The following is a 50,287-nucleotide window of genomic DNA, read 5'->3' on the forward strand; positions in this document are numbered from 1 at the left end:
GCTCACCACCTCGATGCCGTTGCCGGCAGTCAGGGCGCCCAGGCCTCCGACATTGTTGATCTGCAGGTTGGTGCTGCCGGTGACCGTGCCGCCATCGATGACGACGCGGTCGGTTTGCGAGCCCGAATCTCCAAGCGAGGTATTGAGCCGCACCGTTCCGCCCTGGCCGATCCAGTTGCCGCTGACGGTCAAGGTCTTGGGAACAAAGGCCGTGCCGGGTGCCTGGAAGTCGATGCGCCCGGCAAGGGTCAGGCCGCTCAAATCGGAATTACCGGTCATCGTCCACCGGCTGGTGCCGTCGATGGCCAAGGTCACCGGATCGATGGCACCGGTCAGGCTCGAGCCGTTCCGCAGACTCATGCTCACGGCGCTGCCGGCTTCCGCCGCGATGTCTCCGCTCAGTGTGCTGCGGTTGGCGGTCAGCGCAAACGTACTGCCGTTCGTCACGTTCAGCAGTTTGCTACCCGAGACGGCCGATGCCGTGCTGTTGGTCAGCGCAAGCGAAGAGCTGCCGGTCGCGGCGTTGACCTGGATCAGATCGCCCGAGGTATTGCCGATGGCAAAGCCGTCGAAGCTGGCCTGTTGATCTGCGCCGGCCAGAAAACCGATGGCAACGCCTGCTGCGTTGACCGTGCCGCCGCCCGTGGCCGCGATGGTGGAGTTGCTGCCGGCCAGCAGAGCGCCATAGCTCGTCGCGTCGGTGGTGCTGATGCGAAGCGCGCCTGTCGACGCGATGGCGCCGCCCAGATCGGCCAGCAGGCCGGCGGCGTAGGACTCCAGATTGCCGCTGGGAAAGTCGGCTTGTGTGGCGCCGCTCACGCTGATGAGCGTGCTGCCCGCCAGGTTCACCTGGGAGCCGGGGTCCCGCGAAGAGATCCCTTGGCCGTTGACGCCGGTGACGTTGATCGACGTGTTCGAAGACGCATTGGCAGTCGCTATGCCGCCCGTGACCGCCCGGATTCCGGATCCGTTGACGCTGCTGATGTTGAAAGTGGCCGAGCCGTTGTAGGTGATGCGGCCCGCCGAGGTGACTTTCACGGCGGAGGCCTGCTCGCCACTGGTCGTGAGATCCAGCGCACCATTCAGTGTGATCGTGGCCGAATCGGCCGCCGCGACTGCATCCGACCTGTTGGCACCCGCGGTGTTGATGGTCACGGTGCCATTGGCCACCACGGCCGAGCCGAAGCGGGCGCGGATCCCCGGGGCAAAGGCGCTGCCGCTGCGCATCGTGATGTCGACCGGGCCGTTCAGGGTGATGAGGGTGCCGCTGTCTTCCGTCAACACGCCATGATTGGTCGACCCGTTGGGCAAGTTGACCGACAGCGTTCCGTTGACGGTGATGACGCCACCGAGGCGGGCACGCAGGCCCATGTTGCCTGAACCGGCCGTGCCATCCCTGGTGATGGTGGCGCCGTCCTGCAGGTCGATTCGCGAACCTGCGTCGGAGGCATACGCGCCTGCTGCGTTGTTTCGGGACAGCGGCAGCGTCACGGCGGCAGCCGCGTCGATCACGCCGCCCGTCAGCGCAGCCAGCGCACCAGTGTTATTGGTCGCACCAAAGCCGTTGAAGATACCCGCGGCAGAGCAGGTCGATGACAGAGTGGCCTGGACTCGCGCGCCCGAAACAGTGGTGCAGGCCGCCAGGGCGGCGTTCGGCGCAAAGCCGGCCGCAATGGCCAGTATTGCGAAGGGAACGCCGTGCCCGTAAAGGCCGCCGGCTGCACCCGCGCCCGCGTTGGATGCGGTACGGGTGATTGGGCGCTCGTGTGGCTTTGCAGGTCGCTGCGCGAGGTAGCGGTATTTCATCGAGTGCTTCTTCTGAGACCCTCTTCGCCGACTTCAAGTGTAGCGAGCGTGTAAAACCGAAGTGTTAGTTATCCTATGTAAACAAAAAAGGTAAATAGTTCTCGAATTCAAACGGAATTTGAGGCTTCTGAAGCAGCAATCGGGGCATTCCCCTAGGCAGCTGCGCGTCCGCCGGGTCATTAGCACTGGCATGGCGCAAAGCCGACGATCTCGATGACTGACGCTAGCCGGTTCCTCCCTCACGAAATCGGGCATCTCTCATCTTCGAAAGTTCGGCAAGGCCAGCCTCCGTGATACGACCCACCGTGGCGACACGCGAGGTTGCGTATCGAACGGTTGACTCGAGCGCCTGGATCTCGGCTTCGATCAAACCCGTCGCCAGGAGCACCGAGACATGCCGGATGTCCTGCGGGTCAGAAACATGAACCGGAAGCCGCGCATGCAGCAGCCTCATCAAGAACAAGAGGGGCATTCGATTCTCCGGGTGCCGGCGCTTGCTCTTCCAAAAATGCCGGCCATTTTTGGTCGACGGAATCTAGCTGCAAGTGCAACCCGGTCGCAACTACTTGCTTATGAATTAAAACCATTTCCGAGAAATACTTCACACTTGCAGGCGTGTGAGGCGAGGGCGTTCCGGAACGGCAAAAGGTCAATCGACCTTGATGTTGTTCGCCTTGATGAGGCGGCCCCAACGTTCGCGCTCGTCCTTGACATACTTGGCCATGTCTTCCGGTGTGCCGGGCAATCCCTCCACGCCCAGTGCGAGAAAGCGTGCTTTCACCGCGGTCGAATTCAGTGCGTCGACCAAAGCCTTGTTGAGTTTCGCCACAGTTTCGGGAGGGGTGGCGCTTGGCACTGCGAGTCCCTGCCACGCATATGCCTCGAAATCGGTCAGCCCTTGCTCGGCCAGCGTCGGCACGTCGGGCAGCGTTGCAATGCGCTTTGCGCTCGCGACGCCGATGGCCTTGACCTTGCCGGCCAGCACGAACTGATTGCCGCTGGCAGTGTCGACCATCATGAAGGGCACCTGGCCGCCGAGGATGTCCTGCATTGCGGGCGCTGCGCCGCGATACGCGACGTGCGCCATCGCGATGCCGGTTTTCTCGCGCAGCAACTCGGTCGCCAGATGGTGCGGGCTTCCGGCACCGGCCGAAGCGTAGTTCACGCCGCCGGGTTGCGCCTTGGCCCACGCGATGAACTCCTTGAAGTTCTTCGCCGGCACCTGGGGGCCGACCACCAGAACGAGCGGAAAGCGCGCCAGCATGCCGACCGGCGCAAGGTCTTTCTCGGCGCTGTAGCTGAGCTTGGAAAACAGGAAGGGGTTGGCTGCGAGCGTGGCGAAGTCGGCCGTCAGCATGACATTGCCGTAGTCCTTCGAGCGGGCAACATAGTCCGCAGCGATGTTGGTCGCCGCGCCAGGTTTGTTGTTGATGACGACGGGCCGGGCCAGGCTCTTCGACATCGCCTCGGCCGTGGCACGTGCGACGGAGTCGGAGCCGCCGCCTGCGGCATAGCCAACGACCCATTCGATGGGTTTGCTGTCCTGCGCGACGGCGAGGTGGGTGGTTGCGGCCAGTGCCAGGCCGGTCAGGAAAAGGCGAATCATGGGTTTGTCTCCGTTGGTTGTGAGGGGTAATTTCAGCCGTGTGTTGCGGCGGCGAATGCCTCGCGCAGCACGGGCAGTGATCCGATGTGATTGGCCAGGACGAGCACCAGCCGTGCATTGAAGGCGTGGCTTTCGTCGGTGGAGAGGCCCTGGTGCGCGTCGATCAGTGCCTCGTAGAAATCGTCCGGCACATCGATGTTCGGTGCGGTCGTCAGGCGCGCGGCGGTGGCTTGCGGCATGGCAGGGATCCTTCAGGCGTTGCAGAGCGCGCGATGCAGCGCGGCACGCACGATGCCGGCGTCGGCCTGGCGCCAACGTGCGCACACGTGCTGGTCGGGGCGCAGCAGGTAGACCGTGCCGGCTCGCGCGTCGTAGCGTCGGGCTGCCAGCGCGTGGGCTTCATCGATCGGGATGCGTACCGTCGCGACGGGCACGCCGGCGGCGCCAGCTTCGGCCACGGCGCGTGCCGCGCGGTCCACCGTCTCGCCGTCGCCGAACACCACGGCTGTGAATGCGCCGCTGCCTGCTTCCTGCAGCAGCCAGCCTGCCTTTCCGTCGGCGCGGATCACCGGCGCGTCCGCCGCCACGGCACCCGGCACCATGCCCCCTTCGAAGGCGTCGGTGTCCGGCGTGTTCAAGGCCGACGTGCGCAGCGTGGCCGGCAAGGACAGCCGGCCGCTGTTGACCAGGGTGCGCGCAAAGGCGTGAGACTTCGCAAGCTCCAGCACCGCGTCCCGGAACAGCCTGCTGATCTCGCTCTTGGGCGTGATGAAGTCCGTGGCGCGCGTCGAATTGAGGATGTTTTCGTCGGCGGCGTATTCGCGCTCGTGACCGTAGCTGTCGAGCAGCGCGTCGGGGGCCTGGTGCTGCAAGACCGCGGCAAGCTTCCACGCCAGGTTCTCCGCGTCCTGCACGCCCGAGTTGGCACCGCGGGCGCCGAAGGGGGAGACGCCGTGCGCCGAATCCCCGGCGAAGAACACGCGGCCCTGCCGGAACCGATCCATCCGCAGGCACGAGAAGGTGTAGACGCTCGCCCATTCGAGATCGAACTGCGCGTCTTCGCCCAGCAGCGCCTTGACGCGGGGAATGATCTTCTCGGGCTTCTTTTCTTCTTCGGGGTCGGCGTCCCAGCCGATCTGGAAGTCGATGCGCCAGACGTTGTCGGGCTGCATGTGCAGCAGCACGCTCTGGTTGCGGTGAAACTCGGGATCGAACCAGAACCAGCGTTCGGCCGGCCGGTCGAGCTTCATCTTCACGTCGGCAATGAGGAAGCGGTCCTTGAACTGGCGCCCCTTGCTTTCCAGCCCCAGCAGCGCGCGCATGCTCGAGCGGCTCCCATCGCAGGCCGCCACATGGCCGGCCTCGAGCCGGTACGGACCATCGGGGGTCTCGATCGTCAACTCGACATGGTCCGCGTGCTGCACGACGCCCGCGACCTTGTTCTTCCAGCGCAGGTCGATCAGCGGCAACCCGGACGCGCGCTCGGCCAGGAAGCCTTCCACGTAGTACTGCTGCAGGTTGATGAAGGCGGGGCGCGCATGTCCCGTTTCCGGCAGCAGGTCGAAGCTGTAGATCTCCTCGTTCTTGAAGAACACGCGGCCGACGTTCCACGACACGCCCTTGTCGACCATGCGGTCGCCGCATCCGAGCCGATCGAAAATCTCGAGCGTGCGCTTCGCAAAGCAGATGGCGCGGGAGCCGGTGGACAGCGTGTTGTCGTTGTCCAGAAGGACCACCGGAATCTCGCGCTGCGCCAGATCGATGGCCAGCGCCAACCCCACGGGGCCTGCGCCGACGACGACCACCGGGCGGCGCGCCGGCGTCGGGGCGTCCTGGTCGGGATGGCGGGCGTAGTCGAACACCAGCTTCTGGTAGTCGACGGCTTCCCCCTTGCGGAACGCAAGTTCATTCAGTTGCATGGTCTTGTCTCCTGCGGCGCGGGGCGGTTCAGCCCTCCAGCGTCTTCCACATCTCGATGTCGCGTTCGGCCGTCCAGATGCGCGGGTCCGGGTACTGGGTGGCTTCGTCGTAGCAGCGCGTCACGTCGAACGGCATGCAGTGGTCGAAGATGACCCAGTGGCCGTACTTGGGCTTGAGGGTGGTGAAGGTGTCCTGGTAGACCGCATGGAGGTCCTTGCCGGCGGCCACGCCGGCTTCGACGCAGGCGCGCACGTCGGCAATGAAACCGCCGGTGGCCTTGAGGCCGGCTGCCACCTGCTCCTCGCCCAACAGGGCAGGACCGCGGCCCGGAACCAGCGCGGCAGGCTTCAGCGCCGCGATGTTCTCGAGTGTCTGTGGCCAATCCTTGAAATAGGCATCGCCCGCGTAGGGCGTGGCATCGAACTCGACCAGGTCGCCGCTGAGCAGCACGCGATCCTGCGGCAGCCAGACCACCGTGTCGCCCTTGGTATGGCCACGGCCGAGCTGCAGCAGTTGCACCTCGAGCTTGCCTAGCCACAGCGTCATCTTGCCGGTGAAGGTCATGGTGGGCCAGGTCAGTCCCGGCGGCACCGTCTCCACGTTCTGGAACAGGCGCGGGAAGCGGCCGATTTCGCTGGCCTTGTCCTGCTCGCCGCGCTCGACGATCAGGTCACGGGTGTCCTGGCTCGAAATGATCTGCTGCGGATTGAAGCCGCTCGCGCCGAGCACGCGCACCGCGTGATAGTGGGTCAGGACGACGTACTTGATCGGCTTGTCGGTCACCTCGCGAATGCGCCTGACCACGTCTTGCGCCATGGCCGGCGTGGCCTGGGTGTCGGCCACCAGCACGCAATCGTCGCCAATGACGATGCCGGTGTTCGGGTCGCCTTCGGCGGTGTAGGCCCAGGCGTGGTCCGAGAGCTTTGTGAAGCTGATCGTCTTCTCTTCGAGGTCGGCCTGCGAGGCGAATTTCTTGGGGGTGTTCATGCGGGATTCCTTGAATCGTGATTTGTCTAAAACAAACGCGTTTGCAGTATGCGATGTGAATTTGTTTATGGCAAACTAATTTGCGTATGGGGAATTTGGTGTTTTCCCTATGTTCGCGACTCGGCGACCGTCGCTCGGGGGCAAATCGCCTGGGCAAACTAGACGCAAACTTGAAAGGCCATATGCGAGACAACGATCCCGAAAGAGGAGCAGGGAAGGAAGACAAGGCGCAGCGTGCCGTCCAGGCGATCGAGGTTGGCGGGCGCCTGTTGCAGGCCTTGGCCGATAGCCAGACCCCGTTGACGCTCAGAGATCTCTCGAGTCGATCCGGGCTGCCCGCTTCACGCGCGCACCCGTATCTGGTGAGCTTCGGCAAGCTCGGATTGATCGAACAGGAATCCGAAACCGGCCGCTATGCACTCGGCCCGGCCGCATTGCAGCTGGGACTGACATGCCTGCACCAACTGGACCCTGTGCGGGTCGCGTTGCCCATCGCCCAGCAGCTTGCGGCATCGACCGGGCATGCGGTCGCGGTGGCCATTTGGGGCAACTTCGGGCCGACGATCATCCGGATGATCGAGGCGCGCGAACCGCTGCACGTCTCCATGCGCGCGGGAACCGTGATGTCGATACTCGGCACGGCCACCGGCCGCGCCTTTGCCGCCGTGCTGCCCGCCGAACGCATCGAGAGGGCCATGGCGGTGGCGCTCGGAGACCCGGAAGACCGGAAGGCGCCCCTCCTGAAGCCGAAGGCCAAGGAACTCCGGGAGGCTGTTGCGGAGCTGCGTGACCATGGCGTCACGCGCGCCGAGGGAAAGCCGATTCCCGGCGTCAACGCTTTCAGTGCCCCCGCCCTGGATCACGAAGGAAACCCCGCCGTCGTCATCACCGCGCTCGGACATCAGGACGGTTTTTCGGCGAACTGGAACTCCAGCGCTGCGCAAGCCGTTCGCGATGCGGCAGCGGAAATCTCCGGCCGGCTCGGATGGCCCGCGGCGCGCGTTCGCTCGTAGGCGCCACGGCTTCACGTTCGCTGCAGTACGCCTAGTCGATCAAGGAGGCGGTCGACGGGAATATGTGTCAAAGTACGACAAGAGCTTTATTGGTCGATACCGTCGCACCTGATGTTCCGTCGCCCCTCGATGACCTTTCGCACGACGGCCTTCGTGGTCGTTGTCTGCGTCACCCTCCTGGCGATTGACTTCTGGAACAGCTGGCACTCGCGCACGGTACAACTGCGGCAGATGAACGTGGCGGCGTCGAACCTCGCGCGCGCCATGGCGCAGCAGGCGAACGACACGCTCAAGGCGGCTGATTCGGCGTTGTTCGGCATCGTGGAGCGCGTCGAGCACGACGGCACCAGCCCGGCGGCCGTCGAGCGGCTTCGCGAGGTGCTCGCCACGCGAGTCGAAGAATTTCCGCAGCTCGACGGCCTGCACGTCTACGACCAGGACGGCAACTGGGTCGCCAACTCGCGCCGCACACCGCCGCAGAACCTGAACAATGCGAACCGGGAATACTTCATCTTCCACCGTACGCACGAGGACCGCGGACCGCACATCGGCGTCCCGGTGAAGAGCCGCACCAGCGGCGAGCTGCTGGTGCCGGTGTCGCGGCGCATCAACCATGCAGACGGCCGCTTCGCGGGGGTGGCGCTCGCAACCATCGACATCGACTTCTTCATGAAGTTCTACGACAGCCTGGACATCGGCGAGGCCGGCGCCGTGGCGCTGATACTCGACAACGGCACGATGATGACCCGCCGGCCCTACAGCCCCGAGATGGTCGGACGGGACATGCGGGAAACCGAACTCTTTCGCGCCTACACCGCGCAAGGGTCGGCCGGAATGGCCTATCTCACGTCAGCGCAGGACGGCGTGACGCGGTTGAACAACTTCCGGCGCCTGGAGAGCTATCCGCTGTTCGTGACGGCGGCCTTGTCCAAGGACGAGATCCTGGCCGAATGGTGGCGCGAAACGCTTTGGCATTCGACGGGTGTCTTGCTGCTCGCGCTCGCCGTTGGTTTTGTCGGATGGCGCCTGGTGCACCAGTTCCAGCTCCAGATACGGACCGAGGCCGAACTGCGGCAAGCGCGCGACGCGCTGGAGACGCTCAACAAGACGCTCAACACGCTGGCCATGGAAGACGGGCTGACCGGGCTCGCGAACCGCAGGCAGTTCGACGTGGCGCTGGACAACGAGTTCGGCCGCGCGATGCGCAATGCGAGCACGCTGGCGCTGATCATGATGAATGTGGATTGCTTCAAGCAGTACAACGACATCTACGGCCACGCGGCGGGGGACGAGTGCCTGCAGACCATCGCCCGCACCATCGCCAAGGTCGCGGGCCACCGTCCGGGTGACCTGACGGCGCGCTATGGCGGAGAGGAGCTGGCGGTGCTGCTGCCGAACACCGACGTGGCGGGCGCCGTCGTCCTGGCGGAGCGCATCCGCAGCGCCGTTCGCGACCTGAAGATCGTTCATGCCGGCACCGAGGACGGCTTCGTGACGTTGAGCGCCGGCGTGGACGCACAAAAGCCCGTGCCCGGAGCGGCACAGCCGAAAGAACTGATCCGCGCCGCGGACAAGGCTTTGTATGCGGCCAAGGCGGGTGGGCGCAACCGCGTGTGCTCGACGGCCCTGCCAGGGCCTTCCTGAGCAGGCCGCTGTAGCGACAGGGCGACGCATCGATAGCCAGCCAGCGAGCGGCTTGGGTCTGACTCCCGGTGGTCCAGTCGCAGGGGTCATGCGCCGGGTGCGTCTGAAGGGGGCGTTCGCAAATTGGCCCAGACTCATTGACCTTGGGCCTGGTCGCCAGGACGTCAGTTCAATTCAACGATCGGTATTTTCTGCTTGCTGTCCGGGCAGTGATCCGCGGTGCAGTGCGACGCCAGGTGTATCCAGCACCAGCTTCAGCACGTTGCCGTGGGTGGAGTCGGTCACGAAGAGCGTCGCTCTGTCGGGCCCGCCAAATGCGATGTTGGTCGTCGACGCACCGGCCGGGCCGCGCAGCACCATCACGGGTTCCGCGCGCTGGTTGAGCACCCACACATAGCCGAGGCCAGGATTGGCGACCAGCAGGCGCCCCTGTGTGTCGACCGCGAGTCCATCGGGGCCGCTGGGGCCGTAGGACGTGAAGAACTGGCTCACCTTGGCCACGCTGCCGTCGGGCAGCAACGGAACGCGCCAGATGCAGTTGCCGCGCGTCACTGCGAGATACAGCAGCCTGCCATCCGGGGACAGCGCTACGCCGTTCGGACTCGGCACGTTGGACAGCAGCAGGTCGAGCTGCCCATTCGGGCGCAGCCGATAGAGCCGGCCCGACGGATCGTGCAATCCGCTTTGGCCCTGGTCGGTGAAGTAGATGTTGCCCTGCGCGTCGAGCACGAGGTCATTGACGCCCTTGAAGCTCTCGGTGTTGCGCCGCTGCAGGTGCGGCGTGACATGGCCGGTGCGCACGTCCACGCGCATCAGTCCATTCTGGTAGTCGGTGACGAGAAGCGTGTGCGCGTCGATGAACTTCATGCCGTTCGGCTCGCCGTCGTACTCCGCAACCTGCGTCCATTCGCCCGCGGCGTCTATGCGAAAGATCCGGCCGAAGGGAATGTCCGAAACGTAGAGATTGCCGGCGTCGTCGAACACGGGGCCTTCGAGAAAGGAATCGGTGGCTTGGCCGCCGCGGTTGGCGTCGGCCCAGGTGCTCCGCTCTCGCCGCCGAAAGATCCCGGGCATGGTGGTGAAGGTCTGGAGTTCCAGCACCTGGGGCGAGTGCAGTAGGTACAAGTCAGTCTCCTTGAGGGCCCGGGCCCACGGTTCGGAAGGGGCGGCCTGCTCGGCGAGTCAACCGGCCGCGAAGCCGTAGAGCTTCGCCGGGTTGTCGACCAGGATGCGGTTGCGCACCGCCACGCTCGGGCACCAGGCTGCGAGCACATCGGCCAGGTCGGCGTCGTTCACGGTGTTCGGATTCTCCGTGGTGTGAGGCCAGTCGCTCCCCCAGACCAGGCGCTCGGGTGCCGCTTCGACCAGCGCTCGGCCCACTTCGGCGCAGTCGCGATAGGCCGGTGCGCCGTCGCGCGAGCGCATGTACACGCCAGACAGCTTGACCCAGGTGTCGCCGGCGTCGAGCAGTCGCCGCATCGCCGCGTAGGCCTCGCCACGGATGCCGTCGGCCGGGTCGATCCGGCCGATGTGGTCGATCACCAATGGCACCGGAAGCGCTGCGAGCACGGGTGCGAGTTCGACCAGTTGCTCCGGCTGGACGAAGACCTGAACGTGCCAACCCAGCCGAGCCACCTTGCGTGCGAGCGTGATGAGCATCTGCGCAGTGGTCGTGCCCCAGGATTGCGGCGTGACGAAGTTCACCCGCAGGCCGCAGATGCGGCGCGCGGCAAGCCGGTCGAGCTCTTCGTGCGAAACATCCTGGTCGACGACGGCGATGCCCCGCGCGTGCTCGCCCAGCAGGGCCAATGCATCGAGCGTGCAGGCGTTGTCGGTGCCGTAGGTGGAAGGGTTGACGACCACTGTGCGCGTGGTGCCAAGCCGCTGTTGCAGCAGGCGGTAGTCGCCCACTTCGGCTCGCGGCGGCCGGCGCTTCCAGTGCTTCGATGCAGCGAATCGCGGATCGAAGATGTGCATGTGGCTGTCGCAGGCGTCCGGCGGAAGTGCGAGCGCGGGCCGGTTCAGTCCCACCGAATGAGGAACCGGCTGCGAGAGCGGTTTGAAGACGGTCATCGACGACGGCCTCAGTCGAGCTTGATGTTGCCCTTGCGGATCACGTCCGCCCACTTGGCATCTTCCTTCTTCAGGAACTCGGCGAACTCGGCCGGCGTCGAGCCCACCGGCTGCACGCCCACGTCGACGAAGCGCCGCTTGACCTCGTCCTCCTTCAAAACTTCGACCACGGCCTTGTGGAGCGTCTCGGCGACAGCGGCGGGCGTGCCGGCGGGCAGCAGCAGGCCATTCCATTCGAACGCCTCGTAGCCGGGCGCGACGGTTTCGGCAATGGTCGGCACATCGGGCAGGCGCGGCGAACGCTGCGGCGACGACACCGCCAGCGCGCGCAGCTTGCCGCTGGACACCAGCGGGTATGACGCGGCGATGGTGCTGAACATGAAGTCGACCTGTCCGCCCATGGTATCGACGATGGCCGGGCCGCCGCTCTTGTAGCCGACGTGCACCATGTCAAGACCGAGCCGCTGGCGCAACAGTTCGGCTGCGAGTCGCTGCACGGTGCCGCTGCCGCCCGATGCGAAGTTGATCTTCCCGGGCTCGGACTTGGCTCTGTCCGCGAGGTCCTTGATGGTCTTGACGGGCGACTCCGCGCGCACGATGACGATGTTGGGTGCCAGCGAGACCAGTGCCAACGGCTGCAAGGCGTTGGCGGCGAATGGCATGCGCGGAAAAAGGTGCGGGTTGATCGAGTACGGCGTTGCGTCGTACAGCACCGTGTAGCCGTCGGGTGCGGCCTTGGCGGCAAAGCTCGCACCGATGGTGCCGCTGGCGCCCGGCTTGTTGTCGACGATCACGCTGGTGCCGAGCTTCGCGCCGACGCGCACCGCGAGCACGCGCGCGAGCGCATCGGCGGAGCCGCCGGGTGCATACGGCACCACGAGCGTGATGGGCCGCTCCGGAAAGGCGGCCTGCGCAGACGCGGCGGCGGCAAGAAGGCAGGCGGCGAGCATGCTTCGGATGGTGTTGTGAATCATGGGTTCCTCGCGATGTTCAAAAGGCGGTGGCGGTGCGCATTCATTCGGTCTTCAGATCGAGCGCGCGCGCCAGTTCTCCGTAGAGCCTGACCTCGCGCGCCAACTGGGCGCCGAAGGCCTCCGCACAGGTGTTCTGGGCCTCCATGCCGAGCGAGCGCAGCTTCTCTCGCGTGGCGGGGGCCTGCGCGAACTCGGTGGCCACGCGGCGCAGCGCGGCCAGCACGGCGGGCGGCGTGCCGGCAGGCGCCAGCAACCCGTACCACGCGTCCGCCGCGTAGCCCTTGACGCCCGCCTCCTCGAACGTCGGCACGTTCGGCAGCAGGGCCGAGCGCTGGGGTGCCGCCACCGCCAGAGCGGTGAGCTTGCCCGACTGGATCTGCGGCAGCGCGGAGCCCAGCGTCGCGAAGGAGCTGTCGACCTGCCCGCCCATGAGATCGGTGATCGCCTGCGCCGCGCCCTTGTAGGGAATGTGGTTCATCGACGTGGCCGTCAAGCGCGTGAACTGCGCGCTCGCGAAGTGGCCCGAACTGCCGGAGCCCGGTGTGGCGTACGTGCGCTTGCCCGGCTCCGCCTTCACCGCTTGCAGGAACGCGTCCAACGACTTGACCTGCATCGACGGACCGACGACCAGCACCGTCGGGCTTGCGGCCAGCGAACACACCGGCGCGAACGAGCGCACGGCATCGAACTTGACCCGCTGGCTGTACAGCGCCGGAATCATCGTGTGGTTCGTCGCGCCGAGCAGCAGCGTGTAGCCATCGGCCGGCGCGGCAACGGCAGCTTCCGCGGCCAGGATCGTATTGGCGCCGGGCTTGTTGTCGACGACGAAGGGCTGGCCCAGTGCGCGCGAGGCGTGGTCGGCAAAGGCGCGCGCGACCACGTCCGTGGGGCCGCCGGCGGAAAAGCCGACAAGCACGCGCACGGGTTTTGCGGGCCAGGCCGGCGCCTGCGCGTGCGCCGCCATCGCCGCCGCCATGCCAGCGGCAGCGATGGGCCAGCGGAGGTTGCCGCCGATCTTCATGAATGCCTCCTTGATCTTTTATGCATGGCGCGGCTCGCGCAGATTCAGTTTGTCGCGGCCTGGCGCGCCAGCACTTGCAGCAAGTTCTTCGCTGCACCCACGCCCATGTTCACATAGGCATCGCCGGTCACGCCGCCGATGTGCGGGCTCAGCACGATGCGCTTTTCGCCCTGGAAAGGGTGGCCGGGAGCCATCGGTTCGACCGCGAAGCTGTCGAGCCCGGCCATGGCGACCTGGCCCGAGCGCACGGCTGCGAGCAGTGCATCCTCGTCGATCAGGCCGCCGCGCGCCGTGTTGACGACGATCACCCCGCGTTTGCATTGCGCCAACGTCTGTGCGTTGAGCAGGCCCCGGTTGTCTTCCGTCAGCGGGCAGTGCAGCGAGATGGCGTCGGATTCGCGCCAGAGCGTGGCGAGGTCCACCGCTTCGACATGGGCCGGCAGATTTTTGGCGAACGGGTCGAACCCCAGTACGCGCATGCCGAGTGCATCTGCCATGCGCGCAAAGCGCAGACCGATCGCGCCCAGCCCGACCAGGCCGATGGTGCGGCCACCGAGCTCGAGGCTCTTGTGCATGGCCTTGTCCCAGTGGCCGGCGTGCATGCGCGCGTCCAGCGCCACCACCGACTTGGCGCAGGCAAGCAGCAAGGCGAGGGCCTGCTCGGCGACGGCTGCGGCGTTGGCGCCAACCGCCGCGACAACCTCGATGCCGCGTTCGCTCGCCGCCGCCTTGTCGATCGTGTCGGTACCGCTGCCGTGCTTCGAGATCACCTTGAGGGAGGGAGCGGCGTCCATGACGGCGGCGCCCACTTTGCCGTAGCGCACGATGATGGCCACCGGATCATGGGCGCGGCACAGGGCAACCAGGTCTTCCTCGGTTGGTGTCTTGCCCGCGTAGACGACCTCATGCCCCTCGAGCAGTGCGAGCGCTTGCGGCGCCAGGTCGGCGCCAGTCACGACGATGGCAGTCACAGCGTCTCGCCTTCCTTCAGCACGCCGGCGGTGCGCAGCGCCGCATCGAGCCATTTGGCAGTGGTGTTCCCGTCCTTGATGGCAGCGATGCGCGCGGCCTCGTCCTCGACCTTCTTTTTGGCCAGCGGCAGCAGGGACTCGATCTTCTCGCGCTCCACCACGACCACGCCGTCACCGTCGCCGATGACAAAGTCTCCGGGGTTCACCGTGACGCCGCCGATCGACACCGGATGGCCGATGCGCCCGCCGATGTTCTTGGTCGGGCCGTTCGGATTGGTGCCGACGCAGAAGACGGGGAAGTCCATCTCGTCGATCTCGCCGCTGTCACGGCATGCGCCGTCCATCACGACGCCGGCGATGCCGAGCTTCTTGCATGCGGTCATCATGATCGTGCCCATGAGCGCCGCGGTCTGGTCACCCTTGCCATCGATGACCAGCACGTCGCCGGGCTTTGCCATGGCGATGGCGGCGTGGATCATGAGGTTGTCGCCGGGGCGCACTTCCACCGTGATGGCCGTGCCGGCGAGCTTCATGCGGGGACGCAGTGCCTTGATGCGGCCGTCCACCGCGCCGCGGCGCCCGGCCACGTCGGCCAGGATCGCCGGTTGAAAGTGGGCCGCCTGGGCCACGATGTGCGCGGGCACGCGTTCGAAGTTGCGGATGATGTCGGGAAGATTGGAAGGCATGGCGTTCTTTCGGATTTAAGAGAAGGATGAAAGTGGTCAATCGGCCTTGACGTCGGCGTCCTTGATGACCTTGGCCCACTTGGCAAGGTCTGCTTTCTGGGTGTCTGCCAGTTGCTGTGGTGTGCTGCCCACCAGCGTGACGCCGAGCTTGTCCGCCATGGCGACGACCTCGGCGTCCTTGAGGATGCGCACGATCTCCTGGTTCAGCCGCTGCACGACGGCCGAAGGCGTGCCGGCCGGCGCGTAGGCCGCCTGCCACTGCTCCACCACGAAATCCTTGAAGCCGACCTGGCCCATCGTGGGCACCTCGGGCATGGATTTCAGGCGGGTTGCGGAGGTCACGGCCAGCGCGCGCAGCCGTCCGCTCTGGATGTGCGGCAGCGCCGCAGCCACCGGTGCGAACATGAAGGTCGCATGGCCGGCCAGCACGTCCTGGATCGCCGGGGTATCGCCCTTGTAGGGCACGTGGGTCATTCGGGTGCCGGTTTGCAGGCGCAGCAGTTCACCTTGCATCTGGAGGATCGTGCCTTTGCCTCCGGATGCGAACGAAACCGCTTCCGGATGGGCCTTCGCCTCGGCGGCGAGTTCGGCCACCGCGCGAAAGGGTTGGGCCGCGCCGACGATGAGGACATGGGGAATCGTGCCGATCAGCACAACTGGCTCGAATGCCTTGACCGGGTCGTACTGCATCTTCGGCACAAGGCTCGGCACGATGGCCTGCGGGCCGATCGATGTGCCCAGCAGGGTGTAGCCGTCGGGTGCCGCCTTGGCAACGAATGCAGAGCCGATCACGCCGGTCGCCCCGGCCTTGTTGTCGACGATCACCGTGGCGCCGAGCGAGGTGCCCAACCGCAGCGCAATGGCGCGGCCCAGAATGTCCGTGGTGCCGCCCGGGGGATAGGGCACGACCCAGGTGATGGGTTTCACGGCAGGCCAGGGCTCCTGCGCCGCGGAGGGTATGGCAGCAAGCCCAAGAAGCGAAAGGGCTATCGTCACGGCGGTGCGCCGGTCGAGCGTTTTCATGGCTGTCCTTTTCAACAATCAAGTCTGGTAGCCGTAAAGCGCGGCCGGGTTCTCTACCAGCACGCGCCGCAGGGCGGCCGAATCGCCAACCCATTGCGCGAGCAGGTCCATCTGCTGCGCGTCATCGGGAAGAGGCTGGTGACCCGCGGTGGCAGACGCATGGGGCCAGTCGCTTCCCCACACCACGCGTTCAGGCGCGGCCAGCAGGTAGCCCCGCGCCAACGGCGCGAGATCGGCGTAGGCCGGCGGGCCTTCTTCGCTCACGATGTAGCCGCCCGACAACTTGACCCAGGCGCGCCGTGAGTCGATCAGGCGAAGAATCAATCGATGGGCTGCATGCCGGTGCGCCAGCGATGGCGCGATGCGGCCCATGTGGTCGAAGACCACAGGAATCGGGAGTTGCAGCAGGCGGGGCTCGAGGGCAGCGAGTGTGTCCGGAGCGGCCAGCAATTGCAGATGCCATCCGTAGGGCGCGACACGCGCGGCCAGCACGCGCATCTGCTGCGCCGAGTTCGTGACACCCAGCGAGAGATTGAGCCGGATGCCACGTACGCCTGCGGCATGCAAGGCTTCCAGTTCGGCATCGCCTGTCTGCTCGTCGATCACGGCGACCCCTCTCGCGCCCTCGCCGTAGGCAACGAGCGCCTCGCGCATCGGCCGGTTGTCGGTACCGTAGGTCGATGGCGTGACGAACACCACGCGGTCGGTCCCGGTGCGCTGCTGCAGTTGCCGGTAGTCGTCGACGCTCGCATCAGGCGGCAGGAGGCGTGCGCCCGGCACGGGCGCAAAGCGGCTGTCGTACACATGCACGTGGCAATCGCAGGCGCCTGCCGGCACCTCGACCTTCGTGCGGTCCTGCCCTTCGGAGAAAGGCGCGGTCGCCTTCTCCTTGTCCACCGTCTGCATTGCGCGCTCGCTTTGCCGATGAATGGGTCAGTCGACCTTGGCGCCGGACTCTTTGACGATCTTTCCCCAGCGGCCGATGTCATCGTGGATCAGCTTGGCGAACTGCTCGGGAGTTCCACCGAGCGCATCGGCACCCTGGCTCGCGAGCTTCTTTCTCACTTCCGGATCCTGCAGCGCCTTGTTGAACGCGCCGTTCAGCTTGGCGACCACGTCCTTCGGCAAGCCCGCCGGACCCGCAACGCCGAACCAGGTGACGGCTTCAAAGCCCTTGAAGCCCGATTCCGCAACGGTGGGCACCGACGGCAGGTCGGCGGTGCGCTTGGGCGAGGTCACGGCAAGGGCGCGCATCTTTCCGTTCTTGACGTAGCCGATCAGTGTCGGCACCGACGACATGTACATCTGGATCTGGCCGCCGATCAGGTCGGTCGAACCTTGTGCCGCGCCCTTGTACGGAACGTGCGTGAACTTGACGGCTGCCGTCTTCTGGAACATCTCGGTCGCGAGATGCGCCACCGTGCCGCTGCCGGAACTGGCGTAGTTCAGCGACTCGGGTTTGGCCTTGGCAGCGGCCACCACATCGGCGAGCGTCTTGTACGGCGAGTCCGCAGCCACCACAAGGACGAGCGGCGCACTTGCAACCTCGACGATGGGGGTCAGGTCCTTCTCGGGGTTGTAAGGCAGCTTGGCGTAGAGCGTGGGGTTGATCGCCAGGTTGCTGGTCTGGCCCAGCACCAGTGTGTAGCCGTCGGCGGGGGCCTTGGCTGCGGCATCCACGCCCAGGTTGCCGCCGGAGCCGGGCTTGTTGTCGATGATGATCGACCATCCGTTGGCGACGGCCACCTTGTTGGCAACTTCACGTGCAATCAGGTCGGTGCCGCCGCCAGCCGGAAACGGAACGATCAGCTTGATGGGGCGCGATGGATAGGCCTGTGCGGACGCCGTCGGGTGCGCCATGAGCGTTGCACCGGCAAGAAATGTGATGGCGGCGATGCCGATGAGGCGGCGCGAAGCAGCCGCCGTGAGGGCGCGATGTGGCATGAACTTGTCTCCTGTTTGGCCCACCCTGCTCGATTGCGGGCGGTGCGTTCAGTAGAGGCAAGTATTCGGCGCGGAGCCTATTCAGTCCAATCGATACTTTTTGAAGATCGATAAATTTGACTTTTGGTATCAGCGCGCTGGCGGGTCGGCGTATTTCGCCAGCAGGCGGATCAGCCGCTGTGCCGCCGGCGACACATAGCCGCTGTCACGATAGGTCACGACCATGCGGCGGCGCATGGTCGTGGCCGGCAGCTTCACTTCGCGCAACGCTGCGCCGGAACGCCCCGCCTGCAGGTGAAGACGCGAGATGAAGCTCAGCAGGCCCGTCTCGCCGATCAGTGTCGGCAGCATCAGCAGCATCGTGCTTTCGACCTGCACCACGGGCCGGTGAATGCGATGGCGATCGAAGGTCTGGTCGAGCCAGTCCCGCGTCGGGGCCCCGGGGGGCTGGAGCACCCATCGATAGCCCGCCAGGTCCTTCAGGCTCGGCTTCGGTTTGTCGAAGATCGCGTGCGTGCTGGAGGCGGCGACCACGATCACGTCCTCGGCCAGATTCTGCGAGGCGAACCCCGGTTCGGCAGCGCCTTCGGTGCCGACCATCAGGTCGATATCGCCGGCGCGCAGCAGCGGCTTCAGGATGTCGACCAGCGCCACGGTGGTCCGCAAAGTGACCTCGGGTGCTTCGCGCATCAGGTCGCGCGCGGCCGGTGGCAACAGGAACTGCGCGGCCGTCGGAACGATGCCGATCTTGATGTTTCCGGTCAGGCCCCTGCCGATGTCGTTGATTTCGCGGCGCGCGCTTTCCACATCGAAGCGTGTGCGCTGGGCCCATTTGAGAAGCGCCTTCCCCGCACTGGTCAGGCGGATGCCGCGTCCCGTTTTCTCGAAGAGCAGGGCGCCGCATGCTTCTTCCAGCCGCCGTACGCAGCTTGTCAACGCGGGTTGCGTCCGGTGCAGCCGTTCGGCCGCGCGGCCCATGTGCTCGAGCTCGGCAATGACTTCAAAGTACTGGAGGTCGCGCAGGTCCAGGGTGAACTCCAAAAATTTGTTTAAAGCGCTGATGCAAGACTTCAGGGTAACAGCGTGGTACCACGGAGGCCATTGGCGCAATGGTGCAAGAAGTCATTCGACACACTGTTCGAGCACCGGGTTTATGCCTATGCGTTGATCCGGGAGGCCGGACAGTCCATCCGCGCTCCAGCCGGATCGTCGGCGTGGCACCTGCGCGCTCTGGCAAATAGTCTTCGTGAAATCAATGACTTAGCGCGCAGCGTTTCCTGCGCTGCAGGTGGCATATCGATTGCTCAGTAGTCAGGCCGGCCGCATCGCCCGATGCGGCCTCGGCCACGACACAGGAGACAAACCGATGAGCACCATGGGTGACCTTGACCCCACGGAAACTGGCGAGTGGATCGATGCGCTCGGCGCGGTTCAACAGCACCGGGGCAGCGAACGTACGAACTTTCTGTTGAACCGCCTGGTCGACCAGGGCCGTCGCGACGGCGTGTACGTGCCCCGTTCGCTGAACACGGCCTACAAGAACACCATCCCACCCGAGAAGGAAGAAAAGTCCACCGGCAACCGCGAGATCGAGCACCGCCTGCGCTCGATCATCCGGTGGAACGCGATGGCCATCATCCTGCGCGCCAACAAGGATTCGTCCGAACTCGGCGGCCATATCGCGAGCTTCCAGTCGGCGGCCACGCTCTACGACATCGGCTTCGGCCACTTCTGGCATGCGGCCACCGACACGCACGGCGGCGACCTGCTCTTCATCCAGGGCCACAGCTCACCCGGCATCTACGCACGCGCTTTTCTCGAAGGCCGCCTGAGCGAGCAGCAACTGCTCAACTACCGCCAGGAGTGCGAGGGCAACGGCATCCCGTCGTACCCGCACCCTTGGCTCATGCCCGACTTCTGGCAGTTCCCCACCGTGTCGATGGGCCTGGGCCCTCTGATGGCGATCTACCAGGCGCGCTTTCTCAAGTACCTGCATGGCCGCGGCCTGGCCGACACGGCGCCGCGCAAGGTCTGGGCCTTCATGGGCGACGGCGAGATGGACGAGCCCGAATCGCTCGGCGCCATTTCGCTCGCGGGCCGCGAGAGCCTGGACAACCTCGTGTTCGTCATCAACTGCAACCTGCAGCGCCTGGACGGCCCGGTGCGCGGCAACGGCAAGATCGTGCAGGAGCTGGAGAGCGTGTTTCGCGGGGCCGGCTGGAACGTCATCAAGGTGCTCTGGGGCAGTGGCTGGGACAAGCTGCTCGCGAAGGACAAGAGCGGCAAGCTGCTGCAGCGCATGGAAGAGTGCGTGGACGGCGAATACCAGGACTTCAAGAGCAAGAGCGGCGCCTACGTGCGCGAGCATTTCTTCGGCAAGTACGACGAGACGAAGGTCCTGGTCGCCGACATGAGCGACGACGAGATCTGGGGCCTCACGCGCGGCGGCCACGACCCCGAGAAGGTGTTTGCCGCCTACGCTGCGGCCGTCAAGAACAAGGGCCAACCCACGCTGATCTTGCCCAAGACGGTGAAGGGCTACGGCATGGGCGAATCGGGCGAGGGCCAGATGATCGCGCACCAGGCCAAGAAGATGACGCAGGACGCTCTGCGCGGTTTCCGCGACCGCTTCCAGATCCCGGTGTCCGATGAAGAGCTGCCCAATGTGCCGTTCATCCAGCTGGCTGAAGACAGCCCCGAGATGAAATACCTGCGCGAGCGCCGCGCCGCGCTCGGCGGCTACCTGCCGCAGCGCCGCCGCAAGTCGACCGCGCTGGAGATTCCACCGCTGGCCACCTTCGAGCGCCTGCTCAAGGACACCGGCGAGCGCGAGATCTCCACCACCATGGCCTTCGTGCAGATGCTCGGCACGCTGGTGCGCGACAAGGCCATCGGCAAGCACGTGGTGCCCATCGTGCCCGACGAGTCGCGCACCTTCGGCATGGAAGGCATGTTCCGCCAGCTCGGCATCTGGTCGTCGCTCGGCCAGCTCTACAAGCCGCAGGACGCCGACCAGCTCATGTACTACCGCGAGTCGAAGGACGGGCAGGTGCTGCAAGAGGGCATCAACGAGGGCGGCGCGATGTCCAGCTGGATCGTCGCGGCCACCTCGTACAGCACGAACAACGTGCCGATGATTCCGTTCTACATCTACTACTCGATGTTCGGCCTGCAGCGCGTGGGCGACCTGGCCTGGCTGGCCGGCGACATGCGGGCGCGCGGCTTCCTGCTGGGCGGCACCGCGGGGCGCACCACGCTCAACGGCGAGGGCCTGCAGCACGAAGACGGCCACAGCCACATCCTGGCCGGCACCATTCCCAACTGCGTTTCGTATGACCCGACCTTCGCTTACGAAGTGGTGGCCATCGTGCGCGACGGCATGCGCCGCATGTATGCCGAGCAGGAGGACGTGTATTACTACATCACCCTCATGAACGAGAACTACGCCCACCCCGGCATGCCCGAGGGCAGCGAGGCGGGGATTCTCAAGGGGCTCTACCAGCTCAGCGACGGCGGCAAGACACCCAAGAAGGGCCACCGCGTGCAGCTCATGGGCAGCGGCACCATCCTGCGCGAAGTGATGTTCGCGGCCGAGCTGCTCAAGAGCGACTTCGGCATTGCCGCCGACGTGTGGAGCGCCACCAGCTACAACGAGCTGCGCCGCGACGGCATGGCCGCCGAGCGCTGGAGCCGGCTGCACCCGACCGAGCCCGCGCGCAAGAGCCACGTCGAGCAATGCCTCGAAGGGCACGAAGGCCCCGTCATCGCGGCCACCGACTACATGCGCAACTACGCCGACCAGGTGCGCGAGTACGTGCAGGCCGCGGGCCGGCGCTACACGGTGCTGGGCACCGACGGCTTCGGCCGCAGCGACTACCGTCGCAAGCTGCGCCGCTTCTTCGAGGTCGACCGCTGGCACGTGGCCGTGGCCGCGCTCAAGGCGCTGGCCGACGACGGCGCGATCAAGCACGCCGTGGTGGCCGAGGCCATCGCGAAGTACGGGCTCGATGCCGAGCGCGCAGCCCCCTGGACCGTCTGAGGCAGTACCCAACATGAGCAATGCAATCGACATCAAGGTTCCGGACATCGGCGACTTCAGCGATGTGCCGGTCATCGAGATCTTCGTGAAGCCCGGGGACACGGTGAAGGCCGAAGACCCGCTGGTCTCGCTCGAATCCGACAAGGCGACGATGGACGTGCCCGCGCCGCGCGGCGGGGTGGTGGAGTCCATCTCGGTGAAGCTGGGAGACAAGGTCAGCGAAGGCAGCGTCATCATGACGTTCAAGGCCGAGGGCGGTGCTGCCGCTCCTGCGCCCGCCGAAGCCGCCAAGCCCAGCGTGAGCGCCGCGCCGTCGGCCACCAGCGCGCCGGCCGGCGTGGCCGAGGTGCGCGTGCCCGACATCGGCGACTTCAAGGACGTGCCCGTCATCGAGATCTTCGTGAAGGTCGGCGACACGGTGAAGGCCGAAGACCCGATTGTCTCGCTCGAATCCGACAAGGCCACGATGGACGTGCCCGCGCCGCTCTCGGGCGTGGTGACGGCCATCGGCATCAAGATCGGGGACAAGGTGAGCGAAGGGTCTGTGATCCTTTCGTTGGCGACGGGCGATGCGCCTGTGGTGGGGGCCGCTCCCTCACCCCAACCCTCTCCCGCGGGCGGGAGAGGGAGTGATGCAGCAGCGGCGGCGTCGCCTGCCGGCAATGCGGAGGTCGAAGCGGGCTTCGCACTCGCCTACGCTGGCCCTGCCGTGCGCAAGCTCGCACGCGAACTTGCCGTCGACCTCGGCAAGGTCAAGGGCACCGGCGACCACGGCCGCATCGTGCGCGCCGATGTCGAGGCCTTCGCGAAGGGCGGTGGCGCAGCCGCCGCACCGGCCGCCGGAAAGTCTGCAGCGGCGCCCGCAGGCAGTGGCGTCGGCGGCATCGATCTCTTGCCCTGGCCCAAGGTCGACTTCGCCAAGTTCGGCCCGACCGAGCGAAAAGAACTGTCACGCATCAAGAAGATCAGCGCCGCCAACCTGCACCGCAACTGGGTCGTCATTCCGCACGTGACGACACACGACGAGGCCGACATCACCGACCTCGAGCAGTTCCGGGTGCAGATGAACAAGGAGCTGGAGAAGTCGGGCGTGAAGATCAGCATGCTGCCCTTCATGATGAAGGCGGCGGTGGCCGCGCTGAAGAAGTTTCCCGAGTTCAACGCAAGCCTCGACGGCCAGGGTGACGAGCAAAGGCTGGTGATGAAGAACTACTGGCACATCGGCTTCGCGGCCGACACGCCCAACGGGCTCATGGTCCCGGTGATCCGCGACGTCGACAAGAAGACCGTGCCCGACATCGCCAAGGAGATGGGCGAGCTCGCCAAGCTCGCGCGCGACGGCAAGCTCAAGCCCGACCAGATGTCGGGCGGCACCTTCACCATCAGCTCGCTGGGCGGCATCGGCGGCATCTACTTCACGCCGATCATCAACGCGCCCGAGGTCGCCATCATGGGCGTGTGCAAGAGCTACTGGAAGCAGCACTCCAGCGACGGCAAGACCTATACCTCGCGCCTCACGCTGCCGCTGTCCCTCTCGTGGGACCACCGCGTGATCGACGGCGCTGCCGCCGCGCGCTTCAACGTCCATTTCGCCAACGTGCTCGCCGATCTGCGGCGCGTGCTGTTCTGAAGGAAGCTCTCAAATGGCACATACGGTGGAAGTCAAGGTTCCCGACATCGGCGAATTCAAGGATGTCGCGATCATCGAGCTGCTGGTCAAGCCGGGCGAGGTCATCGCGGTCGATACCGGGTTGATCATGGTGGAGTCCGACAAGGCTTCGATGGAGATTCCGTCGAGCCATGCGGGGACGGTGAAGGAGCTGAAGGTCGCGTTGGGCGACAAGGTCAGCGAAGGCTCTGTCATCCTGGTCATTGAGACAACGGCTGCCGCCCCTCTCCCGCCTGCGGGAGAGGGGACGGGGGTGAGGGCGACGGCCGCACCCTCACCCCAGCCCTTTCCCGCAAGCGGGAGAGGGAGCGAAGCCGCACCCACCGCCGGCAGCTACGCCGGCAAGTCCGACATCGAGTGCGAAGTGCTCGTGCTCGGCGCCGGCCCCGGCGGCTACTCGGCCGCGTTCCGCAGCGCCGACCTCGGCATGAAGACCGTGCTGGTCGAACGCTATGCCACGCTCGGCGGCGTGTGCCTCAACGTAGGCTGCATCCCCTCGAAGGCGGTGCTGCACACGGCCGGCGTGATGGACGAGGTGAAGCTGCTCGCCAAGCACGGCATCAAGTACACCGCCCCCGAGGTCGACATCGACGCGCTGCGCGACTTCAAGGACGGCGTCATCAAGAAGCTCACCGGCGGGCTCGCCGGCATGGCGAAGGCGCGCAAGGTCGAGGTCGTCACCGGCGTCGGCAGCTTCCTCGATGCGTACCACCTCGAAGTGGTGGGGGAGGGCGGCGCGAAGAAGGTGGTGAAGTTCGCCAAGGCCATCATTGCCGCGGGCTCGCAGGCTGTGAAGCTGCCCTTCATGCCCGAGGACGACCGCGTGGTCGACTCCACCGGCGCGCTGCTCCTCAAGGGCATTCCCAAGCGCATGCTGGTCATCGGCGGCGGCATCATCGGCCTGGAGATGGCCACGGTGTACTCGACACTGGGCACGCGCATCGACGTGGTCGAAATGCTCGACGGCCTGATGCAGGGCGCCGACCGCGACCTCGTGAAGGTGTGGGAGAAGGTCAACGCGCCGCGCTTCGACAACGTGATGCTCAAGACCAAGACCGTCGGCGCCAAGGCCACCAAGGCCGGCATCGAGGTCAGCTTCGAAGGCGAGAAGGCACCCAAGGGGCCGCAGGTCTACGACCTGGTGCTTGTGGCCGTGGGCCGCAGCCCCAACGGCAAGAAGATCGGCGCCGACAAGGCCGGCGTGGCCGTTACCGACCGCGGCTTCATCAATGTCGACAAGCAGATGCGCACCAACGTGCCGCACATCTTCGCCATCGGCGACGTCGTCGGCCAGCCCATGCTCGCCCACAAAGCGGTGCACGAGGCGCATGTGGCAGCCGAAGTTGCGCACGGCGAGGCTTCGTACTTCGATGCGCGCCAGATCCCTTCGGTGGCCTACACCGACCCCGAGGTGGCATGGGCCGGCAAGACCGAGGAGCAGTGCAAGGCTGAAGGCCTGAAGGTCGGCAAGGCGGTGTTTCCGTGGGCCGCATCGGGCCGCGCCATCGCCAACGGGCGCGACGAAGGCTTCACCAAGCTGCTGTTCGACGAGGCCACGCACCGCATCGTCGGCGGCGGCATCGTCGGCACGCATGCGGGCGACTTGATCAGCGAGGTGTGCCTGGCCATCGAGATGGGCTGCGAGCCCTCCGACATCGGCAAGACCATCCACCCGCATCCGACGCTGGGCGAATCCATCGGCATGGCGGCCGAGGTCTTCGAAGGGCATTGCACCGACCTGCCCCCGGTGAAGAAGAAGTAGGCCGACGCCATGTCGCTCGCACTGGCTTTCGAGGCCCTGGGATCGGGGCCTCCGGTGGTGATCCTGCACGGCCTGTTCGGCGCGGGGCGCAATTGGACGCAGGTTGCAGAGGCGCTGGCCGCGGACCACCGCGTCTACCTGCCCGATGCCCGCAACCATGGCGCCTCGCCATGGGCCGAATCGATGTCGTACACCGAGATGGCGGACGACGTGCTTGCGCTCATCGAGCGCGAGCAATTGCAGCGGCCCTTCGTCATCGGCCACAGCATGGGCGGAAAGACGGCGATGGCCCTTGCGCTCTCGCACCCGCAGGCCGTCGGCGGCATCGCCGTGATCGACATCGCGCCCGAGAGCTACGCCGACCAGTTCTCGTCGTACGTGTCGGCCATGCGCAGCCTCGACGTGTCTGGCACCGCCAGCCGCCGCGAAATCCACCAGGCGCTGGCCGACAGCCTCAGCGCCGAGGCCCCGGTCGACTTCCTGATGCAGAACCTGCGCCGGCAGAACGACCGCTTCGATTGGCGGCTCAACCTGCTCGCCACGGGCCTGTGCATGCGCGAACTCTGCGGCTTTCCCGATGCGTTGCGCGACGCGCGCTACCACGGCCCGGCGCTCTTCATCCACGGTGCGGAGTCCGGCTACGTGCGGCCTACGTCGCTGGCCGGGATCCGCGCGCTGTTCCCGCATGCGGAGACCGGGCGCATCGCCGATGCCGGCCACTGGGTGCATGCCGACCAGCCCGCGGCACTGCTGTGCGGCCTGCGCGACTGGCTGGGCGATGCCCTCGCGGCCGCTCCTCATTGACATCCCTTACGGAGACACCATGTCCGACGAAAAACTGCGCGAAGCCGCCCTCGACTACCACCGCTATCCCACGCCCGGCAAGATCTCGGTGAACCCGACCAAGCCGATGGCCACGCAGCGCGACCTCGCGCTGGCCTACTCGCCCGGCGTGGCGGAGGCCTGCATGGAGATCGCGCGCGACCCGGCCGAGGCGATGAACCTCACCTCGCGCGCCAACCTCGTGGCCGTCATCACCAACGGCACCGCGGTGCTGGGCCTGGGCAACATCGGCGCGCTGGCCGGCAAGCCGGTGATGGAAGGCAAGGCCTGCCTCTTCAAGAAGTTCGCCGGCATCGACGTGTTCGACATCGAGCTGGACGAGTCCGACCCCGACGCGCTCATCGACACCATCGCGCGCATGGAGCCCACCTTCGGCGGCATCAACCTCGAAGACATCAAGGCGCCCGAGTGCTTCTACATCGAGAAGAAGCTGCGCGAGCGCATGAAGATCCCGGTGTTCCACGACGACCAGCACGGCACGGCCATCGTCGCGGCCGCGGCCATCCTCAATGCGCTGCGGCATGTGAAGAAGGACATTCGCGAGGTCAAGCTCGTGGCATCGGGCGCCGGCGCGGCGGCGTTGGCCTGCCTCGACCTGATCGTGAGCCTGGGCCTGCCGATGCAGAACATCTTCGTTTCCGACAGCGCGGGCGTGGTCTACACCGGCCGCAAGGAACAGATGGACCCGAACAAGGCCCGCTATGCGCAGGACACCTCCGCGCGCAAGCTGGCCGACGTGATTGGCGGCGCCGACATCTTCCTGGGCCTTTCGGCGGGCGGCGTGCTCAAGCCCGAGATGGTGAAGGAGATGGCGCGCGACCCGATCATCCTCGCCATGGCCAACCCGGCGCCGGAGATTTTGCCGGAAGATGCACTGGCCGTGCGCCCCGACGCCATCCTCGGCACCGGCCGGTCGGACTATCCGAACCAGGTCAACAACGTGCTGTGTTTCCCGTTCATCTTCCGCGGCGCGCTGGACGTGGGTGCGACGGCCATCAACGAGGAGATGAAGCTCGCCGCCGTGCGCGCCATCGCCGAGCTCGCGCATGCCGAGATTCCCGAGGTGGTGGCGCAGGCCTACGGCGCGGTCGGCCTGCGCTTTGGCCGCGACTACCTGATTCCCAAGCCCTTCGATCCGCGCCTCATCGAAGCGGTCGCGCCCGCGGTGGCACAGGCCGCGGTGGACAGTGGCGTGGCGACGCGGCCCATCGCCGACATGAAGGCCTACCGCCAGCGCCTGTCGCAGTTCGTCTACCAGTCGGGCAGCAGCATGCAGCCGCTGTTCGCCGCCGCCAAGCAATCGCCCAAGCGCGTGGTCTATGCCGAGGGCGAAGACGAGCGCGTGCTGCGCGCAGCACAAGTGGTGGTCGACGAAGGCCTCGCGCGTCCGCTTCTGCTGGGCCGCCCCGAGGTGATCGCCGAGCGCATCGCGCAGTACGGCCTGCGTCTCACGCTGGGCACCGACTGCGAGACCGTCGACCCGCTCGACCAAGCCGTGTACGGCGACGCGGCCGAGTCCTACTACCAGCTCAAGCGCCGCGAGGGCGTCTCCCGCCTCGTGGCGCAGACCGAGATGCGCAGCCGCGGCACGCTGCTCGCGGCCATGCTGGTGCGCCAGGGCCAGGCCGACGCCATGCTGTGCGGCACGCTCGGCGGCTACGGCGACCACCTGCGGCATGTGCGCGACGTGATCGGCCTGCGCGCCGGCACCCAGACCCTGGCCGCCATGCAGATGCTGATGCTGCCGGGCCGCCAGCTCTTCATCTGCGACACGCATGTGAACCGCGACCCCAATGCCGCGCAGATTGCCGAGATCGCGCTGCTCGCGGCTGAAGAGGTGCGCCGCTTCGGCGTGACGCCGAGCGTGGCGCTCTTGTCGCACTCGAACTTCGGCGGCTCGGATGCGGCCTCGGCCGTGAAGATGCGCGAGGCGCTCGCGCTCATCAAGGCGGCCGACCCGCAGCTCGCGGTGGAAGGCGAGATGCGCGGCGACGCGGCGCTGTCGAAGACCATCCTCGACCACGAGTTTCCGGATTCGGCGCTGGAGACCGAGGCCAACGTGCTCATCATGCCCAACGTCGATGCGGCCAACATCTCGTACAACCTGCTGCGCATGGCGGCGGGCAGCGGCATCACGGTGGGCGGCATCCTGCTGGGCGCGGCGCGCTCGGTGCACATCCTCACGCCGTCGTCCACGGTGCGCCGCATCGTCAACATGACGGCGCTGGCGGTGGTCGATGCCAACTCGCACCGCCACACGGCCTGACGACGGCGCAGCCATGAACGACTCCGCAGTGCTCCACGGCCCGCAGCGAGGCGTCGCCAAGACACGCCGGATTCCGATCCGCGTGGTCGAGGCGGGCCCGGCGCTGCCCAAGCCAGACTGGATCCGCGTGCGCGTTTCGCAGAGCGAGAGCTTCCGCGAAGTGAAGCGCACGCTGCGCGAGGCCAGCCTGCACACGGTGTGCGAAGAGGCCTCGTGCCCGAACATCGGCGAATGCTTCGGCAAGGGCACGGCCACCTTCATGGTGCTGGGCGACCTGTGCACGCGCCGCTGCCCGTTCTGCGACGTGGCGCACGGCCGGCCCCAACCGCCCGATCCGCAGGAGGCGCAGCACCTGGCCGAGACGGTTGCACGGTTGAAGCTGAAGTACGTGGTGATCACCAGCGTGGACCGCGACGACCTGCGCGACGGCGGCGCGGCGCATTTCGCCGCCTGCATCCGCGCGGTGCGTGCGCAGTCGCCCGGCACGCAGATCGAGGTGCTGGTGCCCGACTTCCGCGGCCGCGCGGAGGTGGCGCTCGACATCCTCGCGGCCGACCCGCCCGATGTGATGAACCACAACCTCGAGACCGTGCCACGCCTGTACCGCCAGGCGCGCCCCGGCGCCGACTACCTGCACTCGCTGCAACTGCTGCAGTCGTTCCGCGCGCGCTGCCCCGAGGTGCCCACCAAGTCCGGCCTGATGCTGGGCCTGGGGGAAGCCGACGATGAAGTGCTGGCCGTGATGCGCGACATGCGCAGCCACGGCGTGGACATGCTCACCGTCGGCCAGTACCTGCAGCCGCGCCCCGGCAACCTGCCGGTGGCGCGCTACGTCGCGCCCGCGCAGTTCGAAGCCCTTGCGCAGCAGGCGCACGCCATGGGATTTGCCCATGCCGCCTGCGGACCGCTCGTGCGGTCGAGCTACCACGCCGACCGGCAGGCCCATGCCGCCGGCGTCTGAAATTTTCTAGGAGATCCCCGTGGACCAACCATCCGTAGCCCCCAAGCCTTTCTACAAGTCCCTGTACTTCCAGGTCATCACCGCCATCGTGCTCGGGGTGCTGCTGGGCCACTTCTGGCCCGACACCGGCGCCTCGATGAAGCCGCTGGGCGACGGCTTCATCAAGCTCATCAAGATGATCATCGCGCCGATCATCTTCTGCACGGTGGTGGTGGGTATCGCCGGCATGGAAGACATGAAGAAGGTCGGCAAGACCGGGGGGCTCGCGCTCCTGTACTTCGAGGTCGTGAGCAGCATCGCGCTGGTGGTGGGCCTGGTCATCATCAACATCGTGCGGCCCGGCGCCGGCATGAACGTCGACGTGAGCCAGCTCGATGCCAAGAGCGTCGCAGCCTACACCGGCCCCGGCAAGATGCAGAGCACCACCGACTTCCTGCTCAACGTGATTCCCAACACGGTGGTCGATGCCTTCGCCAAGGGCGAAATTCTGCAGGTGCTGCTGATCGCGGTGATGTTCGGCTTTGCGCTGCACAAGTTCGGCGGCCGCGGCACGCTGGTGTTCGACCTGATCGAGAAGGGCTCGCATGTGCTCTTCGTGATCGTGGGCTACATCATGAAGGTCGCGCCCATCGGTGCCTTCGGTGCCATGGCTTTCACCATCGGCAAGTACGGCGTGAGCTCGCTGCTGCAGCTCGGCCAGCTGATGGCCACCTTCTACCTGACCTGCCTCTTGTTCATCTTCGTGGTGCTGGGGGGAATCGCGCGGTTCCACGGGTTCAGCATCTGGAAGTTCATCAAGTACATCAAGGAAGAACTGCTGATCGTGCTGGGTACCTCGTCGAGCGAATCGGTGCTGCCGCGCATGATGGCCAAGCTGGAGAACCTGGGCGCGAAGAAGTCGGTGGTCGGCCTGGTGGTGCCCACGGGCTACTCGTTCAACCTCGACGGCACTTCCATCTACCTGACGATGGCGGCGGTGTTCATCGCGCAGGCGACCAACACCGACATGACGCTCACGCAGCAGCTCACGTTGCTGGCCGTGCTGCTGCTCACCTCGAAGGGCGCGGCAGGCGTCACGGGCAGCGGCTTCATCGTGCTGGCGGCCACGCTGTCGGCCGTGGGCCATGTGCCGGTGGCGGGGCTCGCGCTGATCCTGGGCATCGACCGGTTCATGTCGGAAGCCCGTGCGCTGACCAACCTGATCGGCAACGGCGTCGCCACGGTGGTGGTCGCCAAGTGGACCAACGACCTGGACACCGCCCGCATGACACGCATCCTGAACAACGAGACGTCGGCCGAGGCCGACGCGCCCGAGGCGGTGCTGGACCAGGTCGAGACCCACATGCCCGTGGCCCAGCCGCGCTGAAGCCATCCCATGCCTGTACGGAGCAGCCGGCCATGAACAGTCCCGAGCAAAGGCACCGAGTCGTCATCGTGGGCGGCGGGGCCGGCGGGCTGGAGCTGGCCACGCGCCTGGGCGATTCGCTGGGCAGGAAGGGGCGGGCGGAGATCACGCTGGTCGACAAGCACCGCACCCACGTGTGGAAGCCCAAGCTGCACGAGATCGCCTCGGGCAGCATGGACATGAGCGCGCACGAGGTCGACTACCTCGCGCAGGCGCACTGGCACGGCTTCCGCTTCCGCCTCGGCGAGCTGACCGGCATCGACCGCGAGCTGCGCGAGGTGCAGGTGGCGCCGTACCTGGACGACGAAGGGCGGATGGTCACGCCGGCGCGCGCCTTCGGCTACGACACGCTGGTGGTTGCCATCGGCAGCCTCAGCAACGACTTCGGCACGCCCGGCGTGCGCGAGCATGCGCTGCGGCTCGAGTCGAAGGCCGATGCGCAGCGCTTTCACCAGCGCATGGTCAACGCCTGCATCCGCGCACATGCGCAAACCACGCCGCTGCGGCCCGAGCAGCTGCACGTGGCGATCATCGGTGCGGGCGCCACCGGCGTGGAGCTGGCGGCCGAGCTGCACCGCACCACGCGCGAAGTCGTGGCCTACGGGCTGGATCGCGTGGACGCCGAGAAAGACATCCAGGTCAGCGTGATCGAGGCCGCCGACCGCGTGCTGCCGGCATTGCCGCAGCGCATGTCGGCCGCCACCGAGGCGCTCTTGCGCAAGCTGGGCGTGGACGTGCACACCTGCGCCAAGGTGGCCGAGGTGCTGCCCGAAGGCGTGCGCCTGGCCGATGGCCGCGTGCTGCCGGCCGAACTGGTGGTGTGGGCCGCGGGCGTGAAGGCGGCCGATTTCATGAAAGACATCGCCGGGCTTGAGACCAACCGCAGCAACCAGCTCGCGGTGTTGCCTACGCTGCAGACCACGCGCGATGCCGACATCTTCGCCATTGGCGACTGCGCGGCCTGCGACTGGCCCGAAGCCAACGAGGGCAAGGGCGGCCTGGTGCCGCCGCGCGCGCAGGCGGCGCACCAGCAGGCCTCGCACGTCGCGGCGCAGATCAGCCGGCGCTTGGACGGAAAGGCGCTCAAGCCGTATCGCTACCGCGACTTCGGCTCGCTGGTGTCGCTGGGCGAGTTCAGCACCGTCGGCAACATGATGGGCGGGCCGGTGGGCGGCAGCCTGATGATCGAGGGCCGCTTCGCGCGGCTCATGTACATGTCGCTCTACAAGATGCACGAGCTGGCGCTGCACGGCGTCGTCAAGGTCTCTCTCGACACGCTCGCCCGCCTTATCACGCGGCGCACCGAACCCCACGTCAAGCTGCATTGAGCAGCCACGGCCATGACCACACCTTCTCCCGATTTCGACGCGACCGCCTGGTTGCAAGCCTGGCAGCAAGGGCTGTCGCAAAGCCACCTGCAGTTCGGCGCGCTGATGCGCAGCGCGCTGGAGGTTGCGCCGTTCGACGCACGCGGCAAGGCGCAGATGGACTTCGCGCTGCGCCAGGTGATTGACGCGATGAACCCGGCCAACAGCCTCGCGACCAACCCCGAGGCGATGCAGGCCGCGCTCGACTCCGGCGGCGCGAGCCTGCTCGAGGGCGTGCGCCTCTTTCTCGCGGATGTGGCGAAGGGCCGTATCTCGATGTCGGACGACGAGGCCTTCGAGGTCGGCCGCAACGTGGCGACCAGCCCGGGCAGCGTGGTGTTCGAGAACGAGCTGATGCAGCTGGTGCAGTACACGCCGTCCACGGCCAAGGTGCACAGGCGGCCGCTGGTGATCGTGCCGCCGTGCATCAACAAGTTCTACATCCTCGACCTGCAGCCCGCCAACTCGCTGGTCGCCCATGCGGTGGCGGAAGGGCACACGGTGTTCCTCGTGTCGTGGCGGAACGTGTCCGCGGAGCAGGGCCACCTGGGCTGGGACGACTACGTCGAACAAGGCGTTCTTCAGGCGATCGACGTCGCGCGCGGCATCGCCCGCACGGACAAGGTCAACACGCTGGGCTTCTGCATCGGCGGCACGCTGCTGGGCAGCGCACTCGCCGTGTCGGCAGCGCGCGGCGAGAAGCCCGCTGCGAGCGTCACGCTGCTGACCGCGATGCTCGACTTCTCCGACACCGGCGAGCTCGGCCTGATGGTCGACGAGACCATGGTTGCCGCACGCGAGGCCAGCATCGGCCGCGGGGGTCTCATGAAAGGCCGCGAGCTCGCGACCGTGTTCGCCGCGCTGCGGGCCAACGACCTGATCTGGCCCTACGTGGTCAACGGCTACCTCAAGGGCAAGGCGCCCGCGGCCTTCGATCTGCTGTTCTGGAACGGCGACGACACCAACCTTCCGGGGCCGATGTACTGCTGGTACCTGCGCAACACCTACCTGGAGAACAAGCTGCGCGAACCCGGCGGCACGGTGCAGTGCGGCGTGCCGGTGGACCTGTCGCGCATCGACGCGCCGGCCTTCGTGTATGCCTCGCGCGACGACCACATCGTGCCGTGGAAGACCGCCTATGCCGGCACGCAACTGCTGGGCGGCGACACGCGCTTCGTGCTCGGCGCGAGTGGCCATATCGCGGGCGTGATCAATCCGCCTGCCAAGAAAAAGCGCAACCACTGGGTCGGCGATCTCGCGGCCGACGCCGGCACGTGGCTCGACAACGCACAGAGCATCGACGGCAGCTGGTGGCCCGCGTGGAGCGAGTGGCTCGCCACGCATGCCGGTGCGAAGGTGGCCGCGCGCCGCACGTTGGGCAATGCCGAATTTCCCGTCATCGAGCCCGCCCCCGGGCGATATGTCAAAGCCAAGGCGGCCTGAATCCGGGCCGTCGCCATTCCTTTCCCTTTCGCATCAACCTCAAGGAGACTCTCATGTCAGACGATATCGTGATCGTGGCCGCGCAACGCACGGCGGTCGGCAAGTTCGGCGGCGCGCTCGCCGGCACGGCGGCGCCTGAGCTGGGCGCGCACGTGGTGAAGGGGCTGCTCGAAAAGGCCGGCGTGCCGGGCGATGCGGTGTCCGAGGTGATCATGGGCCAGGTGCTCGCGGCCGGCGCGGGGCAGAACCCGGCGCGGCAGACGGTCATCAAGGCGGGGCTGCCCATCGGCGTGCCGGGCCTCACCATCAACAAGGTCTGCGGCTCGGGCCTGAAGGCCGTGATGCTGGCGGCGCAGGCCGTGAGGTGCGGCGACGCCGAGATCGTGGTGGCCGGCGGCCAGGAGAACATGAGCGCTGCGCCGCACGTGCTGCCCAACTCGCGCAACGGCCAGCGCATGGGCGACTGGAAGCTGGTCGACACCATGATCGTCGATGGCCTGTGGGACGTCTACAACCAGTACCACATGGGAACCACGGCAGAGAACGTGGCCAAGAAGTACGGCATCACGCGCGAGATGCAGGACGCACTGGCGCTCGCCTCGCAGCAGAAGGCCGCCGCCGCGCAGGATGCCGGCCGCTTCAACGACGAAATTCTTCCGTTCAGCATCGCCCAGAAGAAGGGCGACCCCATCGTCTTCGCGGCCGACGAGTTCGTGAACCGCAAGACCAACGCCGACGCGCTCGCCGGCCTGCGTCCCGCTTTCGACAAGGCAGGCTCGGTGACGGCCGGCAATGCCTCGGGCCTGAACGACGGCGCGGCCGCGGTGCTGGTGATGTCGGCCTCGCGCGCGGCCGCACTCGGCCTGCAGCCGCTGGCCGTGATTCGCGCATATGCCAGCGCAGGTCTCGATCCGTCGCTCATGGGCATGGGCCCGGTGCCCGCCTCGCAGCTCGCGCTCAAGAAGGCCGGCTGGAAGGCGCAGGACCTCGACCTGATGGAAATCAACGAGGCCTTCGCGGCGCAGGCCTGTGCGGTGAACCAGCAGATGGAATGGGACACCAGCCGCATCAACGTGAACGGCGGCGCCATAGCCATCGGCCACCCCATCGGCGCCTCGGGCTGCCGCGTGCTGGTGACGCTGCTGCACGAAATGCGCCGCCGTGGCGCCAACAAAGGCCTGGCGTCGCTGTGCATCGGCGGCGGCATGGGCGTGGCGCTGGCGGTAGAGCGCGCCTGAACGAATTTCTTTGTCACGCAACGCATCAAGGAGAAAGCAGATGAGCATCAAGCAGCAACAAGTGGTCCTGGTCACCGGCGGCATGGGCGGCCTGGGCGAGACGATTTCCACCAAGATGGTCGATGCGGGCTACAAGCTCGCGGTGACCTATTCGCCGGGCAACAAGTCGCACGCCGAGTGGGTGGCGCAAATGGCGTCGCGCGGCTACGAGATCCTGGCCGTGCCCTGCGACGTGGCGGACTACGACTCCTGCGCGCAGGCCGTGAGCAAGGTCCAGGAAGCCCTGGGCCCGGTCGACGTGCTGGTCAACAACGCGGGAATCACGCGCGACATGACCTTCAAGAAGATGGACCAGATCAACTGGAACGCCGTGCTGCGCACCAACCTCGACAGCCTGTTCAACATGAGCAAGCAAGTGGCCGACGGCATGGTGGAGCGGGGCTGGGGCCGCATCATCAACGTGTCGTCGGTGAACGGCTCCAAGGGCGCGTTCGGCCAGACCAACTACTCGGCCGCCAAGGCCGGCGTGCACGGCTTCACCAAGGCGCTGGCGCTCGAAGTGGCAAAAAAGGGCGTGACCGTGAACACCATCTCGCCCGGCTACATCGGCACGAAGATGGTCACGGCCATTCCGAAGGAGGTGCTCGACAGCAAGATCCTGCCGCACATCCCCGTAGGCCGCCTGGGCAAGCCCGAGGAAGTGGCGGGCCTGATCATCTACCTTGCCTCGGAAGAGGCAGCCTTCGTGACGGGCGCGAACATCGCCATCAACGGCGGCCAGCACATGCAATGAATGCACGACCATGATCCTCAAGAATGGCATCGATCAGGCCGCACTGATCAACAAGTTCACCGACGCCTCGGCCAAGCAGGGCGAGACCATCCGCAAGGCTGTGCACGAGGCCACGCTCAAGGCGCTGCAGGGCCGCGAGCTCACGCTCGCGAACATCCGGCAGGTGCTGGGCACTGTCACCAAGGCGGCCTCGGCCGGCGCGGCCGGCAGCAAGCTGCCCGCGCCCGACGTGGAGGCGCTGCTGGCCAAGGCCTTCGCCGGCATGGACGGCGCACTGGAGCAGGCGGTGCTGGCCAACCAGCGCGCGCTGGAGCAGCTGGTCGACCAGGGCGTGAGCCTGCGCGAGACACAGCTCAAGAAGGCGCTGGCCGACATCGAAAAGATGGAAGACACGCTGTTTGCCAGCGTGCGCAAGGCGGCGCCGGCCGACGGCCCGTGGAGCGGCGTGTTCCAGGCGATGCAGGGCAAGAGCACCGGCACCGGCGCGCGCGCCACCGCGGCGCTCGAGCAACTCCTGGAAGACACGCACAAGAACCTGCGCGACGGCCGCGCGATGAGTTTGCGCGCCACGCAGGCGCTGCTCGACAGCTACGCGGCGCTGGCAAGCGGCGTGCTGATCGGCATGTCCGAGGCCCTGAAGCAGGGCGGCGCGGCGAAGCGATGATCCTCGCCGGCGGTGGCCCACCGCCGGCGGCCTGAAAGGAACCTGATGGACGCCCTGATCCTCGCCCGCATGCAGTTCGCGGCCAACATCACTTTCCACATCCTGTTTCCCACCATCAGCATCGCGCTGGGCTGGCTGCTGCTGTTCTTCCGCTGGCGCTGGCTGCGCACGCGCGGCGGCAGCGATGCCGCGCTCGCACAGGGCTGGCTCGACGCCTACCGTTTCTGGACCAAGGTGTTTGCGCTGACCTTTGCGCTGGGCGTGGTGAGCGGCATCACCATGAGCTTTCAGTTCGGCACCAACTGGCCGGGCTTCATGGAGCGCGTGGGCAATGTGGCGGGGCCGCTGCTGGGCTACGAAGTGCTCACCGCATTTTTTCTCGAAGCGGGTTTCCTGGGCGTGATGCTGTTCGGCCACGGCAAGGTCGGCGAACGGGTGCACCTGATGTCGACCTTCATGGTGGCCTTCGGCACCACGCTCTCGGCCTTCTGGATCCTGGCGCTCAATTCGTGGATGCAGACACCCGCGGGGCACGAGATCGTGAATGGCGAGTTCCATGTCGCGAGCTGGCTCGCGGTGATCTTCAACCCCTCGTTCCCGTACCGCTTTGCGCACATGCTGCTGGCTTCGGCGCTGACCTGCGCGTTCCTCTTGATCGGCCTCTCGGCGTGGCAGGTGCTGCGCGGCGTCGGCCAGCGCAGCGCGGCGCGCGTGTTGCGCGTGGGACTCACGCTGGCGGCTGTGCTCATTCCGGTGCAGATCGTGGTGGGCGACATGCACGGCCTCAACACCCTCGAACACCAGCCCGCCAAGATCGCCGCGATGGAAGGCGTGTGGGAGACCGAGCGCGGTGCGCCGCTGCTGCTGTTCGCCGTTCCCGATGCGACGGCGCGCAAGAACCACTTCGAGATCGCGATTCCGAACGGCGCGAGCCTGATCCTCACGCACAAGGCCGACGGGGAGATCCGCGGGCTCAACGATTTTCCCGGCGCGCACCCGCCGCCGCTGCCGATGTTCTTCGCCTTCCGCATCATGGTCGGCATGGGCATGCTGATGCTGGCCACGAGCTGGCTCGGCTGGTGGCTGTACCGCCGCACGAAATGGCAACCGGCGCTGCTGCCGCGCGCGCTGCTGTGGCTCTTCGCGGGCATGACCTTCTCGGGCTGGGTGGCCACGGTGGCGGGCTGGTACGTTACCGAGATCGGCCGTCAGCCCTACATTGTCTATGGGCTGGTGCGCACGGCGGACGTGGTGTCGAAGGTGCCGTCCGCAATGATCGGGCTCACGCTGGTGCTTTACGTCGCGCTGTACCTCGCGCTCATCGTGGCGTACGTGGCGGTGCTCAAATACATGGCCGAGAAGCCCGACGAGGTGCTGGCGACCGAGGCCGCCGAGCAGGCCGCGACACCGGCGGGCGCGATCACCTCACCGATCGTCGAAGGAGGCCTCGCATGAATGCAATGATGAGCTTCGACGCCGCTTTGCCGGTGATCTTCATGGTGCTGATGGGCGTCTCGATGCTGGTCTACGTGGTCAGCGATGGTTACGACCTTGGCGTGGGCATGCTCATGCACCGCGCTACCGACGCAGAGAAGGACGTGATGGTCGCCTCCATCGGCCCGTTCTGGGACGCCAACGAAACCTGGCTGGTTCTGGGCGTGGGCATTTTGCTGATCGCCTTTCCGAAGGCGCACGGCTTGGTGCTCGGCGAACTCTACCTGCCGGTGACGCTGATGCTCATCGGCCTCACGCTGCGCGGCGTGGCCTTCGACTTCCGCGTGAAGGCGCGCGACAGCCACAAGCGCACCTGGGACCGGCTCTTCTTCGCGGGCTCCACGCTGACCTCGGTGGCGCAGGGCTGGATGCTGGGGCGCTACATCAGCGGCTTCGGCACCGGCTGGAACTATCCGGTGTTCGCCGCCGCCATCGCGGTCGCGCTGCCGATGGCCTACGTGCTCATGGGTGCGGCATGGCTCATCATGAAGACCGAGGGCGCGCTGCAGGAGCGCGCCGTGCAGTGGGCGCGCACGGCGTGGGCGCCGATGGTCGGCGGCATGGTGCTGATCTCGATGGCCACGCCCTGGGTCAGCCCCGAGGTGCGCGAGCGCTGGTTCGCGCTGCCCGAGATATTGGCGCTGGCCGCCATTCCGCTCATGACGGCCGTCGCGCTGCTCGCGGTGCGGGGCCTCCTGAACACGCGCATGGTGCGCGGGCCGGTGTGCTGGCTGCCCTTCGTGCTGCTCATCATGGTGTTCGTGCTCGGCTTTCTCGGGCTGGCCTACAGCATCTACCCGTACGTCGTCATCGGCCAGCTCACGATCTGGCAGGCCGCGAGCAGTGCGCCGGCGCTCAAGGTCATTCTGGTGGGCGCCTGCATCTCGGTGCCGGCCATCGTGGGTTACACCGTGTTCTCCTACCGGGTCTTCCGTGGCAAGACCGGCGAACTGCGCTATGCCTGAGCGCATGCAGGGCCTGGACGCGATGTTGCAGGATGCACGCCACCGGGCTGCCACTGATGCGGCCTTCGCGGCCTTGTGCAATAACGGGTTCATGACTTCACGGGAGCCGGCACTGCGCCTGGATTTACCTTCTTCTCACGCGCCCAGGCGCTGGCGCGGCCTGCCGCGCTGGCTCGGCGCATTGGCGCTGGTGGCCGTGGCCGCTTTCGCCGGCCACCATGTCGCGATGCAGACGGGCCTTGCGCGCCTGCGCGACGCGGCCGACCACCGCCTGGACATGCTCGCCACCGGCCTGGACGCCGACCTGGCCCGCTTCGAGTATTTGCCCGCGCTGCTGGAGATGACGCCCATCGTCCCGGCGCTGCTCGGCACGCCTACGGACAGCTCGCTGCGCGAGGCGGTCAACCGCTACCTGAACGGCGTCAATGCCACGGCGGGCGCCGAGATGCTCTATGTGCTGGACGCCGGCGGCACCTCGCTCGCGGCCTCCGACTGGGACCGCCCCGGTACCACCGTCGGCCAGGACCTGTCGTTCCGCCCCTACGTGATCGATGCGCTGGGGCAGGGCAGGGGCCGGTTCTACGGCGTGGGCATCACCAGCCGCAAGCCCGGCTATTACCTTTCGTACGCGCTGCGCCGCGACCAGCCGACGCGCGGCGTGGTGGCCGTCAAGGTCAACCTGGAGGAGGCCGAGCGCGCCTGGCGCAAGCTCCCGGGCGACGTGGTGCTGATCGACCAGCGCGGCGTGGTGATTCTCTCCACCCGCGAGGACATCAAGTTCCGCCCGATGCTGCCGCTGGACGGCCTGCAGCGCGCCGAAGTGCAGCGCTCGCGGCCCTACGGCGAAGCCGCGCTGCTGCCGTTGCAATGGGTGCAGAAGGAGGCGCTGGCGCGCGACGTGCAGGTCATCATGCTCGACGGCGTGGACCAGCTTGCCTCCACGCGCAAGCTGCGCGGCGCGCCGTGGCAGCTGGTGGTGCTCGACGACCTGGCGCCGCTTCGTGTGGGCGCACGCAATGCGGCCATCACCGCGAGCCTGGCGATGGCGGTGCTGCTGCTGATCGCCGTCACGCTGTGGCAGCGCCGCCGCGCCGTGCGGCAGAAGCTGGCCAACCAGGCTGCGCTGCAGGCCGCGCACGACACCCTCGAATCGACCGTGGTTGCGCGCACCGAGCAGTTGCGCGCCACCCAGGGCGAGCTGGTGCATGCCGGCAAGATGGCGGCGCTGGGCCAGATGTCCGCCGGCGTGGTGCACGAGCTCAACCAGCCGCTCACCGCGATGCGTACGCTCTCGGAGAGCGCTGCCATCCTGCTCGACAAGAGCCGCCTGGACGACGTGCGCGGCAACCTGCAGCGCATTCGCGGCATGGTCGACCGCCTTGCCCGCCTGACCTCGCAACTCAAGACCTTCGCGCACAAGAGCGAACTGCCGCTTGCGGCGGTGCCGATGGTGCGGGCCGTGGCCGACGCGCAGGTCATCGTGGCCGAGGCCACGAAGAAGAACGGCATTGCCATCGAGGTCGACGTGCAGCCCGCGGCGCTGAGCGTCATGGCCGAGGAGGCCGCGCTCGGCAGCGTGCTCGTCAACCTGATGCGCAACGCCATCGACGCGATGCAAGAGTCGCCCCGGCGCACGCTGCGGCTCGAGGCCAGGCCGCAGGAGGGCCGCGTGATCCTGCGCGTGAGCGACACCGGTCCGGGCATTCCGCCCGACATCCTGCCGCGCCTGTTCGAGCCCTTCGTCACCAGCAAGCCGGCGGGCACGGGCCTGGGCCTCGGGCTCGTGATCTCGGCACAATTGGTGCGGGCCATGGACGGCACGCTGCGCGCGGCCAACCTGCCCGACGGCGGCGCCTGTTTCGTTGTCGACCTGCCTGCCGCCGTGCAGAACATTCTTATTCCCACCCCCACAGGAGTGATCAACAAGTGAGCGAAGCCCCTGCCATCCGGGTGATGCTGGTCGAGGACGACGAAGACGTCCGCATCAGCACAACCCAGGTGCTGACCCTGGCCGGTTTCGAGGTCGAATCCTTTCCGAGCGTCGAGCGCGCACGCGGCCACATCAGTTTCGGCGTGCCGGCCATCGTGGTCTGCGACGTGCGCCTGCCGGGCCTGAGCGGCACCGAATGGCTGCGCGAACTGCATGCGGCCGATGCCGAGCTGCCCGTGATCCTGGTCACCGGCCATGGCCATATCGCGATGGCGGTGCAGGCCATGCGCGAGGGCGCCTACGACTTCATCGAAAAGCCCTTCAGCTCCGAGCGCCTGGTGGCCATCGTGCGCCATGCCATCGAGCGCCGGCAGCTCTCGCTGCAGGTGCGCGTGCTGCGCGATGCGCTGGAAAACTGGAACGGCATCCAGTCGGTGCTGATCGGCCGCTCCGCGCAGATGCAGCTGGTGCGCCGCACCGTCATGACGCTGGCCGAGACCTCGGCCGACGTGCTGATCTACGGCGAAACCGGTACCGGCAAGGAGCTCGTCGCCCGCTGCCTGCACGAGCACAGCGAACGACGCCGCCAGCATTTCGTGCCGCTCAACTGCGGCGGCCTGCCCGAGGCGCTGGCCGAGAGCGAACTCTTCGGCCACGAGGCCGGCGCCTTCACCAGCGCCAACCGCGTGCGCGTGGGCAAGTTCGAATACGCCAACGGCGGCACGCTTTTTCTCGACGAGATCGAGAGCATGCCGATGCAGGTGCAGATCAAGTTGCTGCGCGCGCTGCAGGAGCGCAGCATCGAGCGCATCGGCTCCAACAAGGCCATTGCCTTCGACTGCCGCGTGGTGGCCGCGAGCAAGGACGACCTGAAGGAAATGAGTGACCGCCAGAAATTCAGGGCCGACCTGTACTACCGCCTGGGCGTGGCCTTCATCGAGCTGCCACCGCTGCGGGAGCGCCGCGAAGACATTCCGCTCTTGTTCGAGCACTTCACGCTGCTGGCCGCGAGCCGCTACGAGCGCGCGGCGCCGCTGCTCACCAACGCCCAGCTGGCCGACCTGATGGCCTATGCCTGGCCCGGCAATGTGCGCGAGCTGCGCAACGTGGCCGACCGTTTCGTGCTGGGCCTGCTCGGCGAGCGCCTCACGCAGGCGCGAGGCACCGGCGAAGGCCTGCCCGCATTGCCGCACGCGCTGCCGCAGCAGGTCGAGGCCTTCGAGCGCGCAGTGATCGTCGAGGCGCTGCGCAAGCACCAGGGCGACCAGCCCGCCACAGCCGGCAGCCTTTCCATCGCGCGGCAGACCTTGCATGACAAGTTGCGCAAGTTCGGCATCGCGGCGGATGAGTTCAAGTGAAGGGGGCCGGCTCACAAGGCAGCGTGAAGCTGCGTGAAATGAGGGATTGGCCTGCCCGGAGGGGATCGAACCCCCGACAACCTGCTTAGAAGGCAGGTGCTCTATCCAACTGAGCTACGGGCAGATTCCGGTGGCGCGGAAACGTCGTTAGAAGAAGGAGTTTAGCGCGTCGCGCTGGTCTTCTTCGCGCGCTTGTGCCGGACACAGGGTCGGCGGTCTGCGTCTGCTTTTCAGCAACATCTCGGAATCGAAGATGCCTTGGCCGATAAATCCTCATTCAGCACGGCAGCAGCGCCATCGGCTTGCGCCGCATCAAGGGAAACCAATTGTTTATTTCTTTTGTGGCGACGACGGCACGACATGCCTTTACCCCTCAGACTGGGCGCAACGGCGGCGTTCTGACCGAGCACGTTCAATGGAGGAAACTTCCATGCAACGGATACCCTCGCTTTTCCCCTGCACCGTGGGTGCTGCGGCGCTCGCCTTGTTGGCTGTTCTACCCCTTCAATCCGCGCAAGCCGCCGTGGCGACCGCCACGTTCCAGGTGACGGCCACCGTGCTGAAGGCCTGTCTCGTGTCGACACCCGCCACGCTGGCCTTTGGCAGCTACACCCCGTCGACCGGGACAGTGGCCACCGGCACAACGGCGTTCAATGTCACCTGCACTTTTGGCACGACGTACTCGGTGGGCCTGAGTCCCGGCGCCAGCTCGGGTGCGACGGTGAGCACGCGCAAGATGACGAGCCCGACAGCTCCCGCAGGCAACGAAACCCTGTCGTACGCGCTCTTCAAGGAAAGCGCGATGACCACCAATTGGGACGACAGCACGGCCGGCACGGGCTACACGGCCACCGGCCTGCCGCAGCCGTACACCATCTACGGTGCGATCCCCATCGGCCAATACAGCGCCTCTCCCCAGGTGGACTACGCCGACACCATCACGCTCACGTTGACCTATTGAGGCCGACGACATCGGCGCCGAATGGGTCCACCACTGCTCCCCCGCATAGCGGCATTGCTGCCCTGGGTGCTGGCGGTGATGGGGGCAGCGGCCGGTGCAGTTCAGGCTGCGAGCCTCTATGTCGCGCCGGTGCGCGTGGTGCTGACACCATCGCGTCCCGTTGCGTCCCTCACGCTGGGCAGCGGCGAAGAAGAGGGCGAGGTCGCGGTCCAGGCGGAGGTGATGGCCTGGTCGCAGGAGAACGGGCAGGACATCTATCAGCCCACGCGCGAGGTGCTGGTCAACCCCTCGATCTTTCGCCTGTCCCCCGGCGCGCAGCAGATCGTGCGGCTCGGCCTTCAGGTTCCGGCGGCCGACACCGAGCGCAGCTACCGCATCTTCTTCCAGCAGTTGCCGCGTGACCAGGCGCTCCCGCGGGACGGGAAGGGCGGCGGGCAATTGCAGACGCTGTTGCGTCTTGCCGTGCCGATCTTTGTACCGCCCGCAGGCGCATCGCGCCAGGACGCGGAATGGCGCCTGCAGCGTGCGTCCTCCTCCTCCTCCTCGGCGGCACCCGGAGGTTCCGGCCACGTCCTGACCATCGACAACCGCGGCACGGATCATTTGCAGTTGACGCAGATCCTCGTGCGGCGCGAAGGTGGCGCCGAACTGCTGCGAAAGAACATGTCCCTCTATGTGTTGCCGGGCCGGTCGGCCGACGTGGCGTTGAACCTGCCCCTGCTGGCCCCTGGCAGCAGCCTCCAGATCGATGCCGCCAGCGATGCGCCCACCGCATTGCCGGCGGCCACCGTGCACATTCCCCGTGCCGACACCGCACCACGCCAGTGATGAGACCTCTGGGTTGCAACTGCTGCCTATGCCTTGTCACCCCGCTCGGGGCAAGCTGAGCCTTCTTGCGCGCCCATCGGCGGCACTCGGCCTTTGCGCGTGCTGCAGTTGCCTCGCCGTTCAGATCGCCGGTGCACAGACCATTGCCCCGGATCCCGCGGAAGATGCACAGCCTGTGATCCTGGACGTGCGCATCAACGGACAGCCACAAGAGGCGATGCGCCCCATCCGCCGCCGTGGCGCGCAGTTGCTGTTCGGGCGCCCGGACCTCGAGGCCTGGCAACTGGTCATACCGGATGCGCCCGCCATGCGGATCGACGGCATCGACTACTACGACTTGCGCCGCATCACGGGCCTCAAGGTGACGCTGGACGAGCGCACCCAGACCGCGAACCTGCAAGTACCGCCCGAGGCCTTCACTGCCGGCGCGACAGGGGCGCGAACCGCACCGCGCGTGCCCCTGTCCGAGGCCGCCCTGGGCGCCTTCCTCAACTATGACGTCGCGTTGCAGCACGACCGCCAGGGCACCCGGGCCTCGGGCTATTTCGATGCGGCAGTGTCAGGCGCCTGGGGAGTGATGACCAGCAACTTCGTGCTCGGCCAGTCTTCGCTCGGGGGTGCCCATGGCGCGACCCGGCTCGACACCTACTACCGATACGACGACCCCGAGCGCCTGACGCGGCTGACCGTGGGCGACTCGATCACGCAAGGCGCCGTATGGTCCACGCCGTTTCGTTTCGGCGGCGTGCAGTTCGGCACCCGTTTCAGCCTGCAGCCGGGCTTTATCAGCTATCCGACGCCGACGCTGCGTGGCGGCTCGGCCGTTCCTTCGGCGGTGGAGGTGTATGTCAACGACACGCTGCGCTACCAGGACAAGGTGAATGCCGGGCCGTTCGCGATCAGCGATGTGCCGGTGTTGACGGGCGCGGGCGAAATGCGTTTTGCGGTGACTGATGCGCTCGGCGTGCGCCGTACGGTCACGACGCCGTACTACGTGAGTTCGAGTCTGCTGCGTGCCGGCCTGTCTGACTACGCGATCGCAGTGGGCTGGAATCGCCTGCGCTATGGCGAGCGCAGCTTCGACTACGGACGACCCTTCGTGTCGGGCAACTGGCGCAAGGGGCTGGATGACACGGCCACCGTCGAATTGCATGCCGAAGCGGGTGCGCGCAGCCAGACCGCCGGGGGCGGCCTGAGCTGGGTGTGGGCCCCGATCGGTGGATTCGGCCTGCACGGCGCGGCCAGCAGCTCGTCGGATGGTGGGCAGGGCGCGCTGGCGCGCGCCTCTTTCACGCGCACGAGCAACGACTGGAACTTCTCCGCCAGCCGCCAGGTGGCGAGCCGGGACTTCACCCAGATCGGCTGGCAGGACAGCAAGGTGCACGTCACCGGCCAAAGCCAGGTCTTTGCGGGACGCTCGCTGGGAAAGTTCGGAACGCTCGGCGCCAGCTATACGCTGCTGCGCTACAACGCCGGCGAGCGCGTCGGCGTGTTGACAGCCAGCTGGTCGCTGGCCGTCGCCGGCAACGCGTGGCTGAGCACTTATGCGGCGCGCACCAGCCAGAATGCCACTCGTTCAGCCACCACCGTCGGCGTGACGCTGACCGTGCCGCTCGGCGAACGCCGCAACCTCTCGGTCTCGACGCAGCGCAGCGATGGACGCAATACGACTATCGCCGAAATCAACCAGTCGCCGCCCAGCGATGCCGGCTACGGCTATCGGCTGCTGGTGTCGCGCGGCGAACTCCAGCGGACGGAGGCAAGCGTCGATTGGCTCGGCCGCTACGGCATCGTCACGGCCGAAGCCGCACGCCTGGGCGGCGAGACGGGTCTGCGCCTGCGCGCCAGCGGCGCAGTGGGCTATACGCAAGGGCTTGCGTTCGCAACCCGCCAGTCCGACGACGCCTTCGCGCTGGTCACCGTGCCGGGCGCGCCGGGCATCAAGGTCTACCGCGAGAACCAGCCCTGGACCACCACCGATGCGGAAGGAAGGGCCATCGTGACCGGCCTGCGCGCCTACGAATCGAACCGGATCGGCATCGACAGCACCGACCTGCCCATCGAGGCGCAGGTGCGCAGCGACACCGTCCAGGTGGTCCCGCGCTACAAGGGCGTTGCGATCGCGGGCTTCGATATTTCCCACGACACGCAGGTGCTCGCGATCGTCCGCCTGGCCGACGGGCGGCCGTTGCCACCGGGCATCGACATCTGGAGCAGCACGCGCGCCACATCGCTCATCTCCGGCTACGGGGGCGCGGTGTCCATCGAGCGACCGCAGGCCGGCGAACAGTTCGAAGCGCGCTGGCGTGGCGGGCAATGCCGCTTCACGCTGGGCCCCGTGCTCCCCAAGAGCATCCTGCCCGGCCTTGGACCCTACACATGCGAACCGATCGCCGCAGCCCCGTCGCCCCGTTGAAGCGCCGCATCCGCAACGTGGCGCTGGCAGCGGCCATGCTGTCGGCGGCCGGCGCGGCGCAGGCCGGGACCGGGCAGACCTGCAATCTTCTTCTGTGCGTGACCGTCATTGCGGGCGACCTTGCCTTCGGCAACTACGCGCCGCTGAGCGCCTTGGTGACCGACAGCACGTCGACGATCACGATACAGGCACGCCTGATCCTGGGGTTGGTGCCAACCGCGATCAGCTACACCGTCGGCCTGGGGACGGGCGCCGGAACGGTCGCGCAGCGCAGGATGACCTCGGGCGCCAACGGCCTGAACTACAACCTGTACACCGATGCTGCGCGTGGCACGGTCTGGGGTGCGAGCAGTGTCTCGGGGGGCACGAGCGGTGTTACGGGCAACGCTTCGCACACCGTCTACGGGCGCATTCCCGCCAGCCAGACCACGGTAGTGCCCGGCACCTACGCAGACACGATCGTCGTGACCGTCACCTTCTGAGCGGTCTGTTCTGGGCGGCTGTGTTCATCAGGACGCCGCTGTTCCAAGCGCTGCGGCCAGTACGTCTGCCAGGCCGCGCCCGGCGCTGCCGTCCTCGTCAAGGCGCGGGTTGTAGATGGTGATCTCGAGGCCGACGGCCTTGCCGCTCGCCAAGGCAATCCGAAGCGCGGTTCCCAGTTCGTCCCGCGACAACCCGTCCGGCACGCGGAAATCGACAGCCGGCATGATGGCGTCGTCGAGGCAATCGGCATCGAGATGGATGAAGAAGCCGTCCAACTCATCTCGCGTCAGGTGGTCGACCGCTTGGCGAGCCGCGGCCTCGATGCCCATCGCGCGCACGGCGGGAAGGTCGATCGCCTTGAGCTCTTTGGGGAGCGGCTGGCTTCCGTACGCCTCCTGATCCTTGTGATCGCGATACGCGAACGCGACGGCGTCTTCGGGGCGGACCAGAGGACCGCGGCCTTCAATGTCGGTCAGGAGCGAGGGGCCGTAGCCGGTGACGAGGGCAAGGTCCATCGAGGCGCCCTCACCATTGGGTTCCGCCTCGGGCTGGAAGAAATCGGCGTTGCCGTCGATGAAGAACAGGCCGTAACGGCCACGACGTCGAAACGCGAGCATCGAGCCCAGCACGATCGTGCAGTCGCCGCCCAGCACGACCGGGAATTCGCGCGCGTCAAGCACCGCTTCGACCGCGTCGGCGAAGCGGGGCGACCACGCCGCAATGGCCCTGGCATTCAGGATGCCGGTTTCGGGGTCGGGCGCAGGATCCTTCGCAGGCACTGCCAGCCGCGCGGCGCGCCGCGCGTGGATGCGCTGCGCAAGACCGAGTTCCAGCAGCCGGTCGGGCAAGCGCTCCACGCCGTCCGTCGCCAGGCCCAACGTGGAAGGGGCTTCGAGAATTGCATAGGGAAGTGTCGGCATGGCGCCTCCGTCAGCGATTATCTTTTGCGGAGCAGGTCACTGCCTCGATTCTGTGACCATCTCGGCGCTCGGCTACCGCCCACACCCAAGGAGTTCGAATCCCGACTTGCTCAGCAGGCGGCTGGGTTCGGATGGCGAGTCAAGCTTGCGGCGGTCTCTTGAAGAACCAGTTGGCGATCCGGGTCGTCGCTCACGTACGGGCTTGAAAGCAACTGGGCCATCAATTGATCGAAATGATGCCTGACGGTTTCGGGGGCAGGGTGTGCCATGTACATCGCGCGCAGCATCGAAACGATCGCGCTGATCTGCGCGCCGAACACTTCGGATTCGCCGATGCGCCCTGCCGCCTCAGAAGCAGGCCATTGATTTTCCAGGGTCATGTTGATGCCGCCGTTCGCGGCCCTGATACGTGGGGGCTGGCGCTGTTCCGTTGTCGCTTTTGGCGCAGAGCAGACAGCCAGCGATCTAAAAAGTAGAACAAAGGAACTACATTTTAGTTCAATTAGCGCCTGGAGACCCCGCAAACCCTGTCAGAACGCCCCCGAGTGTGGGGGCGAGTACTAAATCGCGCCTCTTTTGTGAACTAGTTAATGGAACGCGAACTGAAGTTAACAATGGTTAGCGAAAACCCATAGCTTGTTACATAAGCTCGCGCGCTCACGCTCGGCGCTGCGGCACAGAGGGCTTGTCCGGCAAAGGCCGTACATCCTGATCTTGGCTGGCTCAGCGCCGTTACACCGCGGCGGCGGACCAACCAGGAACATCATGAACAAAGTTTTTCGCATTGTGTGGAATGACGCGCTCGCGGCATGGACAGTCGTCTCGGAGTTGAGCCGAGGTCACGCAAAGGCCAGCAGCGCCGCCAGCACGGCAGGCGCAGCGGTGGCCCTGGCTTTGGCGACCTTGTCCATGCCCGCAGCGGCGGATTGTGTGGCTGCGGGTGCGGCCATCACCTGCAGCACGACAGGTGGAACGCAGGGCACGACCGTCGGTACCGGAGCCGCCACGGCCGACAACACCTCGGTGGATGTCCAGCCAGATGCGGAGATCAGGACGGGCAACAGCACCGCGATCAGCCTTGGCAACAATGCCGTCATCACGGTTCGCGGCGGTGCCACGGTCCAGAACATTTCCACCGGCGCAGACAGCCCTTACGGTGGCAGCATCGGTGCCAATACGATCGAGTTCAACAACAACAGCACCCTCACCATCGAGCAGGGCGCCAACGTCTTCGCCGATGGAACTGCCGGCAATTCGGAGGCGGTCAATCCTCTTGGTAGCGGCAACACGATCATCAATCACGGCACCGTGCGGTCGACCCATGCGGCGATCTGGTTCCAGGCGAACTCGGGCAACAACACCATCCTCAACACCGGCAGGATGGAAGCGGGCTTTGAGGATGGCAAGAGCAACCCCGGCATCGCGACGGTGTTCGGCGCCAACGGCACCTCGGCCGTCGATTTCACCAACAAGGGCAGCGTCATCGGATCGCTCAACTTCGCCAACGGAAACGATGCGTTGCATGCCTTCACGGGCTCGTCGATCACCGGCAACATCTCTGGCGGAGGCGGTGCCAACCTGCTCACACTCGAGAGCGAAGATGGCGCCGCATCGACCTTTGCGCCCCTCTCCCTGGCCGGCTTCCAGACACTGCAGAGCAATGCCGGCATCTGGACCTTCAATGTCGCGCTGCCGGCGTCGGGCATCACCAGCACGACCGTGAATGGCGGCACCCTGATTCTGGGCGCCGATGCCAGCGCCTACACGGGCACCATGAATGTCGAGGCGCAGGGCACCCTGCAAAGCACGGCGGAGTTCGCGCCCCTGGCGATCGGCAATGCAGGGCTCGTGCGCTTCGCGCAGCCGGCCGACGCAACGTATACCGGGCTTGTCACCGGCTCCGGCGGCATCGAAAAGACCGGCGCGGGCGTCCTCACGCTGACCGCGGACCAGGCCTTCACCGGTCTCACCACCATTTCTGCGGGAACGCTGCAGCTCGGCAGTGGCGGCACCACCGGCAGCATCGTGGGCGATGTGTTGAACAACGCGACGCTGGTCGTCAACCGCTCGGATGCGCTGCTGCTCTCGGGCACCATCAGCGGCACGGGCTCGCTCGTGAAACAAGGCGCGGGCACCACGACGCTGACCGCGGCCAACAGCTATGGCGGCGGCACCGCGCTCAAGCAGGGCCGATTGAACGTCGGCAACAACCTGGCGCTGGGCACCGGCACGCTGGCAATGGACGACGGCACCACGCTCGGCTTTGTTGCCGACGGCCTGAACCTCGCCAACGCCATTGAGTTGACGGGCAACAACGATCCGATCATCGACACCGGCGCCTTCAGTGAAACGCTCAGCGGCAACATCAGCGGCGGCGGCTTCATCACCAAGCTGGGCAGCGGCACGCTCACGCTCTCGGGCGCCAACACCCACACCGGCGCGACCAATGTGGCTGAAGGCACGCTGAGGGCTGGTGCCACCGGCACCTTCAGCGCGGCCTCGGCACACACCGTGGCAAGCGGTGCCACGCTCGACCTCGCAGGCTTCAGCCAGACGGTCGCATCGCTCGCCAACAGCGGTACGGTCTCGACGGTGGGCACCACTCCGGGCACCACCCTCACTGTCAACGGCGCCTACGTGGGCAACAACGGCGTGTTGCGGCTGGGCACTTTCCTGGGCGACAGCTCCAGCGTGAGCGACCGGCTGGTGCTCGACGGGGCGAGCGCCTCGGCCAGCGGCAAGACCAGCGTACAGATCACCCAGCTTGGCGGCCTGGGCGCGCTGACCACCGGCAACGGCATCGAGGTGGTCTCG

The 50,287-nt window shown here is 66.6% G+C and carries 39 protein-coding genes, 1 tRNA gene and 1 pseudogene; 23 read left to right on the forward strand and 18 right to left on the reverse strand.

The features are described from left to right. From ABIC94_RS26780 to ABIC94_RS26800, 5 genes and pseudogenes are all read right to left on the reverse strand, one after another. Positions 1–1,806: pseudogene (locus ABIC94_RS26780) on the reverse strand (hypothetical protein); the annotation flags it as partial. Positions 1,807–2,455: 649 nt separating this feature from the next. Beyond that, entirely contained in the window at positions 2,456–3,412 is a 957-nt protein-coding gene (locus tag ABIC94_RS26785) for a Bug family tripartite tricarboxylate transporter substrate binding protein (protein ID WP_354376074.1), read from the reverse strand. Positions 3,413–3,444: 32 nt separating this feature from the next. Beyond that, the gene (locus ABIC94_RS26790) at positions 3,445–3,651 is read right to left on the reverse strand and encodes a DUF2783 domain-containing protein (protein WP_354376075.1); all 207 of its coding nucleotides are present in this window, start codon (positions 3,649–3,651) and stop codon (positions 3,445–3,447) included. A 12-nt stretch (positions 3,652–3,663) separates the two neighbouring features. Next, positions 3,664–5,331: an FAD-dependent oxidoreductase gene (locus ABIC94_RS26795; RefSeq protein WP_354376076.1), complete on the reverse strand. Its 1,668-nt coding sequence runs from the start codon at positions 5,329–5,331 to the stop codon at positions 3,664–3,666. A 28-nt stretch (positions 5,332–5,359) separates the two neighbouring features. Then, positions 5,360–6,319 carry an MBL fold metallo-hydrolase gene (locus ABIC94_RS26800; protein ID WP_354376077.1) on the reverse strand — a complete coding sequence of 320 codons (960 nt, stop codon included), beginning with the start codon at positions 6,317–6,319 and terminating at the stop codon, positions 5,360–5,362. 182 nt (positions 6,320–6,501) lie between these two features. On the opposite strand from ABIC94_RS26800, the gene ABIC94_RS26805 reads away from it, so the two are divergent. Then, positions 6,502–7,332 (forward strand): IclR family transcriptional regulator, encoded by an 831-nt coding sequence (locus ABIC94_RS26805; protein ID WP_354376078.1) that lies wholly within the window; start codon positions 6,502–6,504, stop codon positions 7,330–7,332. A gap of 111 nt (positions 7,333–7,443) precedes the next feature. After that, entirely contained in the window at positions 7,444–8,976 is a 1,533-nt protein-coding gene (locus ABIC94_RS26810; protein ID WP_436318110.1) for a sensor domain-containing diguanylate cyclase, read from the forward strand. Positions 8,977–9,150: 174 nt separating this feature from the next. On the opposite strand, the gene ABIC94_RS26815 is transcribed toward ABIC94_RS26810, so the two are convergent. The 10 genes from ABIC94_RS26815 to ABIC94_RS26860 form a co-directional block, all read right to left on the reverse strand. Then, the gene (locus ABIC94_RS26815) at positions 9,151–10,101 is read right to left on the reverse strand and encodes an SMP-30/gluconolactonase/LRE family protein (RefSeq protein WP_354376080.1); all 951 of its coding nucleotides are present in this window, start codon (positions 10,099–10,101) and stop codon (positions 9,151–9,153) included. Positions 10,102–10,158: 57 nt separating this feature from the next. Then, on the reverse strand, positions 10,159–11,049 hold the full coding sequence (locus tag ABIC94_RS26820; protein ID WP_354376081.1) for an amidohydrolase family protein: 891 nt from the start codon (positions 11,047–11,049) through the stop codon (positions 10,159–10,161). Between the two features lie 11 nt (positions 11,050–11,060). Next, positions 11,061–12,023 (reverse strand): Bug family tripartite tricarboxylate transporter substrate binding protein, encoded by a 963-nt coding sequence (locus ABIC94_RS26825; protein ID WP_436318111.1) that lies wholly within the window; start codon positions 12,021–12,023, stop codon positions 11,061–11,063. Positions 12,024–12,063: 40 nt separating this feature from the next. Next, complete coding sequence (locus ABIC94_RS26830) at positions 12,064–13,044, reverse strand: tripartite tricarboxylate transporter substrate binding protein (protein ID WP_436318112.1); 981 nt, start codon at positions 13,042–13,044, stop codon at positions 12,064–12,066. Between the two features lie 44 nt (positions 13,045–13,088). After that, entirely contained in the window at positions 13,089–14,015 is a 927-nt protein-coding gene (locus ABIC94_RS26835; protein ID WP_354376083.1) for an NAD(P)-dependent oxidoreductase, read from the reverse strand. Next, positions 14,012–14,701 (reverse strand): RraA family protein, encoded by a 690-nt coding sequence (locus ABIC94_RS26840; protein ID WP_354376084.1) that lies wholly within the window; start codon positions 14,699–14,701, stop codon positions 14,012–14,014. Before ABIC94_RS26840 ends, ABIC94_RS26835 begins: the two co-directional genes overlap by 4 nt. Positions 14,702–14,737: 36 nt before the next feature. Next, the gene (locus ABIC94_RS26845; protein ID WP_354376085.1) at positions 14,738–15,724 is read right to left on the reverse strand and encodes a Bug family tripartite tricarboxylate transporter substrate binding protein; all 987 of its coding nucleotides are present in this window, start codon (positions 15,722–15,724) and stop codon (positions 14,738–14,740) included. Between the two features lie 18 nt (positions 15,725–15,742). Beyond that, on the reverse strand, positions 15,743–16,630 hold the full coding sequence (locus tag ABIC94_RS26850) for an amidohydrolase family protein (protein WP_354376086.1): 888 nt from the start codon (positions 16,628–16,630) through the stop codon (positions 15,743–15,745). A 27-nt stretch (positions 16,631–16,657) separates the two neighbouring features. Then, complete coding sequence (locus ABIC94_RS26855; RefSeq protein WP_354376087.1) at positions 16,658–17,668, reverse strand: Bug family tripartite tricarboxylate transporter substrate binding protein; 1,011 nt, start codon at positions 17,666–17,668, stop codon at positions 16,658–16,660. A 129-nt stretch (positions 17,669–17,797) separates the two neighbouring features. Continuing rightward, a complete protein-coding gene (locus ABIC94_RS26860; RefSeq protein WP_354376088.1) occupies positions 17,798–18,709 on the reverse strand; it encodes a LysR family transcriptional regulator in 912 nt (303 codons plus the stop codon). 325 nt (positions 18,710–19,034) lie between these two features. On the opposite strand from ABIC94_RS26860, the gene aceE reads away from it, so the two are divergent. The 16 genes from aceE to ABIC94_RS26940 all read left to right on the forward strand — a co-directional run bounded on the left by aceE (position 19,035) and on the right by ABIC94_RS26940 (position 41,865). Continuing rightward, positions 19,035–21,707 (forward strand): pyruvate dehydrogenase (acetyl-transferring), homodimeric type, encoded by a 2,673-nt coding sequence (gene aceE, locus ABIC94_RS26865; RefSeq protein WP_354376089.1) that lies wholly within the window; start codon positions 19,035–19,037, stop codon positions 21,705–21,707. Positions 21,708–21,720: 13 nt separating this feature from the next. Then, the gene (locus ABIC94_RS26870) at positions 21,721–23,337 is read left to right on the forward strand and encodes a dihydrolipoyllysine-residue acetyltransferase (protein WP_354376090.1); all 1,617 of its coding nucleotides are present in this window, start codon (positions 21,721–21,723) and stop codon (positions 23,335–23,337) included. Positions 23,338–23,350: 13 nt separating this feature from the next. Then, positions 23,351–25,138 carry a dihydrolipoyl dehydrogenase gene (gene lpdA, locus ABIC94_RS26875; protein ID WP_354376091.1) on the forward strand — a complete coding sequence of 596 codons (1,788 nt, stop codon included), beginning with the start codon at positions 23,351–23,353 and terminating at the stop codon, positions 25,136–25,138. 9 nt (positions 25,139–25,147) lie between these two features. Further along, on the forward strand, positions 25,148–25,942 hold the full coding sequence (locus ABIC94_RS26880; RefSeq protein ID WP_354376092.1) for an alpha/beta fold hydrolase: 795 nt from the start codon (positions 25,148–25,150) through the stop codon (positions 25,940–25,942). A 19-nt stretch (positions 25,943–25,961) separates the two neighbouring features. After that, the gene (locus tag ABIC94_RS26885) at positions 25,962–28,247 is read left to right on the forward strand and encodes an NADP-dependent malic enzyme (RefSeq protein ID WP_354376093.1); all 2,286 of its coding nucleotides are present in this window, start codon (positions 25,962–25,964) and stop codon (positions 28,245–28,247) included. Positions 28,248–28,260: 13 nt separating this feature from the next. Continuing rightward, on the forward strand, positions 28,261–29,208 hold the full coding sequence (gene lipA / locus ABIC94_RS26890; RefSeq protein ID WP_436318113.1) for a lipoyl synthase: 948 nt from the start codon (positions 28,261–28,263) through the stop codon (positions 29,206–29,208). A 19-nt stretch (positions 29,209–29,227) separates the two neighbouring features. Continuing rightward, on the forward strand, positions 29,228–30,574 hold the full coding sequence (locus tag ABIC94_RS26895; RefSeq protein ID WP_354376094.1) for a dicarboxylate/amino acid:cation symporter: 1,347 nt from the start codon (positions 29,228–29,230) through the stop codon (positions 30,572–30,574). Positions 30,575–30,606: 32 nt separating this feature from the next. Beyond that, positions 30,607–31,941: an NAD(P)/FAD-dependent oxidoreductase gene (locus ABIC94_RS26900; protein WP_354376095.1), complete on the forward strand. Its 1,335-nt coding sequence runs from the start codon at positions 30,607–30,609 to the stop codon at positions 31,939–31,941. Positions 31,942–31,953: 12 nt separating this feature from the next. Then, positions 31,954–33,423: a PHA/PHB synthase family protein gene (locus ABIC94_RS26905; protein ID WP_354376096.1), complete on the forward strand. Its 1,470-nt coding sequence runs from the start codon at positions 31,954–31,956 to the stop codon at positions 33,421–33,423. A 53-nt stretch (positions 33,424–33,476) separates the two neighbouring features. After that, complete coding sequence (locus tag ABIC94_RS26910; protein ID WP_354376097.1) at positions 33,477–34,661, forward strand: acetyl-CoA C-acetyltransferase; 1,185 nt, start codon at positions 33,477–33,479, stop codon at positions 34,659–34,661. A gap of 40 nt (positions 34,662–34,701) precedes the next feature. Then, positions 34,702–35,454 carry an acetoacetyl-CoA reductase gene (gene phbB, locus ABIC94_RS26915; protein WP_354376098.1) on the forward strand — a complete coding sequence of 251 codons (753 nt, stop codon included), beginning with the start codon at positions 34,702–34,704 and terminating at the stop codon, positions 35,452–35,454. Between the two features lie 10 nt (positions 35,455–35,464). Next, positions 35,465–36,118: a DUF6781 family protein gene (locus tag ABIC94_RS26920; protein ID WP_354376099.1), complete on the forward strand. Its 654-nt coding sequence runs from the start codon at positions 35,465–35,467 to the stop codon at positions 36,116–36,118. Positions 36,119–36,163: 45 nt separating this feature from the next. Beyond that, entirely contained in the window at positions 36,164–37,573 is a 1,410-nt protein-coding gene (locus ABIC94_RS26925; protein WP_354376100.1) for a cytochrome ubiquinol oxidase subunit I, read from the forward strand. After that, on the forward strand, positions 37,570–38,577 hold the full coding sequence (locus tag ABIC94_RS26930) for a cytochrome d ubiquinol oxidase subunit II (protein ID WP_354376101.1): 1,008 nt from the start codon (positions 37,570–37,572) through the stop codon (positions 38,575–38,577). The genes ABIC94_RS26925 and ABIC94_RS26930 overlap by 4 nt, the downstream gene beginning before the upstream one ends. Positions 38,578–38,668: 91 nt before the next feature. Continuing rightward, positions 38,669–40,507, forward strand: a complete 1,839-nt coding sequence (locus ABIC94_RS26935) for a sensor histidine kinase (RefSeq protein ID WP_354376102.1) — start codon at positions 38,669–38,671, stop codon at positions 40,505–40,507. Further along, complete coding sequence (locus tag ABIC94_RS26940; RefSeq protein WP_354376103.1) at positions 40,504–41,865, forward strand: sigma-54-dependent transcriptional regulator; 1,362 nt, start codon at positions 40,504–40,506, stop codon at positions 41,863–41,865. The genes ABIC94_RS26935 and ABIC94_RS26940 overlap by 4 nt, the downstream gene beginning before the upstream one ends. A 47-nt stretch (positions 41,866–41,912) precedes the next feature. Here the strand turns inward: ABIC94_RS26940 and ABIC94_RS26945 are convergent. Beyond that, positions 41,913–41,989: transfer RNA gene (locus ABIC94_RS26945), tRNA-Arg, on the reverse strand. A 306-nt stretch (positions 41,990–42,295) separates the two neighbouring features. On the opposite strand from ABIC94_RS26945, the gene ABIC94_RS26950 reads away from it, so the two are divergent. From ABIC94_RS26950 to ABIC94_RS26965, 4 genes are all read left to right on the forward strand, one after another. Then, a complete protein-coding gene (locus ABIC94_RS26950) occupies positions 42,296–42,826 on the forward strand; it encodes a Csu type fimbrial protein (RefSeq protein ID WP_354376104.1) in 531 nt (176 codons plus the stop codon). A gap of 21 nt (positions 42,827–42,847) precedes the next feature. Next, entirely contained in the window at positions 42,848–43,654 is an 807-nt protein-coding gene (locus ABIC94_RS26955) for a fimbrial biogenesis chaperone (protein ID WP_354376105.1), read from the forward strand. Between the two features lie 175 nt (positions 43,655–43,829). Next, positions 43,830–46,070, forward strand: a complete 2,241-nt coding sequence (locus tag ABIC94_RS26960) for a fimbria/pilus outer membrane usher protein (protein ID WP_354376106.1) — start codon at positions 43,830–43,832, stop codon at positions 46,068–46,070. Next, complete coding sequence (locus tag ABIC94_RS26965; protein ID WP_354376107.1) at positions 46,034–46,552, forward strand: Csu type fimbrial protein; 519 nt, start codon at positions 46,034–46,036, stop codon at positions 46,550–46,552. Before ABIC94_RS26960 ends, ABIC94_RS26965 begins: the two co-directional genes overlap by 37 nt. A gap of 27 nt (positions 46,553–46,579) precedes the next feature. On the opposite strand, the gene ABIC94_RS26970 is transcribed toward ABIC94_RS26965, so the two are convergent. Continuing rightward, positions 46,580–47,473 (reverse strand): arginase family protein, encoded by an 894-nt coding sequence (locus ABIC94_RS26970; protein WP_354376108.1) that lies wholly within the window; start codon positions 47,471–47,473, stop codon positions 46,580–46,582. A 110-nt stretch (positions 47,474–47,583) separates the two neighbouring features. Then, complete coding sequence (locus ABIC94_RS26975; protein ID WP_354376109.1) at positions 47,584–47,853, reverse strand: hypothetical protein; 270 nt, start codon at positions 47,851–47,853, stop codon at positions 47,584–47,586. 385 nt (positions 47,854–48,238) lie between these two features. Here ABIC94_RS26975 and ABIC94_RS26980 point away from each other — a divergent pair. Then, positions 48,239–50,287 (forward strand): autotransporter-associated beta strand repeat-containing protein (locus ABIC94_RS26980; protein ID WP_354376110.1); only part of this gene is annotated, 2,049 nt, incomplete at its 3' end.

Origin of the sequence: Variovorax paradoxus (assembly GCF_040544635.1) — a bacterium.
In the GTDB taxonomy this organism is placed as follows: Bacteria; Pseudomonadota; Gammaproteobacteria; order Burkholderiales; family Burkholderiaceae_C; genus Variovorax; species Variovorax paradoxus_R.

Bases quoted from the DNA above. Each gene is read 5' to 3' on its own strand.
- ABIC94_RS26845 (WP_354376085.1), bottom strand. From the start codon at position 15,724: ATGAAAACGCTCGACCGGCGCACCGCCGTGACGATAGCCCTTTCGCTT.
- ABIC94_RS26800 (WP_354376077.1), bottom strand. From the start codon at position 6,319: ATGAACACCCCCAAGAAATTCGCCTCGCAGGCCGACCTCGAAGAGAAG.
- ABIC94_RS26965 (WP_354376107.1), top strand. From the start codon at position 46,034: ATGCGAACCGATCGCCGCAGCCCCGTCGCCCCGTTGAAGCGCCGCATC.
- ABIC94_RS26970 (WP_354376108.1), bottom strand. From the start codon at position 47,473: ATGCCGACACTTCCCTATGCAATTCTCGAAGCCCCTTCCACGTTGGGC.
- ABIC94_RS26905 (WP_354376096.1), top strand. From the start codon at position 31,954: ATGACCACACCTTCTCCCGATTTCGACGCGACCGCCTGGTTGCAAGCC.
- ABIC94_RS26870 (WP_354376090.1), top strand. From the start codon at position 21,721: ATGAGCAATGCAATCGACATCAAGGTTCCGGACATCGGCGACTTCAGC.
- ABIC94_RS26790 (WP_354376075.1), bottom strand. From the start codon at position 3,651: ATGCCGCAAGCCACCGCCGCGCGCCTGACGACCGCACCGAACATCGAT.
- ABIC94_RS26825 (WP_436318111.1), bottom strand. From the start codon at position 12,023: ATGATTCACAACACCATCCGAAGCATGCTCGCCGCCTGCCTTCTTGCC.
- ABIC94_RS26950 (WP_354376104.1), top strand. From the start codon at position 42,296: ATGCAACGGATACCCTCGCTTTTCCCCTGCACCGTGGGTGCTGCGGCG.
- ABIC94_RS26850 (WP_354376086.1), bottom strand. From the start codon at position 16,630: ATGCAGACGGTGGACAAGGAGAAGGCGACCGCGCCTTTCTCCGAAGGG.
- ABIC94_RS26805 (WP_354376078.1), top strand. From the start codon at position 6,502: ATGCGAGACAACGATCCCGAAAGAGGAGCAGGGAAGGAAGACAAGGCG.
- ABIC94_RS26785 (WP_354376074.1), bottom strand. From the start codon at position 3,412: ATGATTCGCCTTTTCCTGACCGGCCTGGCACTGGCCGCAACCACCCAC.
- ABIC94_RS26885 (WP_354376093.1), top strand. From the start codon at position 25,962: ATGTCCGACGAAAAACTGCGCGAAGCCGCCCTCGACTACCACCGCTAT.
- ABIC94_RS26935 (WP_354376102.1), top strand. From the start codon at position 38,669: ATGACTTCACGGGAGCCGGCACTGCGCCTGGATTTACCTTCTTCTCAC.
- lpdA (WP_354376091.1), top strand. From the start codon at position 23,351: ATGGCACATACGGTGGAAGTCAAGGTTCCCGACATCGGCGAATTCAAG.
- ABIC94_RS26795 (WP_354376076.1), bottom strand. From the start codon at position 5,331: ATGCAACTGAATGAACTTGCGTTCCGCAAGGGGGAAGCCGTCGACTAC.
- ABIC94_RS26830 (WP_436318112.1), bottom strand. From the start codon at position 13,044: ATGAAGATCGGCGGCAACCTCCGCTGGCCCATCGCTGCCGCTGGCATG.
- ABIC94_RS26975 (WP_354376109.1), bottom strand. From the start codon at position 47,853: ATGACCCTGGAAAATCAATGGCCTGCTTCTGAGGCGGCAGGGCGCATC.
- ABIC94_RS26955 (WP_354376105.1), top strand. From the start codon at position 42,848: ATGGGTCCACCACTGCTCCCCCGCATAGCGGCATTGCTGCCCTGGGTG.
- ABIC94_RS26820 (WP_354376081.1), bottom strand. From the start codon at position 11,049: ATGACCGTCTTCAAACCGCTCTCGCAGCCGGTTCCTCATTCGGTGGGA.
- ABIC94_RS26855 (WP_354376087.1), bottom strand. From the start codon at position 17,668: ATGCCACATCGCGCCCTCACGGCGGCTGCTTCGCGCCGCCTCATCGGC.
- lipA (WP_436318113.1), top strand. From the start codon at position 28,261: ATGAACGACTCCGCAGTGCTCCACGGCCCGCAGCGAGGCGTCGCCAAG.
- ABIC94_RS26880 (WP_354376092.1), top strand. From the start codon at position 25,148: ATGTCGCTCGCACTGGCTTTCGAGGCCCTGGGATCGGGGCCTCCGGTG.
- ABIC94_RS26920 (WP_354376099.1), top strand. From the start codon at position 35,465: ATGATCCTCAAGAATGGCATCGATCAGGCCGCACTGATCAACAAGTTC.
- ABIC94_RS26930 (WP_354376101.1), top strand. From the start codon at position 37,570: ATGAATGCAATGATGAGCTTCGACGCCGCTTTGCCGGTGATCTTCATG.
- aceE (WP_354376089.1), top strand. From the start codon at position 19,035: ATGAGCACCATGGGTGACCTTGACCCCACGGAAACTGGCGAGTGGATC.
- ABIC94_RS26910 (WP_354376097.1), top strand. From the start codon at position 33,477: ATGTCAGACGATATCGTGATCGTGGCCGCGCAACGCACGGCGGTCGGC.
- ABIC94_RS26810 (WP_436318110.1), top strand. From the start codon at position 7,444: ATGTTCCGTCGCCCCTCGATGACCTTTCGCACGACGGCCTTCGTGGTC.
- ABIC94_RS26840 (WP_354376084.1), bottom strand. From the start codon at position 14,701: ATGCCTTCCAATCTTCCCGACATCATCCGCAACTTCGAACGCGTGCCC.
- phbB (WP_354376098.1), top strand. From the start codon at position 34,702: ATGAGCATCAAGCAGCAACAAGTGGTCCTGGTCACCGGCGGCATGGGC.
- ABIC94_RS26900 (WP_354376095.1), top strand. From the start codon at position 30,607: ATGAACAGTCCCGAGCAAAGGCACCGAGTCGTCATCGTGGGCGGCGGG.
- ABIC94_RS26925 (WP_354376100.1), top strand. From the start codon at position 36,164: ATGGACGCCCTGATCCTCGCCCGCATGCAGTTCGCGGCCAACATCACT.